General features: G+C 67.0%; 53 protein-coding genes and 1 tRNA gene (1 of these 54 running past the window's edge). 25 read left to right on the top strand and 29 right to left on the bottom strand.

Features of this window, described 5'->3' with window-relative positions; all coding sequences use genetic code 11:
• Positions 1–153: 153 nt before the first annotated feature.
• Positions 154–1,020 (top strand): type IV toxin-antitoxin system AbiEi family antitoxin, encoded by an 867-nt coding sequence (locus tag A5790_RS01325; protein ID WP_066840831.1) that lies wholly within the window; start codon positions 154–156, stop codon positions 1,018–1,020.
• A 50-nt stretch (positions 1,021–1,070) separates the two neighbouring features.
• On the opposite strand, the gene A5790_RS01330 is transcribed toward A5790_RS01325, so the two are convergent.
• From A5790_RS01330 to A5790_RS01350, 5 genes are read right to left on the bottom strand one after another with little or no spacing between them, the layout of a single operon-like run.
• A complete protein-coding gene (locus tag A5790_RS01330; protein ID WP_066840833.1) occupies positions 1,071–2,150 on the bottom strand; it encodes an ABC transporter ATP-binding protein in 1,080 nt (359 codons plus the stop codon).
• Positions 2,151–2,185: 35 nt separating this feature from the next.
• Positions 2,186–3,055, bottom strand: coding sequence for a carbohydrate ABC transporter permease (locus A5790_RS01335; RefSeq protein WP_066840835.1), 870 nt, complete (start codon positions 3,053–3,055; stop codon positions 2,186–2,188).
• 1 nt (position 3,056) lies between these two features.
• On the bottom strand, positions 3,057–4,031 hold the full coding sequence (locus A5790_RS01340) for a carbohydrate ABC transporter permease (RefSeq protein ID WP_066840837.1): 975 nt from the start codon (positions 4,029–4,031) through the stop codon (positions 3,057–3,059).
• Positions 4,031–5,383, bottom strand: coding sequence for a sugar ABC transporter substrate-binding protein (locus tag A5790_RS01345; RefSeq protein WP_082961527.1), 1,353 nt, complete (start codon positions 5,381–5,383; stop codon positions 4,031–4,033). The genes A5790_RS01340 and A5790_RS01345 overlap by 1 nt, the downstream gene beginning before the upstream one ends.
• Before the next feature lie 25 nt (positions 5,384–5,408).
• Positions 5,409–6,413 (bottom strand): sugar-binding transcriptional regulator, encoded by a 1,005-nt coding sequence (locus tag A5790_RS01350; RefSeq protein ID WP_066840839.1) that lies wholly within the window; start codon positions 6,411–6,413, stop codon positions 5,409–5,411.
• A gap of 106 nt (positions 6,414–6,519) precedes the next feature.
• On the opposite strand from A5790_RS01350, the gene A5790_RS01355 reads away from it, so the two are divergent.
• From A5790_RS01355 to A5790_RS01420, 14 genes are all read left to right on the top strand, one after another.
• Positions 6,520–7,521 carry an NAD(P)-dependent alcohol dehydrogenase gene (locus tag A5790_RS01355; RefSeq protein ID WP_066840841.1) on the top strand — a complete coding sequence of 334 codons (1,002 nt, stop codon included), beginning with the start codon at positions 6,520–6,522 and terminating at the stop codon, positions 7,519–7,521.
• The gene (locus A5790_RS01360; protein WP_066840843.1) at positions 7,518–8,939 is read left to right on the top strand and encodes a mannitol dehydrogenase family protein; all 1,422 of its coding nucleotides are present in this window, start codon (positions 7,518–7,520) and stop codon (positions 8,937–8,939) included. Before A5790_RS01355 ends, A5790_RS01360 begins: the two co-directional genes overlap by 4 nt.
• Complete coding sequence (locus A5790_RS01365) at positions 8,936–9,877, top strand: carbohydrate kinase (RefSeq protein WP_066840845.1); 942 nt, start codon at positions 8,936–8,938, stop codon at positions 9,875–9,877. Before A5790_RS01360 ends, A5790_RS01365 begins: the two co-directional genes overlap by 4 nt.
• Complete coding sequence (locus tag A5790_RS01370; RefSeq protein WP_066840847.1) at positions 9,877–10,836, top strand: Ku protein; 960 nt, start codon at positions 9,877–9,879, stop codon at positions 10,834–10,836. Before A5790_RS01365 ends, A5790_RS01370 begins: the two co-directional genes overlap by 1 nt.
• A 185-nt stretch (positions 10,837–11,021) precedes the next feature.
• A complete protein-coding gene (locus A5790_RS01375) occupies positions 11,022–11,813 on the top strand; it encodes an SDR family oxidoreductase (protein ID WP_066840848.1) in 792 nt (263 codons plus the stop codon).
• A gap of 10 nt (positions 11,814–11,823) precedes the next feature.
• A complete protein-coding gene (locus tag A5790_RS01380) occupies positions 11,824–12,900 on the top strand; it encodes a diacylglycerol kinase (RefSeq protein WP_066840850.1) in 1,077 nt (358 codons plus the stop codon).
• A 33-nt stretch (positions 12,901–12,933) separates the two neighbouring features.
• Complete coding sequence (locus A5790_RS01385; RefSeq protein ID WP_064426413.1) at positions 12,934–13,203, top strand: hypothetical protein; 270 nt, start codon at positions 12,934–12,936, stop codon at positions 13,201–13,203.
• 89 nt (positions 13,204–13,292) lie between these two features.
• The gene (locus A5790_RS01390; RefSeq protein WP_066840852.1) at positions 13,293–13,526 is read left to right on the top strand and encodes a hypothetical protein; all 234 of its coding nucleotides are present in this window, start codon (positions 13,293–13,295) and stop codon (positions 13,524–13,526) included.
• A gap of 77 nt (positions 13,527–13,603) precedes the next feature.
• Entirely contained in the window at positions 13,604–14,830 is a 1,227-nt protein-coding gene (locus A5790_RS01395; RefSeq protein WP_066840854.1) for an Nramp family divalent metal transporter, read from the top strand.
• A complete protein-coding gene (locus A5790_RS01400) occupies positions 14,830–15,891 on the top strand; it encodes a poly-gamma-glutamate hydrolase family protein (RefSeq protein ID WP_066840856.1) in 1,062 nt (353 codons plus the stop codon). The genes A5790_RS01395 and A5790_RS01400 overlap by 1 nt, the downstream gene beginning before the upstream one ends.
• Entirely contained in the window at positions 15,891–16,976 is a 1,086-nt protein-coding gene (locus tag A5790_RS01405; RefSeq protein ID WP_231987569.1) for a serine hydrolase, read from the top strand. The genes A5790_RS01400 and A5790_RS01405 overlap by 1 nt, the downstream gene beginning before the upstream one ends.
• Before the next feature lie 44 nt (positions 16,977–17,020).
• Positions 17,021–17,794 carry a DUF1365 domain-containing protein gene (locus A5790_RS01410; protein WP_066840858.1) on the top strand — a complete coding sequence of 258 codons (774 nt, stop codon included), beginning with the start codon at positions 17,021–17,023 and terminating at the stop codon, positions 17,792–17,794.
• On the top strand, positions 17,791–18,372 hold the full coding sequence (locus A5790_RS01415) for a sigma-70 family RNA polymerase sigma factor (protein ID WP_066840860.1): 582 nt from the start codon (positions 17,791–17,793) through the stop codon (positions 18,370–18,372). The genes A5790_RS01410 and A5790_RS01415 overlap by 4 nt, the downstream gene beginning before the upstream one ends.
• Positions 18,369–19,091 (top strand): anti-sigma factor, encoded by a 723-nt coding sequence (locus tag A5790_RS01420; RefSeq protein WP_066840861.1) that lies wholly within the window; start codon positions 18,369–18,371, stop codon positions 19,089–19,091. Before A5790_RS01415 ends, A5790_RS01420 begins: the two co-directional genes overlap by 4 nt.
• 88 nt (positions 19,092–19,179) lie before the next feature.
• Here the strand turns inward: A5790_RS01420 and A5790_RS01425 are convergent, their stop codons facing one another.
• On the bottom strand, positions 19,180–20,280 hold the full coding sequence (locus A5790_RS01425) for a glutamate--cysteine ligase (protein ID WP_066840862.1): 1,101 nt from the start codon (positions 20,278–20,280) through the stop codon (positions 19,180–19,182).
• A 183-nt stretch (positions 20,281–20,463) separates the two neighbouring features.
• On the opposite strand from A5790_RS01425, the gene A5790_RS01430 reads away from it, so the two are divergent.
• Positions 20,464–21,282 carry an LLM class F420-dependent oxidoreductase gene (locus A5790_RS01430; RefSeq protein ID WP_066840864.1) on the top strand — a complete coding sequence of 273 codons (819 nt, stop codon included), beginning with the start codon at positions 20,464–20,466 and terminating at the stop codon, positions 21,280–21,282.
• Here A5790_RS01430 and A5790_RS01435 read toward each other — a convergent pair.
• The gene (locus tag A5790_RS01435) at positions 21,279–23,246 is read right to left on the bottom strand and encodes an NAD(P)/FAD-dependent oxidoreductase (protein ID WP_066840935.1); all 1,968 of its coding nucleotides are present in this window, start codon (positions 23,244–23,246) and stop codon (positions 21,279–21,281) included. The genes A5790_RS01430 and A5790_RS01435 overlap by 4 nt on opposite strands.
• Positions 23,247–23,372: 126 nt before the next feature.
• Between A5790_RS01435 and A5790_RS01440 the strand changes: the two genes are divergently transcribed.
• Positions 23,373–23,448 (top strand) — tRNA-Arg (locus tag A5790_RS01440).
• A 32-nt stretch (positions 23,449–23,480) separates the two neighbouring features.
• Here the strand turns inward: A5790_RS01440 and A5790_RS01445 are convergent.
• From A5790_RS01445 to A5790_RS01465, 5 genes are all read right to left on the bottom strand, one after another.
• A complete protein-coding gene (locus A5790_RS01445; protein ID WP_082961529.1) occupies positions 23,481–25,157 on the bottom strand; it encodes a GAF domain-containing protein in 1,677 nt (558 codons plus the stop codon).
• A gap of 139 nt (positions 25,158–25,296) precedes the next feature.
• Positions 25,297–26,817 carry an AAA family ATPase gene (locus A5790_RS01450; RefSeq protein WP_066840866.1) on the bottom strand — a complete coding sequence of 507 codons (1,521 nt, stop codon included), beginning with the start codon at positions 26,815–26,817 and terminating at the stop codon, positions 25,297–25,299.
• A gap of 65 nt (positions 26,818–26,882) precedes the next feature.
• Positions 26,883–27,767 carry a universal stress protein gene (locus A5790_RS01455; protein ID WP_082961530.1) on the bottom strand — a complete coding sequence of 295 codons (885 nt, stop codon included), beginning with the start codon at positions 27,765–27,767 and terminating at the stop codon, positions 26,883–26,885.
• 90 nt (positions 27,768–27,857) lie between these two features.
• A complete protein-coding gene (locus tag A5790_RS01460) occupies positions 27,858–28,739 on the bottom strand; it encodes a universal stress protein (RefSeq protein WP_066840868.1) in 882 nt (293 codons plus the stop codon).
• A 120-nt stretch (positions 28,740–28,859) separates the two neighbouring features.
• Positions 28,860–29,552, bottom strand: coding sequence for a GAF and ANTAR domain-containing protein (locus A5790_RS01465; protein ID WP_066840869.1), 693 nt, complete (start codon positions 29,550–29,552; stop codon positions 28,860–28,862).
• Between the two features lie 200 nt (positions 29,553–29,752).
• Between A5790_RS01465 and A5790_RS01470 the strand changes: the two genes are divergently transcribed.
• From A5790_RS01470 to A5790_RS01490, 5 genes are all read left to right on the top strand, one after another.
• On the top strand, positions 29,753–30,967 hold the full coding sequence (locus A5790_RS01470) for an acetyl-CoA acetyltransferase (protein WP_066840870.1): 1,215 nt from the start codon (positions 29,753–29,755) through the stop codon (positions 30,965–30,967).
• 1 nt (position 30,968) lies between these two features.
• Complete coding sequence (locus A5790_RS01475) at positions 30,969–32,495, top strand: carotenoid oxygenase family protein (RefSeq protein WP_066840871.1); 1,527 nt, start codon at positions 30,969–30,971, stop codon at positions 32,493–32,495.
• A gap of 45 nt (positions 32,496–32,540) precedes the next feature.
• Positions 32,541–33,407 (top strand): helix-turn-helix domain-containing protein, encoded by an 867-nt coding sequence (locus A5790_RS01480; protein ID WP_066840939.1) that lies wholly within the window; start codon positions 32,541–32,543, stop codon positions 33,405–33,407.
• A gap of 109 nt (positions 33,408–33,516) precedes the next feature.
• Positions 33,517–33,966 carry an Hsp20/alpha crystallin family protein gene (locus A5790_RS01485; RefSeq protein ID WP_066840873.1) on the top strand — a complete coding sequence of 150 codons (450 nt, stop codon included), beginning with the start codon at positions 33,517–33,519 and terminating at the stop codon, positions 33,964–33,966.
• A 134-nt stretch (positions 33,967–34,100) separates the two neighbouring features.
• On the top strand, positions 34,101–37,385 hold the full coding sequence (locus tag A5790_RS01490; RefSeq protein ID WP_066840875.1) for a LuxR family transcriptional regulator: 3,285 nt from the start codon (positions 34,101–34,103) through the stop codon (positions 37,383–37,385).
• Here A5790_RS01490 and A5790_RS01495 read toward each other — a convergent pair.
• Complete coding sequence (locus A5790_RS01495) at positions 37,376–37,996, bottom strand: GNAT family N-acetyltransferase (RefSeq protein ID WP_156656275.1); 621 nt, start codon at positions 37,994–37,996, stop codon at positions 37,376–37,378. The genes A5790_RS01490 and A5790_RS01495 overlap by 10 nt on opposite strands.
• Positions 37,978–38,394, bottom strand: a complete 417-nt coding sequence (locus tag A5790_RS01500; RefSeq protein WP_066840879.1) for a hypothetical protein — start codon at positions 38,392–38,394, stop codon at positions 37,978–37,980. Before A5790_RS01500 ends, A5790_RS01495 begins: the two co-directional genes overlap by 19 nt.
• 78 nt (positions 38,395–38,472) lie before the next feature.
• On the opposite strand from A5790_RS01500, the gene A5790_RS01505 reads away from it, so the two are divergent.
• Positions 38,473–38,919 carry a cupin domain-containing protein gene (locus A5790_RS01505; RefSeq protein WP_066840881.1) on the top strand — a complete coding sequence of 149 codons (447 nt, stop codon included), beginning with the start codon at positions 38,473–38,475 and terminating at the stop codon, positions 38,917–38,919.
• Positions 38,920–38,931: 12 nt separating this feature from the next.
• Here the strand turns inward: A5790_RS01505 and A5790_RS01510 are convergent, their stop codons facing one another.
• A complete protein-coding gene (locus A5790_RS01510; RefSeq protein ID WP_066840887.1) occupies positions 38,932–39,297 on the bottom strand; it encodes an RNA-binding S4 domain-containing protein in 366 nt (121 codons plus the stop codon).
• Positions 39,298–39,416: 119 nt separating this feature from the next.
• Between A5790_RS01510 and A5790_RS01515 the strand changes: the two genes are divergently transcribed.
• On the top strand, positions 39,417–39,995 hold the full coding sequence (locus tag A5790_RS01515) for an SDR family oxidoreductase (protein ID WP_066840889.1): 579 nt from the start codon (positions 39,417–39,419) through the stop codon (positions 39,993–39,995).
• 7 nt (positions 39,996–40,002) lie between these two features.
• Here the strand turns inward: A5790_RS01515 and A5790_RS01520 are convergent, their stop codons facing one another.
• The 14 genes from A5790_RS01520 to A5790_RS01585 all read right to left on the bottom strand — a co-directional run bounded on the left by A5790_RS01520 (position 40,003) and on the right by A5790_RS01585 (position 56,593).
• Positions 40,003–40,776, bottom strand: a complete 774-nt coding sequence (locus A5790_RS01520; protein WP_066840891.1) for a VOC family protein — start codon at positions 40,774–40,776, stop codon at positions 40,003–40,005.
• Positions 40,777–40,847: 71 nt separating this feature from the next.
• A complete protein-coding gene (locus A5790_RS01525; protein WP_066840893.1) occupies positions 40,848–41,750 on the bottom strand; it encodes an amidohydrolase family protein in 903 nt (300 codons plus the stop codon).
• Between the two features lie 167 nt (positions 41,751–41,917).
• A complete protein-coding gene (locus A5790_RS01530) occupies positions 41,918–43,354 on the bottom strand; it encodes an aldehyde dehydrogenase family protein (protein WP_066840895.1) in 1,437 nt (478 codons plus the stop codon).
• A 51-nt stretch (positions 43,355–43,405) separates the two neighbouring features.
• Positions 43,406–45,121 (bottom strand): thiamine pyrophosphate-binding protein, encoded by a 1,716-nt coding sequence (locus tag A5790_RS01535; RefSeq protein ID WP_066840897.1) that lies wholly within the window; start codon positions 45,119–45,121, stop codon positions 43,406–43,408.
• 19 nt (positions 45,122–45,140) lie between these two features.
• Positions 45,141–46,094 (bottom strand): acyl-CoA dehydrogenase family protein, encoded by a 954-nt coding sequence (locus A5790_RS01540; protein ID WP_066840899.1) that lies wholly within the window; start codon positions 46,092–46,094, stop codon positions 45,141–45,143.
• Entirely contained in the window at positions 46,094–47,299 is a 1,206-nt protein-coding gene (locus A5790_RS01545; protein WP_197696690.1) for an acyl-CoA dehydrogenase family protein, read from the bottom strand. The genes A5790_RS01540 and A5790_RS01545 overlap by 1 nt, the downstream gene beginning before the upstream one ends.
• A complete protein-coding gene (locus A5790_RS01550; protein WP_066840903.1) occupies positions 47,296–48,222 on the bottom strand; it encodes a Gfo/Idh/MocA family protein in 927 nt (308 codons plus the stop codon). Before A5790_RS01550 ends, A5790_RS01545 begins: the two co-directional genes overlap by 4 nt.
• Positions 48,219–49,136, bottom strand: a complete 918-nt coding sequence (locus tag A5790_RS01555) for an acyl-CoA dehydrogenase family protein (RefSeq protein ID WP_066840906.1) — start codon at positions 49,134–49,136, stop codon at positions 48,219–48,221. Before A5790_RS01555 ends, A5790_RS01550 begins: the two co-directional genes overlap by 4 nt.
• Positions 49,133–50,272, bottom strand: a complete 1,140-nt coding sequence (locus tag A5790_RS01560; RefSeq protein ID WP_197696691.1) for an acyl-CoA dehydrogenase family protein — start codon at positions 50,270–50,272, stop codon at positions 49,133–49,135. Before A5790_RS01560 ends, A5790_RS01555 begins: the two co-directional genes overlap by 4 nt.
• A 14-nt stretch (positions 50,273–50,286) precedes the next feature.
• Positions 50,287–51,504 (bottom strand): CaiB/BaiF CoA-transferase family protein, encoded by a 1,218-nt coding sequence (locus tag A5790_RS01565; RefSeq protein ID WP_066840910.1) that lies wholly within the window; start codon positions 51,502–51,504, stop codon positions 50,287–50,289.
• Positions 51,497–52,444 carry an SDR family NAD(P)-dependent oxidoreductase gene (locus A5790_RS01570; protein ID WP_066840941.1) on the bottom strand — a complete coding sequence of 316 codons (948 nt, stop codon included), beginning with the start codon at positions 52,442–52,444 and terminating at the stop codon, positions 51,497–51,499. Before A5790_RS01570 ends, A5790_RS01565 begins: the two co-directional genes overlap by 8 nt.
• A gap of 62 nt (positions 52,445–52,506) precedes the next feature.
• A complete protein-coding gene (locus tag A5790_RS01575; RefSeq protein ID WP_066840911.1) occupies positions 52,507–54,363 on the bottom strand; it encodes an NAD(P)/FAD-dependent oxidoreductase in 1,857 nt (618 codons plus the stop codon).
• Between the two features lie 3 nt (positions 54,364–54,366).
• Positions 54,367–55,737: an SRPBCC family protein gene (locus A5790_RS01580; RefSeq protein WP_066840913.1), complete on the bottom strand. Its 1,371-nt coding sequence runs from the start codon at positions 55,735–55,737 to the stop codon at positions 54,367–54,369.
• Between the two features lie 10 nt (positions 55,738–55,747).
• A complete protein-coding gene (locus tag A5790_RS01585) occupies positions 55,748–56,593 on the bottom strand; it encodes an SDR family NAD(P)-dependent oxidoreductase (RefSeq protein ID WP_066840915.1) in 846 nt (281 codons plus the stop codon).
• A 138-nt stretch (positions 56,594–56,731) separates the two neighbouring features.
• On the opposite strand from A5790_RS01585, the gene A5790_RS01590 reads away from it, so the two are divergent.
• Positions 56,732–57,671, top strand: the 5' portion of a protein-coding gene (locus tag A5790_RS01590) for an SMP-30/gluconolactonase/LRE family protein (protein WP_066840917.1). It continues 668 nt past the right edge of the window; only the first 940 of its 1,608 coding nucleotides appear in the window; it begins with the start codon at positions 56,732–56,734; its stop codon lies off the right edge, out of view.

Below are 57,671 nucleotides of genomic sequence, written 5' to 3' on the forward strand. Positions count from 1 at the left end.
CTTCGACTGAAATAACGCTCGAGACATCACAACACTCCTCAATCAGAAGGGTGTTGCATCCATCCCTTGAAACCGCCGCGTTATCCACAGCCCTGCCGCAGAAATGGACGACGGGGTACGCGTTCTGTCGGCCGTCCCGTCCACGATCCGGTCATGTGGCAACCGTTTCTGGGCAGCGAGGCGATCAGCGATGGCCGACTCACGCGAGGGCAACTGCGCTGGAACCACTCCGCCGTCCTGCCGCGGGTCTACCGCCCAAACGACGCTGAACGCAATATCCACTCCAATGCCGTTGCGGCATGGTTGGGGACCGGTCGCAGAGGCGTGATCGCGGGGCGGGCCGCGGCAGCGTTCCACGGCGCAAAGTGGGTGGATGCGTCGACCCCGATCGAGGTGATCACCGCTCACACCCGCCCGCGCGAAGGCGTCATCGTCCGCGAAGAACGCTTGGCACCCGACGAGATCACCTACTTCGGGGAGATTCCCGTGACGACCCCCGCTCGGACAGCGTGGGATCTGGCTCGCCACCTTCCGCGCGACAAGGCCGTCGCGCATCTGGACGCCCTGGCCGCCGCCACGGGGGTGTCCGCCGATGATGCCTTGGCGCTGAGCGATCGATATCGGGGCGCACGCGGAGTTCGTCGTGCCCGGACGGCGCTCTGCTTGATGGACGCAGGCGCGCAATCGCCCGAGGAGACCCGCCTTCGTCTGTTGCTCATCGACGCCGGATTGCCCACCCCGCGGACGCAGATCAGGCTCAGCGACGGGTACCAGGAGGCGTTTCTCGACATGGGGTACGACGAGCCGATGGTCGGTCTGGACTACGACGGAGTTCACCACAGCGAGAACCGACGGCAATACGTGTACGACGTGGGTCGTGCCGTGTTCGTCGATCGCCAAGGCTGGATCGACATCCATGTGCTCAAGGAACACAGCCGGCGATACATCTTGCATCGCGTCTTCGACGCGTTCACCCGCCGCGGTTGGACCCCGCCGAAATCTGCAAGAGGGTCGCGGTGAGGCGAAAATCGCAACCCTGGTGCAGAATTCGGCGGCGCTGAAAGGCGAAATCAGTCGATGCGTTCGCCGGTCTCCGGGTGGAACAGGTGCACGGACCCTTCCGGATGTCTGCGCAGCCGCACCGTCTCGGCGAGTTTGGGCGCCGTGCGCGGATTGCAGCGTGCGACCAGCTCGACTCCCGAACCCGCGTGCGTGTAGAGGTAGGCCTCGCTGCCGAGGTCCTCGACCAGGTCGACGACGACCTCCACCCCGCCGGTGTCGGTGAGCTCCAGTTGTTCGGGCCGGATGCCGAGCGTGACCTCCGAGAGGCCCGCGTCGCTCAACTTCGAAAGTCGCTCGCGTTCGAGCGGAAGCGTCGTGTCGCCGATGCGGACACCGTCGGCCGCGATCGGCAGCGTCACCAGATTCATGGCGGGTGAGCCGATGAAACCGGCGACGAACGCGTTGGCCGGCCTGTCGTAGAGTTCGTTCGGGGCGGCGAACTGCTGCAGTTTGCCGAACCGCAGGACCGCGACCCTGTCCCCCATCGTCATCGCCTCGATCTGGTCGTGGGTGACGTAGACCGTCGTGGTGCCGAGCCGTCGCTGCAGCGCGGCGATCTGGGTGCGGGTCTGCACGCGCAGCTTCGCGTCGAGGTTCGACAGCGGCTCGTCCATGCAGAACACCTGCGGCTCGCGCACGATGGCGCGGCCCATCGCCACGCGCTGCCGCTGCCCACCGGACAGCTTGGCGGGCTTGCGGTCGAGGAACTCCGTGAGGTCCAGGATCTTGGCCGCCTCTTCGACCTTCTTGCGCCGCTCGTCGCGCGAGACCCCCCGCAGTTTCAGCGCGAAACCCATGTTCTCGGCGACGGTCTTGTTCGGGTACAGCGCGTAGTTCTGGAACACCATCGCGATGTCGCGGTCCTTGGACGGCACCCCGGTCATGTCCCTGCCGCCGATCTCGATCGTGCCCTCGTCGATGTCCTCCAGGCCGGCCAGCATGCGCAGGGCGGTGCTCTTGCCCGACCCGGACGGCCCGACCAGCACGACGAATTCGCCGTCGGAGATGTCGAGGTCGAGTGAATCGACCGCCAGCTTGTCCGAGCCTTCGTAGACGCAGGAGGCGTTGCGGTAAGTGATTGTTGCCATTGGTATCTCCGTCTCTCGTGATCGGGTCTGAGGGCTTACTTGATCGCGCCGAACGACAGTCCGCGCACCAGCTTGTTCTGGGCGATCCACCCGCACAGGATCACCGGCAGCGCGGCCATGGTCGCGGCCGCCGACAACACGGCCCAGTACTGGCCCTCACCGGCGATGAAGCCGACGAGGTACACGGGCATGGTCTGGGCGTTCACCGCCGTCAGGTTCACCGCGAAGAAGAACTCGTTCCAGGCGAAGATCACGCAGATCAACGCCGTCGCAGCGATACCCGGCGACACCAGGGGCAGGATCACCTCGCGCACGGACCGCCATAGGCTGGCGCCGTCCAGGCTGGCTGCCTCCAACAGTTCGCCGGGTACCTCGAGGAAGAACGACCGCATCATCCACACCGCGATCGGCAGGTTCATCGCCGTGTAGAGCACGATCAACGCCCAGATGTTGTCCAGCAGCCCGATATTGGACACGATCACGTACAGCGGCAGGATCACCGCGACGACGGGCAGCATCTTGGTGCTCATGAAGAAGAACAGCGCATCCTGGGTCTTGCGGACCGGCCGCAGCGACAACGCGAATGCGGCCGGGACCCCAAGCACGAGCACGAGCAGCGTTGAAATCCCCGTTGCGAACAGCGAATTCAGCATCGCGGGCCCGATGCCCTGGTCGAAGACGGCGGAATACTGGTCCAACGTCGGGGAGAACAACAGCTTCGGCGGGCTGGTGGCGGCGTCGGCCTCCTGCTTGAACGACGTCAACACCATCCAGAAGACCGGAAAGAAGAATCCGATCCCGACCAGCCACGCCACCAACCCCCACGGGCTGAACGTGCGGGACTTCTCCTTTTTCTTCGCCACGGGTTGCGGTGTGGCTGCGGTTTTCTCGACCGTGGTAGTCATGTCAGGCCGCCTCTTCCTTCCCGGTGAACGACTTGAAGATCAAGCGCAGCGCGAAGCTGGCGATGATGATCGTGAAGACGACCACCACCACTCCCATGGCCGCTGCCTGGCCGATGTCGAAGCCGAGGAACGCGCGCTGATAGATGTAGAACGGCAGGTTCGCGCTCGCGATGCCCGGTCCGCCCTGCGTCATCATGTAGATCGCATCGAACGTGTTGACCAGGAATATCGCCCCGAGCACGACTCCCAACTCGATGAATCGCCGAAGGTGCGGGAGCGTCAACTCCCGGAAGAGTTGGAAGGCGTTCGCACCGTCGACTCGGCCGGCCTCCAGGATGTCGCGCGGCATCGACTGTAGACCGGCGAGAATCAGCAGCATCATGAACGGCGTCCACTGCCAGATGAGCATCACCATCACCATCGCCAGCGGAAACTGCCCGATCCAGTCCATCCGGTCGATCCCGACCAGCGACAGCAGCCAGTTCAGGATGCCGTTGTTCGGGTCGAGGATCGTCGTCTTCCAAATCAGCGCGGCCGCAACGGGTGTGACGAGGAACGGCGTGATCAGCAACGTCCGCACGATCCCGCGGCCCAGGAACGCCCGGTCGAGCAGCAAGGCCAAGAGCAGACCGAAGAACGCGGAGATCAGCACCACCCCGACGATCAGCACCACGGTGTTGAGCGCGACGGTCCAGAACTGACTGTCCTTGGCCACCGTGACGTAGTTCTGCAACCCGATGAACTCACGGGATCCGGGACGGACCAGGTTCCACGACAGTGTCGAGTAGTAGAGGGTGAACAGGAACGGAACCTGCGTGACGACGATCATGAAGATCAGCGCCGGCAACAGCGGCCCCCGCCTGCGCCAGGCTTCGGCGCGGCTCACCCCGGTTTCCTTCGCCTCCCGGATTCTGCGAACCCGTTCTGCCACCGAGGTTTCGCTGGCGTCGGCCGTGGTATCGGCAGTTACGGTCATCACTTCTCCTGATATGTCTTGCCGACGACCTCGGCGTACTGCTGCGCTTGGTCGAGCGCCTCGTTGACCGTCTTCTGGCCGGCGATCGCGGCGCTGATCTGTTGGCTGACCCTGGTGCCCAGATCCTGGAACTCAGGTATCGCGACGAACTGGATTCCGGTGTACGGAACCGGTTGCACGGTGGGCTTGTTCGGGTTGGCGTTCTGGATCGAACGCAGCGTCAACGGTCCGTAGGACCGCGAGATCTCCTCGTACTCCGGCAGTTCGGTGTAGGTGGATGTCCGGCTGCCCGGTGGGACCCTCGCCCAGCCGAGCTTCTCCCCCACCAGCTTCATGTAGTCCTTGCTCGTCATCCACGCGATGAACTTCCACGCGCCGTCGGGATTCTTGGCCGATTTCGGGATGCCCAACGCCCAGGTGTAGAGCCAGCCCGAGTCGGGTTTCTCGGCGATCGGGGCGGGCAGGTATCCGATCTTGCCGACGAGCTCCGGGTACTCCTGCGGATCTTCGAGGACCGACACCGCCGACGTGGCGTCGTACCACATGGCGGTCTGGCCCTGGCCGAACAGGTTTGCGCACTCCTGGAAACCGGTGGAGGCGGCGCCCAGTTCTCCGGATCGCTTGACCAGGTCGACGTAGAAGTTGACCGCCTTGCGCACCTCGGGGCTGTTCAACTGTGCGTTCCACTGCTCGTCGAACCAGCGCCCGCCGAACGTGTTGATCACGGTGTTCAGCGGCGCGAGCACCTCACCCCATCCCGGCTTTCCACGAAGGCAGATTCCCGCGCGGTCACCGGACTTCAGGGTGTCGGCCCACTGCGCGACCTGCTGCCAGGTCGGCTGGTAGTCCGGTGACTGGTCGACCTGGATGCCGGCCTGTTCGAACAGGTCCTTGCGGTACATCAGGAACGACGACTCGCCGTAGAACGGGACGGCGTACATCTCGCCGTCGTAGGACAGCGACTCGCGCAGCGACGAGATGAAGTCGTCCTCGTCGTACCCCGGTGTCTGCGAGGCGTATTCGGAGAGGTTCTGCAGCCACCCGTCCTTCGCCCACTGCGGGGTCTCGAAGTTGCTGATCATCACGACGTCGAACTCGCTTCCCCCCATCGCGGTTGACATGGTGATCTTGGCGCGGGCCTGGTTCTCCGAGAGCGTGACGAACTTCAGCTTCGTGCCGGGATTGGCCGCCTCGAACTCCGACGACAGATCCCTGGCATCGGTCATCTGCGAGTTCGACACCATGGCGATGGTGACCTGGTTGTCCGAGGCGCCCAGGCTGCCCGCTCCCGAACACCCGGAGGCCAGCACGACCCCGGACGCCGCGGCCACCGCCGCGAACCGCTTCATCATTGTCGGTCTCACCTGCGTCGTCTCCTCACTGCGCCAACAACCAACGCGCACAATCGATGTCACACACCAACAGCCGGGCCAACCTGCCCCGCAGGACCGCCAGAGTGGCGTCGTACTTCGCGGCGCCGCTGGAGATCAGCAGCGTCTTCTCGCAGTTGCGGATGTCCTCGAGCGGCACCGACACCGCGCGCTGCTGGAGTTCGGTGTCGACGGGGACGCCGGCCGCGTCGAAGAACCGGCCGCCGATCTCGCCCACCGCGCCGAGCGACTCCAACTCGTCGAGCATGCGGGTATCGAGGAAGCTGCCCTCGAACAGCGTGGTCGACGTCGATACGGCGCCGACACCGAAGAGCATCATGTCCGCGTGCCTTCCCGCCTCCAACGTGCGGGAGATCACCGAATCGCTGCGCATCGACGCCACCGTCGACGGGTCGGCATACAGGGGTGCGGGCAGTCGTAACGTGCTCGCGCGCAACGTTTCCCCGCAGCGGCTCAGGATGAACTCGGTACCGGTCTGATACGCCGCGGTCGACATGGCGCCGTCGAGCTGCACCACCGCGCGGCAGCTCGCCACCCCGGGAACCAGCGCGTTGGCCACCGCGACCTGCTCAGGTCCCCAGGTGAACCCGAGGACATCGTCGGGTGTGAGCCGCCGCATCAACAGCGCTGCCGCGGCGCGGCCCACGCTGGCGAATGCGACGGGCCGTCCGGGTGCGCCGATGTCGACCCCGTGGCCGGCGACCACCACCTCCGTCAGCCCGTAGCGCCGCTCGAGTTCGCGCTCCTCCTCGGCGTGCAGGTCCTCACTCAGCCCGGCGGGCACGGCGATCTCGATGCGGACCAGACCCCGGGCCTTTGCGCGGGCGATCAATCGACCCGCCGTCGGGCGCGAGACGCCCAAGCGGGTGGCGATCTCGGCCTGGGTCAAACCGTCGAGGTAGTACATCGTCGCCGCCCGCAGGGCCAGGCGGACGTCCTGCGTGGGCACCGCAGCCCCGGCGAGGTCACCGGTCGACGTTGATGCGGTCACCGCCCTGCCCTCCTCGGACTTTGAGCATTTGCTCAGGGGTGCGATTAGATGCTCATCACGTTAACATGGGGATGTGACGCACACAACACTCTCCCCGGACAGCCGGATGCGGGCGGCTGTGCTCGTCGAACCCGGGCGGATCGAAATGCAGGAACGGCCGGTGCCCCGCCCCGAGCCCGGTGACGTGCTTATACGGGTCTCATCGGTGGGCGTCTGCGGATCGGACACGCATTACTACCGGCACGGGCGAGTGGGCGGGTTCGTCGTCGAGGCGCCGTTGATCCTCGGCCACGAGGCCGCGGGCACGATCGTCGACGTCGGCGACAACGTCGACCCGTCGCGCATCGGCGAACGGGTGTCGATCGAACCGCAGCGCCCCGACCCCCACAGCGACGAAACCCGCCGCGGGCGCTACAACCTGTGCCCGCACATGCAATTCTTCGCGACCCCGCCCGTCGACGGGGCGCTGTGTGAGTACGTGACGATCGGCGCGGAGTTCGCCCACCGCGTGCCGGACTCGATCTCCGATGAGGCTGCCGCGTTGTGCGAGCCGCTCTCCGTCGGCATCGCCGCCGTCCGCAAGGCCGGTGTCGACGGACGGTCGCGGGTGTTGGTCACCGGGGCAGGCCCGATCGGCATCGTGGTGACCCAACTCGCGCGGGCCTATGGTGCAACGGACATCATCGTCAGCGATCTCGACGAGGCCCGTCGGCAACGGGCGATCTCGTTCGGGGCCACGGAGGTTCTGGACCCGACGACCCAGCCGATAGGCGATTTCGGGGTGGACGGATACATCGACGCCTCGGGCGCGCCGACGGCCGTGGCCGACGGCATTCGCGCGGTGCGACCCGCCGGCCGGGTGGTGTTGGTCGGCTCGGGTGCGGAGTCGATGGAGCTGCCGACGCAGGTTATCCAGAACCGTGAGCTGGTGTTGACGGGCGTCTTCCGCTACGCCAACACCTGGCCGACGGCGATTGCGCTCGTCGAGTCCGGCCAGGTCGATCTCGACGCGATGGTGACCGCCCGCTTCCCCTTGGAGCGCACCGCCGAAGCCCTCGACTCCGACCGCACACCGGGTAGCGTGAAGTCGGTGGTGTCGGTGTCATGAAACTCGACAACTCCACGCTCGCAGAGCTTTCCACCGACAAGCCGACCTACGATCGATCCCAGATATCGGTCGGCATAGTGCATTTCGGAGTCGGCGGCTTTCACCGGGCGCATCAAGCGATGTACGTCGACCGACTCCTGGAGAAGGGGCTGGCCAAGGAGTGGGGCATCGCCGGCGTCGGCGTGATGCCTGCCGACCGCAGGATGGCCGACGTGATGGCCGCCCAGGACGGCCTGTACACCCTGCTGCTGGAGAAGCCCGACGGTACCCGCGAGGCGCGGGTGATCGGTTCGATCGTCGACTATCGCTACGCGCCCGACGACCCGGAGTCGGTGATCGAACTGTTGGCCGCGCCGAGCACGCGGATCGTCTCGCTGACCATCACCGAGGGTGGTTACAACATCGACAACCTCGGTGAGGGCGTGAACGTCTTCGGTCTGGTGGCCGAGGCGCTGGCGCGCAGGCGCGACCGCGGCATCACCTCCCCGACGATCGTGTCGTGCGACAACATCGAGGGCAACGGCGACGTCGCCCGCCATGCGTTCACCACCTACGCCGAGCGGGTGCATCCCGGCCTCGGCGAGTGGATCGGCGCGCAAACCACGTTCCCCAACTCGATGGTGGACCGCATCACACCGGTCACCACACCCGACGTGATCGACGTCGTGGCAACCGAATTCGGTATCGATGACCAATGGCCAGTGGTGGCCGAACCCTTCACGGCGTGGGTGCTCGAGGACGACTTCGCGAACGGGCGACCACCGTTGGAAGACGTGGACGTGCTGATGGTCGACGACGTCACCCCGTACGAGCTGATGAAGCTGCGTCTGCTCAATGCCGGCCACCAAAGCCTCTGCTACTTCGGGTATCTCGCCGGTTACCGGTTGGTGCACGACGCCGCAGGCGACCCGCTGTTCGCCGACTTTTTGTTGGCGTACATGGACGACGAGGCCACACCGACGCTCAAACCCGTGCCCGGCATCGATCTGCCCGACTACAAGCGCACGCTGATCGAGCGGTTCGCCAACCCGGGCGTCAAGGACACCATCGCCCGGCTGTGTTACGGCTCATCGGACCGTATTCCGAAGTGGCTGCTGCCCGTCGTCCGCGAGAACCTCCGAACGGGCGCGCCGATCCGGTTGTCGGCCGCGACGGTCGCCAGCTGGGCGCGCTACGCCGAAGGGGTCGACGAGCAGGGGCAACCGATCGACGTGCAGGACCAACTCGCCGACGTCCTGGTGCCGCTGGCCAGGACTCAGCGCGACAACCCGACCGCATTCATCGAAAGCACCGACCTCTTCGGCGATCTCGCCTCCGACCAGCGATTTGTCGACGCATACGTCTGGGCGCTGAACTCGCTGCACCGCGACGGCGCGCGGGCAACGCTGGAAGCGTTGATGCACGGGAACGAACCATGAGCGCGGACCGTGCGCTGGTGATCGGCGAGGCGTTGATCGACATCGTCGAGCGTGGCGGCGAGGTCACCGGTGAACACGTCGGCGGCAGTCCACTCAACGTGGCGGTCGGGCTGGGTCGGCTGGGCCGCGGCGTCGACTTCCTGACACACATCGGCGACGACGAACGCGGACGGCGCATCGTCGACCATGCCGAAGCATCCGGGGTGCAACTCGTCTCGGGAAGTACGGCCGCGGCGAGGACGCCGACCGCGTTGGCCACGCTCGACGAGCAGGGTTCGGCGCAGTACGAGTTCGACATCGAATGGCAACTGACCGGAACGCCCGAGGTGGGTCCCCCACTGGTGGTGCACACCGGTTCGATCGCGGCGGTGCTCGAGCCCGGCTGCCGTGCCACCGCCGCACTGGTCGACACGTATCACCCGTCGGCCACCGTGACGTTCGATCCGAATGTGCGGCCCGCGCTGATCGAGGACGCCGATGCCGCGCACACCCGCATCGACCGGCTCATCGAGCGCTGCGACGTGGTGAAGGCGAGCGACGAGGACTTGCGGTGGCTCGACCCGGGCCGCGCCCCCGAGCAGATCGCGGAGACGTGGTTGTCGCTGGGCGCGTCGATCGTCGCGGTGACGATGGGCGGGCAGGGGTCGTTCGCGCTGTGCGCGCAGGGCCTGGTGCGAGTGCCGGCGTTCGAGGTCGACGTCGTCGACACCGTGGGCGCCGGCGATGCGTACATGAGCGGTCTGATCGACGCGCTGTGGACGTTGGGGCTGCTGGGCGCTCAGCGGCGGCGTGACCTGGCGCGAATCAGTGCGGCCGACCTGACGCGTGTCCTGCGCACGGCCGCGATGTCGTCGGCGCTGACGGTCGCCCGCGCTGGCGCCGACCTGCCCGATCGCGGTAGCCGCGATGCGGCGCTGGAATCAGCCATACTGGGTTGATGCGTTCCATATGGAAGGGTTCGATCGCGTTCGGCCTAGTGAACGTGCCGGTCAAGGTCTACAGCGCGCAGCAGGACCACGACGTGAAGTTCCACCAGGTGCACGCGAAGGACAACGGGCGCATCCGATACAAACGTGTCTGCGAGATCGACGGTGAAGAAGTCGAGTATCGCGACATCGCCCGGGCGTACGAATCCGACGACGGCCAGACGGTGATCATCACCGACGAGGACATCGCCACGCTGCCCGAGGAACGCAGCCGCGAGATCGAGGTGCTGGAATTCGTTCCCGCCTCCGACATCGATCCGATGATGTATGACCGCAGCTACTTCCTCGAGCCCGAGGGCAAGTCGTCGAAGTCGTATGTGCTGTTGACCAAGACGCTCAAGGAGACCGACCGGGTCGCGATCGTGCACTTCGCGTTGCGCAACAAGACGCGGCTCGCGGCGCTTCGGGTTCAGGACTTCAGTAAGCGCGACGTCATGGTGATCCAGACGCTGTTGTGGCCCGACGAGATCCGCGATCCCGACTTCCCGGTGCTGGACAAGGAAGTCGACATCAAACCGGCCGAGCTGAAGATGGCCACCCAGGTCGTCGACTCGATGACCGACGACTTCAACCCCGACCGCTACCACGACGAGTACCAGGAACACCTGCGTGAGCTGATCCAGGCCAAACTCGAAGGCGGCGAAGCATTCACCACCGAGGAGCAGCCGCAGGAACTCGACGAGACCGAGGATGTCTCCGATCTGCTGGCCAAACTCGAAGCCAGCGTGAAGGCGCGACGCGAAGGCCGCAGCGGGTCAAAGGGTTCCGACGACGACAAGCCGGCCAAGAAGGCGCCCGCGAAGAAGAGTGCCGCCAAGAAGACCGCGGCGAAGAAGACGCCCGCCAAGAAGGCCGCGAAGAAGTCGACGGCCAAGAAGTCGACGGCGAAGAAGTCCGCCGCGAAGAAGTAGCCGCCCGCCAGGACTCGGGGCGTCGTAGAACTACTGGTTCGCGAGACGTACACCAGGGCCGTGCTATCCGGTCCAAGCACGACCCTGGTGTACGTCTCGCGGCAATTAGAACGTGTTTCAGAAAGCCCTCACGCGCATCGTCGTGTCCTGTTACGGTTCGCCCGGCGAGGGAAGGATTCGGAAACGTGATTCTTGACAGATTCCGGCTCGACGATCAGGTCGCGGTGGTCACGGGCGCCGGTCGCGGCCTGGGCGCCGCGATGGCGCTGGCATTCGCCGAAGCCGGTGCAGACGTGGTGATCGCGTCACGCACACAGTCGCAACTCGAGGAAGTCGCCGAGCAGATCAAGGGCGTGGGCCGCAGGGCGCACGTCGTGGTCGCCGACCTGGCCCACCCCGCCGACACCGCCACGTTGGCCGGTGCCGCGATCGAGGCGTTCGGAAAACTAGACGTCGTCGTCAACAACGTCGGTGGCACCATGCCCAACGCGCTACTGAACACCTCGACCAAGGACCTGCGCGACGCGTTCACCTTCAACGTGACCACCGCGCACGCGCTCACCACCGCGGCGGTTCCGCTGATGCTCGAGCACTCCGGCGGCGGCAGCATCATCAACATCACCTCCACGATGGGCCGGCTTGCCGGCCGGGGTTTTGCGGCCTACGGAACGGCCAAGGCCGCACTCGCTCACTACACCCGCCTGGCCGCGCTCGACCTGTGCCCGCGGATCCGGGTCAACGCGATCGCGCCGGGGTCGATCCTCACGTCGGCGCTCGACATCGTGGCCTCCAACGACGACCTCCGTAAGCCCATGGAGCAAGCAACTCCGATGCGCCGACTCGGCGATCCGCAGGACATCGCCGCCGCCGCGGTGTACCTGGCCTCGCCGGCTGGCAGCTACCTGACCGGTAAGACGCTGGAGGTCGACGGCGGTTTGACGGTGCCCAATCTCGACATGCCCATTCCGGACCTGTGAGAGGACCTCCATGACGATCAAAGTGGCCGCGGTCGGCACCGGCAACGTCGGCAGGCACGCGCTGACCCAGCTCATCAACGATCCGCAGTACGAGCTCACCGCTGTCTGGGTGTCGTCGGAAACCAAGGCCGGCAAGGACGCCGGTGAGCTTGCCGGACTGCAGGTTTCGACCGGCATCACAGCCACGAGGGACCTCGATGCGGTGCTGGCGACCCGACCCGACTGCGTGGTGTACACCGCGATGGCCGACAACCGGCTGCCCGAGGCGCTCGAGGACTACCGTCGCATTCTGGCCGCGGGCGTCAACGTCGTCGGCAGCAGCGCGGTCTTCCTGCAGTACCCGTGGGAGGTGCTGCCCGACGAACTCGTCAAGCCGATCGAGGAAGCCACCCAGACGGGCGGATCGAGTGTCTTCGTCAACGGCATCGACCCCGGCTTCGCCAACGACCTGCTACCGCTCGCGCTCGCCGGAACCTGTCAGAGCATCGAGCAGATTCGGTGCATGGAGATCATCAACTACGACACCTACGACAGCGCCACGGTGATGTTCGACGTGATGGGATTCGGCAAGCCGCTCGACGAGATCCCGATGCTGTTGCAGCCCGGCGTCCTGAGCTTGGCCTGGGGATCGGTGGTGAGACAGCTGGCCGCGGGGCTCGGCATCGAACTCGACAAGGTGTCCGAAACCTATGTGCGCGAACCGGCTCCCGAGGATTTCGACATCGCAGCGGGCCACATCGCCAAGGGCACCGCGGCGGCGCTGCGCTTCGAGGTCCAGGGCATCAAGGACGGCAAGGTCGCCGTCGTGCTCGAACACGTCACCCGGTTGCGCGATGACCTGCACCCGGACTGGCCGCAGCCCGCTCAGGAGGGTGGCTCGTACCGCATCGAGATCACCGGCGAACCGTCGTACACCATCGACCTCTGCCTGAGCAGCCCGAACGGTGACCACAACCACGCCGGACTCGTCGCGACAGCCGCCCGGGTCGTCAACGCGATCCCCGCGGTCGTGGCCGCGCCGCCGGGCATCCGCACCACACTCGACTTGCCGCTGATCACCGGAAAAGGGTTGTACGCTGTGCGTTGAAGCCGGGGGTCGATCAGAATCGAGGACGTGCCTATGCGGACCACCCTTCGTTATCTCGCACCGCTGATCGCTGCCGGCGGCATCGCCGCGGCACTCGCGGCGGCCTCGCCTGCCGCCGCCGAACCGGCCCCAAACCCCACCCTGCCGCAGTGCGTCGACACCGGCGGTGCCCAGGCCATCGGCGGGTCCACCACCGAATGCGCGTCGCCGGGCAACGTTTCGATCGACGCCACGCCCGCTCAGCAGGAGTACGTCGGCCCATGGGGAAGCATGTGGGAGGGCGACGGCTTCTTCTTCCCGTGACCGTTCGGGATTGACGCTCAACGTTATTCGCAGCGCTCGCCGTATGTGCGGCCGCTGACCAGAAGTGCCCCTGGCCGAGGAGGCCAACCATGAAGTCCCGATTTCGTTATCTCACAGCGACTCTCGCGGTCGGCGTCATCGGCGCGTTAGCACCCGTCGCCGGCGCCGCGCCCCAGTGCACCAACATCGCCCCCAACACCACGCAGTGCCAGACCAACGGAAGTTCACAGATCGTCACGTCACCGTCGGTGCAGACCAGCCCCTATTGGGGTTGGCCGTGGGGCGGCGGCCTCATCATCGGGCTCGGCGGCGGGCACAAATAACCCCACCCACCACCGACGGCCGTGGTTTCGGCTACCCTAACTTTTCTATTCGCAACCCCGGATAGAAAGAGGGTGGGGTGGCCCAGAGCATCGAGGTGAAGGCGCGCCCGAGCTGGCTGCTGCTCGGACCGGCGTTCGTGGCGGCCATCGCCTACGTCGACCCCGGCAACGTCGCCGCCAACGTCAGCGCCGGCGCCCAGTTCGGTTTCCTGCTGATCTGGGTGATCGTGGCGGCAAACGCGATGGCCTGCATCGTGCAGTACCTCTCGGCCAAGCTCGGCTTGGTGACCGGCATGTCGCTGCCGGAGGCGGTCGGTAACCGCATGCGCCGCCGCACCCGGCTGACCTACTGGATGCAGGCCGAATTGGTCGCGATGGCAACCGATCTCGCCGAGGTCGTCGGTGGCGCGATCGCGCTGTACCTGCTGTTCGACCTACCGCTGCTGACCGGCGGCATCATCACCGGCGTCGTCTCGATGGTGTTACTGATGGTCAAGGACCGCCACGGCCAGAACTCGTTCGAACGCGTCATCACCGGACTGCTGGCCGTCATCGCGGTCGGCTTCCTTGCCAGCCTGTTCGTCGCTCCCCCACCGCTCGACGAGGCGGCGACGGGGTTGGTGCCGAAGTTCGCCGGCACCGAGAGCGTGCTGATCGCCGCGGCGATGCTGGGCGCGACCGTGATGCCGCACGCGGTGTACCTGCATTCGGGCCTGGCCCGGGACCGCCACGGCCATCCCGACCCCGGGCCGATGCGGCGGATGCTGCTGCGGGTCACGCGCTGGGACGTCGGCATCGCGATGGTGATCGCCGGCGCGGTCAACCTGTCGATGGTGTTGGTCGCCGCGACGAACCTGCGGGGTCAGGAAAACACCGACTCGATCGAGGGTGCGCACGCCGCGGTCGGCGAGACCCTGGGGCCGACGATCGCGCTGTTGTTCGCGATCGGCCTGCTCGCCTCGGGGTTGGCGTCGTCGTCGGTCGGCGCGTACGCCGGCGCGATGATCATGCAGGGCCTGCTGCACCGCTCCATTCCGCTGGTGCTGCGCCGCCTCATCACGCTGCTGCCCGCACTCGCGGTGTTGGCGATCGGCCTCGATCCCAGCCGTGCGCTGGTGTTGTCGCAGGTGGTGCTGTCGTTCGGGATACCGTTCGCGCTGATTCCGCTCGTGCGGCTGACCAGCGACCGCGCCCTGATGGGCGCCGACGTCAACCATCGGGTGACGACGGCTATCGGGTGGGTCATCGCGGGCCTGATTACTCTTTTGAACGTGGTGTTGATTTATCTGACGCTGACGGGTTGATGCACACCTACTTCGCCTACGGCTCGAATCTCAACGTCCACCAGATGGCGTTGCGGTGCCCCGACGCGGCGCACCCCCGGCCGGCGATGCTGTCCGACCACGACTGGCTGATCAACGAGCGCGGCGTCGCCACGGTCGAACCGTTCCACGGCTCCGAAGTGCACGGTGTGCTGTGGCAGCTCAACGACCGCGATCTGGCGGTGCTCGACAGCGCCGAAGGCGTTCCGGTGCGTTACCGCCGCGACCGGCTCACCGTGCACACCAACGAGGGGCCCGCCGAGGCGTGGGTGTACATCGACCACCGCGTCGAACCTGGTCCGCCACGACCGGGCTACCTCGAGCGCATCATCGACGGCGCCCTGCACCACGGCCTGCCATCCCGCTGGGTCGACTTCCTCAAGCGGTGGGATCCGGCGCATTGGTCCGGTCGCTCCGACCGATCCGATATCCCTGCCCCAGAGTCGCTTTCGGAACTCCTGGCGCAGCCGGGCATCGTCGAGGAGCGGATCTTGCGGTCCCGCTTCGGTTTTCTGGCCATCCACGGCGGCGGCCTCGAGCAGATGACCGACGTGATCGCCGAACGCGCCGCCGACGCCGCGGGCGCCTCGCTGTACACGGTGCGCCACCCCGACCACTATCCGCACCATCTGCCCTCGGCGCTGTACCGGGCGCAGGAGTCCGAACGTCTCGCGGAGTTCCTCGAGCACGTCGAGGTCGCGGTGTCACTGCACGGGTACGGCCGCGTCGGTCGCAGCACTCAGTTGCTCGCGGGCGGGCGCAACCGCGCACTAGCCGAGCACCTCGCCGAACACGTCGAAGTGCCTGGCTACCAAGTCATCACCGACCTCGACGCGATCCCGCGCGAACTGCGCGGGCTGCACCACGGCAACCCCGTCAACCGCGTCCGCGCAGGCGGCGCGCAACTCGAGCTCACACCGCGGGTGCGCGGCATCAGCCCGCGCAGCCAACTACCCGGCGACGACGGGCTCACACCGGCGACCTCCGCGTTGATCCAAGGGCTCGTCGCCACCGCGCATTCCTGGGAACTACGCTCGGCCTAGTGCGTATCGCAACCATCGCGGCCCTGCTTCTCCTTGTGCTGACCGCCGCACCGGTTCATGCCCAGCCCGCCGCCGTTGACGCGACTCTCGAGCGTGCCGTCGCGGAGGAAGGACTCGCCGGCGGGATCGTCGTGATCCGCGATGGGCCACACCTCACCCGGTACTCCGCCGGGTACTCCGACCTCGACACCGAAGCCGGATTCGCACCGAACACCCACGTGCGTGTCGGTAGCATCACGAAAACCTTTGTGGCCGCGACGGTTCTGCAGCTGGTGGCCGAGGGCAGGGTCGGGCTCGACACACCGGTCGAGACGTACCTGCCCGGCCGCATCCGGGGCGAGAACATCGACGCCACGGCCATCACCGTGCGCCAGCTGTTGCGCCACCAGAGCGGCGTGCCGGAATACTTCGACGACCTGACCGAGATCCCGGATGAGCCTGTGAGCGGCGATCAACTGCTCGACAGGGCGCTGGCTCGGCCCGCGCAGTTCGCCCCCGGCGCGACGATGAAGTACACCAACACCAACTACATCGTCGCCGGCCTGCTGATCGAGGGGTTGACGGGCAGACCGGCGGCCGACGAGATCACCGCGCGAATCATCGCGCCACTGGGGCTGTTCGACACGTACTTCCCCGCGCCGGGCGAGAACGGGCTGCGGGTGCCGTTCGCCCACGGCTACGAAGTGGTCGACGGCAGCCGCACCGACGTCACCGACTTCAACGCCTCCGCGGCGTGGACCGCGGGCGGCCTGGTATCGACCGACGAGGACACGACGGCGTTCATCACCGCGCTGCTCGACGGGCGGGTGGTGCCCCGCCCTCAGCTCGACGAGATGATGCGGACCGTTCCCATGCCGGACGCCGACGGGCTCCTCGAGTACGGATTGGGCCTCGGGCGCGTGTCATTGCCGTGCGGAGTGACCGCGTGGGGCCACGGCGGCGACATCGCCGGGTATCACAGTTTCGCGGTCAAGACCTTCGATGGGCCTGCCATCTCGGTGACGCTGACGCAGTCGCCGGAGTCGACGGCGCCCGCCGAGGATCCGCGCGGAGATGTCCTGACGGCGCTCTATTGTCCCGCCTGACCTGAGCACCCATCCGTCGCGCGTGCGGCTCCGAATACCTCCATGTGGATGGTTCCTACCTGTACCGCACCCGGACGGCGCACCTGCGTCGTGCGCCGGTGTACCACCATTTCGAGCATCACGGTTACAGCTGGCTGGTCGACGTCGACCGGCTTCCGCGGGTCCCATGGTGGCTGCGGCCCTTCGCGCGCTTCGACGCCCGCGACCACCTCCACGGCGCCCCGGGCGACTCGCTGCGCCAGCGCATCGACGCATTCCTGTGGGACCGCGGTGTCGACCCGGGCGGCGGGCGGGTCACCGCGCTGCTGCAGGCGCGGGTGGCCGGCTACGCGTTCAACCCGGTGACGCTGTACTGGTGCCATGACACGGCGGGCGTCGTGCGCCACATCGTCATGGAGATGCACAACAACCGCGGTGAACGGCATGCGTATCTGCTGCCGCCGAGCCCGGACGGGACGTCGATGGCGCCGAAGAGGCTGCGGGTGTCGCCGTTCAACGGCATTGACGGTCACTACCTGGTGCGCGCGCCGCACCCTGGCGACGAGGTGAACGTGACCGTATCGCTGCACCGCGGCAACGGCCCGGCGTTCATCGCCACGGTGCGTGGCGCACGCAGGCGCGCGGGTGTCGCCGAGGTGCTGCTGATGCAGGCGAAGGCCCCGCTGGCGCCGTTGATGACGGCGCTGGAGTACCGGCTCCAGCACCTCACGCTGTGGCTGCGGCGTGTCCCTCTCGTGCGCGGCGCCGAAGCGGTCGGCGAAACTGTCGCTCCGACAGCGGCTTTCGTCGGCAACACGGCCAGATCGCGATATTCATGACGGTGCACACGCGGGTAGCTAGGCTACCGCTGGTGACCACGGACCTCGACGAGCTGCTTCGCCAGGTTGCCGAGGAGGACGTCGAGGCCTTCGCCACCTTCTACGACCGCACCCGTGCGCGGGTGTTCGGCCTGGTGACCCGGGTACTGCGCGACCCGGGGTACAGCGAGGAGACCACGCAGGACATCTACCTGCAGGTGTGGCGCACCGCGCGAACCTACGACCCTTCGGCGGGTTCCCCGCTCGCGTGGCTGATGACCCTCGCGCACCGCCGGGCGGTCGACCGGGTGCGGTCCGAACAGGCCGCGACACAGCGGGAGGACCGCTACGGCGCGGCCACCGTCGAACTGCCCTCCGATCACGTCGCCGACTCGGTGATCATGCGCGACGAGCGCCGCCAGGTGGCCAACTGCCTGGGATCGCTGACGGATGTACAGCGGGAGTGCATCCAGCTGGCCTACTACGACGGGCTGACCTACGCCCAGGTCTCCGAACGGTTGTCGGCGAACCTCGCCACCATCAAATCGCGGATGCGCGACGGCCTCCGCGGTCTCCGCAAGTGCTTGGGGATGGCATGACCGAGCCCATGGATAGCGAACTCGGCGCACTCGCGGCGCCCTACGCCCTGAACGCGATCTCGGATTCCGAACGCGAGGAAGTCGACCGCCGCGTCGCGGCCGCACCCCCCGCCGTCGCGCAGGCCTTCGCCGACGAAGTGCGCAATGTCCGGGAGGCCATGGCGGTCGTGTCGGCCGCCACCGCCGCCGAACCGCCTCCGCATCTGCGCGAGCGCCTGCTGGCCGAGATCGGCGGCGAGCGAGCGGAACCGGTACGCCAGTTGCGGCCGCGGCCGACGCGTTGGCAGAAGACCGCGCTGGCCGCTGCCGCTGTGGTCGTGGTCGGCGCGGGCGCCCTGGGCGTCGGTTTGGCGCTGCGACCGGCCGACAAACCCTCGACCGCCGAGCAGGTGTTCGCCGCGCCCGACGTGCGCACCGTCTCGGGGGAGATTCCGGGCGGCGGCACCGCGACGGTGGTGTTCTCGCGCGAGAAGGATGCCGGGGTGCTGGTGATGAACAACGTCACCCCGCCACAACCCGGCACCGTCTACCAGATGTGGCTGGTCGACGCTGAGGGTCCGCATCCCGCGGGCACCATGGACCCGCAGTCCGTGGCGCCGTCGACGACGGCCGTGCTGCCCGACATCGGCGACTCGAGCACCCTCGCCTTCACCATCGAACCGCCCGGCGGTTCGGCGGAGCCGACCAGCGCACCGTTCGCCGAGCTCCCGCTCGTATAGATACCTGCACCGATTTCTGCGAGACGGTCGCGATTTCCGCGGAATCACAGCCCTGGTGCAGATTTCGGCGTACCCCAGGCCCGTCGGCCTACGCTCCCGCCAGCGTCGCATCGGCCGCCTCCGCGACGACGTCGCCCACGTCCCGGCGGCGCTGCCACGCCCGCCGCTGCCGGATGGCGCCGTTGCCCTGTTCGGTGACGCGGCGCAACTCGTCGAACACCAGGTCGTAGTCGCCCACGGCTTCGAGCGCGGGCCGTACGTGCTCGACGAGCCGGTCCAGCAGCTCTCGCGCGGGCACCCGCTGATGGCTTTCCAGCAGGTCGACCGCATCGCCGTCGAGGCCGTCGCGCGCGGACTTCCAGTACGCGGCCTTGAGCGCATGCGCGGCGAGCGGCGGTGTCGGCTCGCCGCGCCGCTCGTCCTCCAACGCCGTCATCACCGCGGCCCGGGTCAACGCGGCCAGCAGGACGGTCTCGGCCGCCGTCGCGGGCACGTCGGCGACGCGCACTTCGATCGTCGGGAAGTTCTTCGACGGCCGCACATCCCAATAGACCATGCCGTCGTCGCGCATCGCGCCCGCCTGTTGCATCATCTGCACGACGGCGTCGTACTCGTCGACGGAGTCGAAGTGCGGCGGCGGGCCCGCGCTGGGCCACCGCGCCCACAGCACACTGCGCCAGCTGGCGTAGCCGGTGTCGGAGTTGCGGTAGATCGCGGAGTTCGCGCTCAGCGCCAGCAGGCTGGGCAACCAGGGCCGCAGCCGGTTGCTGACCCGGATCGCGGCTTCGCGGCTGGGCACCGCCACGTGCACGTGGCAGCCGCAGATGCCCTGCTCGTGCGCGATCATCCCGAACTTCTCGCCGATCTCCCGGTACCGCGGAGTGTCGGTGATCGGGAACTCCTGCGGAAGCGTGGGCGGCAGCCCGACCGCCAGCAGTTGCGCCCCAGCCGCGTCCGCGGCCTCGGCGGAGAGTCGGCGCAGCCGCAGCAGCTGGTCGCGTAGTTCGCGGGAGGAGGCGACCACCTCGCTGGTGGTTTCGACCTGGCAGGTGGTCAGTTCGAGTTGCAGCTTCACACCGCGCGTTACCGCCTCGCGGGCGACGGCCTCGTTGAGCGCGACAGGTTGCCCGCTCGCGGGGTCAACGAGCAGGAACTCTTCTTCGACGCCGATCGTGGGATGCGTGGCCATGGGTCAACTGGTTGCCGAAATATTGATCCGGCCCGTCGGATGATTCACGACGGGCCGGATCGGGGCAATAAATCCTTCAGGTCCGGGGACTCCGGTGATTCGAAGTCGGCGGCAGATGTATTGCCCGAAGCTTCTGCGCGCCAAACATCCTTTGTCGACCTGCGACCCTCCTACGATCGATCCGTGACCAAACCCTTCCGGTTCGGCGTCGGTCTGCAGGCCGCGCGCCGTCAGAAGTCGGTGCAGGACTGGGCGCGCCGCGCCGAGGACATGGGCTACGACATCGTCCACGTCGCCGACCACCTCTACACGACCGCGCCGTTCCCGATGATGACGGCGATGGCGATGGCGACCGAACGGCTCCGCGTGGGCACGTTCGTGCTCAATGCCGGCTTCTACCGGCCCGCGTTGCTCGCGCGGGAGGTGACCACGCTGCGTGATCTCTGCGGCGGGCGGTTCGACCTCGGGCTCGGCGCCGGCTATGTCAAGGAGGAGTTCGAACAGGCCGAGCTGCCGTATCCCTCGGCCGGTCAGAGAGTGGACTGGCTGCGCCACGTGACCGAGCACGTGAACGGGCACGCGCCCGATGTGCCGATCCTCATCGCGGGAAACGGCGACAAGCTGTTGACGCTGGCCGCTCAGCGCGCCGACATCATCGGGCTGACCGGCGGCGCCCCGATCACCGCGACGTCCGATCCGCTCGCCGACCGCATCGCGTTCCTGCGCCAAGCGGCCGGTGACCGGTTCGATGACCTCGAGCTCAACATCGCCGTCACCGCCATGCCGACCGACGATTCCGGCAGGCCCGACCTGTCGATCACGAGCCGGTTCCTCCCCCACTTGTCAGAAGAGGAACTGCTGGCTACCCCCGCGGTGTTGTCGGGGTCGACGAGCGAGATCGCCGACACGCTGCGCGGCTACCGCGAGACGTACGGCATCAGCTACATCACCGTCCAGCAGCTGCACGCCGAGCCGTTCGCGAAGGTGATCGCCGAGCTTTAAGAGTTTCGCGCTTGTGCGACAACGGATTCAACCGACCGCAGCACGAGGTCCGACCACTCCGGTTCACGCACCGCGTCGTGGTATTCGTAGAGCTTCCACGGGCTGACGGTGTGGATCTCACCGCGGGCGTTCTTGAAGTAGGAATGCTCGATCGACGGGTGCGACCAGACCGTCATCTTGATCGCCTCCTGTGACCGGCGACGCCAGTCGTCGGTGGCGTCGGCCTTCGGCTCGATCGAGTGCAGCCCGTCGGCCAGGGCGCGCAGACACTGGCCGATGTAGCGCATCTGCAATTCGGAGTTGAAGATGAGGCTGCCGCCGTGTGCCAGATGCGTGCCGGGGCCGTAGGTGAGGAAGAAGTTCGGGAAGCCCGGAACCATGATCCCTCGGTACGCGTACGGCCGGTCGCCCCAGACGTCGCGCAGGTCGATCGGATTGCCGTCGCCGTCGCGGCCGGTGATCCGCAGCGGCCACAGCACCTCGGTCGCGCGAAAACCGGTGGCGTACACGATGATATCGGCGTGCCGTTCCTGGCCGTCGGCGGTCACCACACCCGTCGGCGTGATCCGCTCGATCGGCGTGCGGATCAAATCGACGTTGTGCCGGCGAAGGGTTCGCAACCAGGTGCCGTCATCCTGCAGCGTGCGCTTACCCGTCGCCGGGTAGTCGGGCAGAACCTTGGCGAGCAGCTCTTCGTCCCCCTCGACCTGGGTGGTGATCCAGTCGGTGAACATCATCCGCGCGGCGGCGTTCATGTCGCTGACCGCGTAATCGCCTTGCTCGTAGGCGGGATCCACACGTGCGGCGTCCAAGCCCTTGTCGGCGCCCGGCCACAGCAGCAGGAACCGGTACCAGCGGCTGTAGAACGGCAGGTGTTCCATCGCCCAGCGGGTGCCGTCGCCAACCTCGTTGTGGTACATCGGGTTCGGGAACATCCACTGGGCGGTGCGCTGGTAGACGTCGAGATTCTCGACCCGGTCGGCGATCGCGGGCGCGATCTGGAAACCGCTCGCGCCCGCGCCGATCAGCGCGACACGGCGGCCGGTGACGTCGACGCCGTGGTTCCACGCCGCGGAGTGAAAGGCCGGTCCGGCGAACGTGTCAGCCCCTTCGATGTCGGGGATCTGAGGCCGGTTGAGTTGGCCGACCGCGCTGATGATCGCGCGCACGGAGATTCTGGACACCCGGCCGTTCTTCGCGCGCACCGCGACCGACCAGGTCCCCGAGTCGTCATCCCATTCGGCCGAGACCATCTCGGTCTCCCACCGCACGTGCTCGCCGATGCCGTGTTTGTCCATCACGTCGACGAAGTACTGACGCAGCTCGGGCTGCTCGGCGAAGTAGTGGCTCCACTTGTTGCTGGGCTCGAAGCTGTAGCAGTAGAAGTGGTTGGCCACGTCGACGCGGGCGCCCGGATAGCTGTTCTCCCACCAGGTTCCGCCGGGGCCTGCGTTCTTCTCCACCACCGTGAACGGCAGACCGGCCTGCTTGAGCCGGATGGCGGCGAGCAGTCCGGACTCGCCACAGCCGATGACGAGCACGGGAAGCGTTGCCGCCGCGTCTGGATCGATGGATTCGGGCTTGCGGGGGTCAACGCCGTCGAGGTCGAGTTCCTCGGTCAACAGCGGCAAATACTCCTCGCCGACGGGTTCGCATGCGGCCCAATCCATCATCTGCTTGACGATGGACGCGTCCAGCGGTGCGGGTTCGGGGCAGCCGCGGTCACGGTAGGCCGTGATCACCTCCAGCGCCTCGGCCCTGGCCCGAGCCTTGTCCTCTTCAGACATGAAGCCCTGCACCTCGTTGAGGAACAACCCGACCTGGGCGTAGTCGCGGATGAAGCGGGTGTCGCCGGTGATGTGCACGAGGCTGAGTAGCAGCGTCGGGACGCTGACGTCCTCGAGCGCCCGCTGGATTTCGTCGGTGGGCGTTGTGAACGGCGTGCCGGCGTAGCGACTGCGCACGACATCTCCTCCTGACCGCGACGGCCGCATCCAATTACGGAACTTAAAGTAGCGTAATCGACGGGGGCTTCCGGCAGTGACGTTTGATTCGCAGCGGCCGGCCAGCCGGTAAGCTCCCAGCGGTCCGCCCTCGTAGCTCAGGGGATAGAGCACGGCTCTCCTAAAGCCGGTGTCGCAGGTTCGAATCCTGCCGGGGGCACCACGTGTTTTCGCAGCTCAGACGGCGTTTAGACCTCAGGTCAGCGGGGCGCACCACGTCAGGATGGTTCCGCCGTGCGAGGCGCCCTCGACGGAGAACTGGCCACCGACCTCCTCGGCGCGGGCGCGGAGGTTGGCCAACCCGCTCGGTGTCACGTCGGCGGCGATGCCACACCCGTTGTCGACGACCTCGATACACAGGTCGTCCCCGACCGTCACGCCGACTTGCAACGTACTGGCGTTCGCGTGCCGCACGGCGTTGCTGACCGCCTCACGCACCACCGCTTCCGCGTGCTCGGCGAGTTTGTCGCTCACGACCGACAGCGGACCCGAGAAATTCGTTGTGGTCCGCATATCCGGGTCGGCGAACTGATCGATCGCCTCGTCGAGCCGCTGCCGCAGCGTGACACCCGGCTGCGCATGGTGCAGGTCGAAGATCGCGGTGCGGATCTCCTGGATGACCTCTTGGAGGTCGTCGACGCAGCCGGTGAGCCGCTCCTGCACCTCCGGAGTGCGCGCTCGTGGGATCGTCCCCTGCAAGGCCAGGCCCACGGCGAACAGCCGCTGGATGACGTGGTCGTGCAGGTCGCGGGCGATGCGGTCGCGATCGGTCAGCACGTCGAGCTCTCTCATCCGGCGCTGGGTGCTGGCCAACTGCCACGCCAACGCCGCCTGGTCGGCGAAGGCCGCCATCATGTCCATGTTCTCGTCGGTGAACGGCGACGCGCCGACCGGCCGAAGCGCAACCAGGACACCGGCAACGGCGTCGCCCGCGCGCAGCGGTAGCAACAGCGCGGGACCCGTCTGGGCCCCATCCACACCGAGCCCGAGGCCGTCGAACCTCATCGGCGTGCGTTGGGTGAACGCCTGCCCGATCGGGCTATCCGCGACGGGAACCGTGTCCACGCCCAGTGCGGGAACGTCGCCCGCGGTGGCGGCGACGACGAGTTCGGTCGCCTCCGAAGGCAGCACGTCGCGGTCGGTCGGAACGAACACCGCGGTCAGACCGGCCCCGCTGAGCTGACGTGACTTGTCGGCGACCTGCCGGAACACCTTCACCGGTTCGGTTCCCGACAGGAGTTCGGTCCCGATGTCGCGGGTGGCCTCGATCCACGACTGCCGGTGCTTGGCCTGTTGGTAGAGCCGGGCGTTCTCGATCGCGATGCCCGCGGCCGCCGCGAGCGCCCGGACGAGGACCTCGTCGTCCTCGCTGAACGGCTGACCACCGGCCTTCTCGGTCAGATAGAGGTTGCCGAACACCTCGTCGCGGATTCGGACCGGTACGCCGAGGAAGGTGACCATCGGCGGATGGTTCGGCGGAAACCCAACGGACGCAGCGTGATGCGCGATGTTGTCGACCCTGATCGGCTTCGGGTCGTCGAGGAGGAGGCCGAGAACACCCCGCCCCTCCGGCAAATGGCCGATCGCTCGGGCTGCTGCGTCGTCGATCCCGTCGTAGACGAACTCGACGAGTTCGTGGCCTCGACCCCGCACGCCCAACGCCCCGTACTGCGCATCGACCAGATCGATGGCCGTTCGCACGATGGTGCGAAGGGTTTCGTCGAGTTCGAGGCCTGAGGTGACGACGAGCATCGCCTCGAGCAGTCCGTCGAACCGGTCCCGTCCCTCGACGATCTCTTCGATGCGGTCCTGGACCTCGGACAGAAGCTCACGAAGGCGCAACTGCGACAACGTGTCCCGGAGCGATCGCATACTCGCGTCGTCCCCGGGTCCCGCTCTGTTCGTCACCGCTTCGCCGTTCCGATCCTCATCGACTCACCACCAGCCGTCGGGGCCGATGTTACGCGTCGGCGATCCCCCGTAAGCGGACTCGCCCGGCAGGGTTCTCGCGTCAAGGGCCGTGGACAAGACCGTCATCGACAACCTGGCGGAATACCCGGTGCGCCTCGTCCACCGAGTCCGCAAGCGGACGGGCGGTGTCAAGTCGGTGGGATCGATCGGGGCCCGCGTCGCCACCAAGCGCAACGGCGATCTGTGGTGTCGCATCCGAACTCGACGGCCCTCTGGCCACGACCCGTTCGGCGGCTTCCTCCGGCGACAGCGAACACACGAAATAGACTACGGACGAGGATGTTTCGGTAGCAAGCCGATACGCCCTCTCCTCCTGCTGCGTATCGCGCCAGGTGCCGTCGAGCACGACGGTCTCACCCGCGGACAGCAGAGCGCGCGCTCGACGCAGTACCTCGTCGTAGACCGCGCGCACATTCTCGGGTGCATACAGTCCCACACCCAGTTCGCCCGCCTTGCCCGCTATGACGCCCGACCGTTGTAGCTCGCGCCGCACCTCGTCGGTGGAGACGACCCGGGCGTTCACCCGTTCGGCCAATCCGTGCGCGACGGTGGTCTTGCCGGTGCCCGGCCCGCCGCCGACGATGACCAACCGGACGGTGCACGATCTCAGGTGTGCCAGCGCGATGTTCAGGTGCCGCACGGCGTCGGAAGCCGCTTCTGCGTGCCCTTGACCGACGCGGATGCAGTCCACTTTCGCTCGCACCACAGCGCGGTACGCAACGCAGAAGTCCCTCAGCGATCGCGGTGCGGGGTCGTCGGCCCGCCGAAGGTACTCTTCGAAGAAGTGATCTGCGAGGTCCTTTCGTCCGAGAAACTCCAAGTCCATCGCGAGGAAGGCGGCGTCGTCGACACCGTCGACGTAGCGCAGTCGATCGTCGAACTCCAGGCAGTCCAGCATCACCGGACCGTCTGGCATGCAGAAGATGTCCTGTGTCAGCAGGTCCCCGTGGCCGTCGACGACGCGACCCGACGCGATCCGCTGCATGAACAACTGGTCACGGCCGGCCAGGTACCGGTCCGCCAGGCACGTGACCTCGCGAAGCGTCGCCTCCGGGATGACCCTGTCGGTGTATCGCTTCAACTCGTCGAGGTTCTCGTGCCAGCGCTGGAAGGCGGCGGCGACCGTCGCCTGTTCTGCAATCTGTGGGCTGCGGAGCGCGTTTCGATGGAACCGCGCCAACCGGTCTGCGATGGCGGTGAGGCATCCGTCGACGGGATCGCCGTTGCGTACCAGCGCGGCAAGCCGCGCGGATTCCGGGTAGCGGCGCATCACGATGACCGGCTCGGGGGGTTCACCCGGTGAAGCGAAGTGACCTACGCCGAGATAGCCGTCCGGCGCCAGCCTACGATTCAGGGTCACTTCGCGTTGACACGCCTGCTCGCGACGTTCGGGGGTGCTGAAGTCCAGGAAATCCGTGACGATCGCTTTCTTCGTCTTGTATGCCCGGTCCCCGATGAGAGCGACCAGCCCCGTGTGTGTCTCATGTATCTCCGCATGAAGATTCCCGTTGCCACTGAACGGGTCTCGGCGGGTGCTCGCGGTAACCGACGGGGTCGTCATACGTACACCCTCTCTCAGCCACGCTCTCGGCAACAGGGTCGGAAGGCCCCTTACCGCAGCCGGCATCATCGACGCGGCCGGCAGACCATGACCGGAACGGTGGCGTGTTGCAACAGATTCAACGCGGTCGAGCCCAGGATGGCGCTGGTCAGCACAGTCTTCCCGTAGCTTCCAACCACCAGCAACTGCGCGCCGTCGGCCTTACACCGATCCATCAGCGCGACAGCAGGTTTCGCGTTCTCGACGAAGCACGGCGCGGAAACCTGTGGGTAGCGCTGGTTGAATCGGTCGACATCGTTCGTCAGCTGCGCCCACTCCGCCGTCGCCAGCGCATCCCAGTCGATCAGCAGAGGCAGTCGCGCAGCCACCGCGCGCAGCGGCGACGACCACGACCGTACGGCCGCCAACTTCGCGTTGAACCGTTCGGCGAATTCGAACCCGCTCTCCAGAGCCGCCAGAGACGACGGCGTCCCGTCCACCCCGACAACTACCGGATCGCCCGTCGGAACGACATTCGGCCCTCGCCAAGCGACAACGGGGCAGTCCGCGCGCGTCGCCACCGCCAGCGTCGTCGAACCCAGCAAAAGCGCACCCGCAGCGGTGACTTCATCGTTTCCCACCACGATCATCCGTGCGGTCCTGCCGAGTTCCACCAGCACCTCGGCGACCGGAACATCGGTGGCCAGAGTCGTCACCTCGAGTTCGTTGTGTTGCGAGCGCACGATCTCCTCCGCGCGGCGCAAAATTGCGTCGGCACTCTCGCGCTGGTGCTCGAGGACGGCCGCTCGCATTGCGGCGACAGTGTCCGTCAGGTTGTGCCCGACTGCTGGCAACGCATGCACGATGTGCAACGACGTTTCGTACGCCGAAGCCACTGCGGCCGCCCATCGCGCCGCGTTGACCGCACCATCGCTGCCGTCCACGCCGACCACAACTGCACCTGTCCGCATCGTGACTCCTGTCATCACCTTCGAGGTTCGTTTCGCTCCTGAAGTGATGATGACCGGTGTCGCATGCCCGGCGTAGAGGCGAAAGTCCCTTCAGCGCCGAGCGATGATGACCGGCATGCGTGCGGCCTGGGCGACGGCCGAGCTCACCGATCCGAGCAACATCCCGGCGAACCCGCCGAAGCCCCGGCTGCCCACCACGAGAAGCTGGGCGCGTTCGGATTCCTCGAGCAGCCGGCGAGCCGGATTGCCCGGGCCGACGATGCGTTTTACGACGACATCGGGATAGCGCTCGTTCCAGCCGGAAAGGCGCTGCGCGAGCTCTTCATCCGCCCGCGCACCGCCTTCTCGCACGCCGAAGTCTCCGGTGCCCGTCCATGTGTGAACGGCGAGTAGCCCCACCCCGCGACGATCGGCCTCGTCGAAGGCGATCTCCGTCGCGAACTCCGAGGCTGGCGAGCCGTCGATGCCGACCGCCACCGGGGCCGCTGCCGGATGGTCCATCAGGGGGTCCTCGTCGTGGATCACGGCCACCGGGCAGTGCGCGTGGTGCACAAGACCGGAGCTGACCGAGCCGAGAAGCAGGCCTTTGACACCTCCCAGGCCGCGGCAGCCGACGACGGTCAGCTCGGCGCCCTCGGACAAGTCGACGAGCGACGAAACGGTGGCGCCGGCGAGAATGCGATGGTCGACCTCGATGCCGGGTGTGGCGCCGATGGCATCACGAACGAGCCCGAGAGCGTCCTCGATCACGGCCTTCCCGCGACGCTCCCGCTCGGCGGCGAACTGACCCGACATCGGGAGGTCCGCCCACGCGCCACTGGTGGTCGACGGCAGCACGTGGACGACGGTCAGGCGCACACCGCGTAACGCTGCGTCGCGCGCCGCCCAGTCGGTCGCCGCTCGGGAGGCCGGAGACCCGTCCACCCCGACCACGACACCGCGCGCGACCGGCGTCGCTGCGGTTGCGCTCATCTGCCCCTCCTGATCGGCGTCGATTACGCCCCGCCCACAATGCTCGGCGGTGCAGCGCGCGAACCGAAGAGTCGAAAGTCACCAGCCGCCGACGGGGGATCCTGTAGGCCGCTCGCGGGTTCAGATACCGCTGCGCGTGTCGATGACGCGCTGCGCGACGTCCGCGAGCTTGACGTTGCTGTCCTGTGAGAGCTGTTTGAGCATCTCGAACGCCCGCACCTCGTCCACGCCGTATCGCTCCATGATGATGCCCTTGGCCTGGCCGATGCGATCCCTGGTGGCCATCGCGGACTTCAGCTGTTCGCCTTCCCGGCTGGCCAGCAGTGCCGCGGCGGCGTGCGCTGCCAGAACTGTGCCGATCATCTCGTCGTCCGCGTCGAAAGCGCGCGCTTTGAAGCTGAACATGTTCAGCGCTCCCGCGGTCCGATCGGCCGTGTACAGCTTGATCGACAGTCCGCTGAGAACGCCGTGCTCGACCGCGGCGGCCGAATACAGTGGCCAGCGGTCCTCCGCGCGGAAGTCGTCGGTCCGCAGAATCGATTCGTCCAGCGCGGCCTCCACGCAGGGGCCTTCGCCGAACTGCATCTGGATTTCGTCGAGCGTGTGCGGCAACTCCGACGTGCCCGCGAGCGATTCGAACTTTCCTCCCCGACCGATCAAGAGCACACCTACGGTGTCCGCCCCCGGAATCAGCTCACGCGCGGTGTCGGTGACATCGTCGAGCACCTCGTTGACCGTGCTCGGCGGGGCCGAAGCGCGCGCCAACTCGGCCATTCGCTCGGCCAGGTCATGGGTGCGGGAGGACGGGGTCATGCCAGGAAGTCTTCCCTATCGGTCGCCTGACTACACGATTGTTTGCAGTTCGGGTCAGTGGGCATGTCGTGTGCAAGCTCGGGTGACGGTCGACCGTTTCTCGCGCTGAGGTCTCGTCGGTTAAGACAGCAGCCGACGGGGCCGACCTCTATAGCCGTTCGCCGCACAGTCGCTCTCTTAGTTGTAGTAGCCTCGCGGCTGTGGGCGCATCCGATGTCTGGATCCTCGGCGGCTATCAGAGCGACTTCGCCAGGAATCTCACGCGCGAGGGACGGGACTTCGCCGAACTGACCAGCGAAGTTGTCGAGTCGACGCTGGCGGCGGCCAAGCTCGACGCCCGCGATGTCGAGGTGGTGCACGTCGGCAACGCGTTCGGCGAACTCTTCGCGTTCCAGGGGCACCTGGGGGCGATGCCGGCCTCGGTGCACGCCGGGTTGTGGGGCAAGCCGGCGACACGGCACGAAGCCGCGTGTGCGTCGGGCAGCGTCGCAGCGCTGTCTGCCATTGCGGATCTGCGGTCGGGGGCCTACCGGTCGGCGCTGGTGCTCGGTGTCGAGCTGGAGAAGACCGTCGCAGGGGATACCGGCGCCCGGCACCTCGGCGCCGCCGCGTGGACCGGTCACGAGGGCGTCGACGCGACGTTCATGTGGCCTCACATGTTCGACCGGGTGGCCGCCGAGTACGACCGGCGCTACGGCATCGACGAATCGCACCTGCGCGCCATCGCGGCACTGAACTTCACCAACGCGCGCGCGAACCCGAATGCGCAGACTCGCGGATGGAACGTGCCGGATCCGCTGACCGACGACGACTCCACCAACCCGGTCGTGGAAGGACGGTTGCGTCGATTCGACTGCAGCCAGCTGACCGACGGCGGCGCCGGCGTCGTCCTGGTCACCGACGAATTCCTTGGCGACCATCCGGGCTTGCGTCCGCTCGGCCGCATCGCCGGCTGGGGCCACCGGACGGTGGGGCTGGGCCTGCAGCAGAAACTCGACCGTGCCGCCGACGATCCGTACGTGCTGCCGCATGTGCGTGGTGCGGTGCTCGACGCCTTCGGTCGCGCAGGCGTCACGCTCGACGACGTCGACGGGTTCGAGGTCCACGACTGCTTCACCCCCAGCGAGTACCTTGCAATCGATCACCTCGGTCTCACCGGGCCTGGCGAATCGTGGAAGGCCATCGAGAACGGCGAGATCGAGATCGGCGGACGGCTGCCGATCAACCCCAGCGGCGGCCTGATCGGTGGTGGCCATCCGGTCGGCGCCTCCGGGGTGCGGATGCTGCTCGATGCGGCCAAGCAGGTCAGCGGCGGCGCCGGCGACTACCAGGTCGAGGGCGCAACGACGTTCGGCACCTTGAACTTCGGCGGTAGTACCGCCACCACCGTCAGCTTCATCGTCGGAAGGGCCTGACATGGGCAGCGCGAATGTGGAGATCGTCGGCAAGTACCTGTCGACGCTTCCCGACGACGACGACCACCCGTACCGCACCGGACCGTGGCGTTCCCAGAACACCGAATGGGACGCCGACGATCTCGCGGTGGTCGAGGGCGAGATCCCGCCCGACCTGGACGGTGTCTACCTGCGCAACACCGAGAATCCGCTGCACCCGGCGCTGAAGTTCTACCACCCCTTCGACGGTGACGGAATGGTGCACGTCGTCGGGTTCCGCGACGGAAAGGCGTTCTACCGCAACCGCTTTGTCCGCACCGACGGCCTGCTCGCCGAAAACGATGCAGGCGGCCCGCTGTGGCCAGGGCTGGCCGAGCCGATCGAGCTGGCCAAGCGTGATCACGGCTGGGGCGCACGGACTTTGATGAAGGACGCGTCGAGCACCGACGTCATCGTCCATCGCGGTGTCGCGCTCACCAGCCACTATCAGTGCGGCGATCTGTACCGGATCGACCCCTTCTCCGGCGACACCCTCGGCAAGGAGGATTGGCACGGGAGGTTCCCCGCGGACTGGGGCGTTTCGGCACACCCGAAGGTCGACGATCGCACCGGCGAGCTGTTGTTCTTCTCGTACAGCAAGCAGGCCCCGTACCTGCGCTACGGCGTGGTCGACGACGGAGGCAACCTCGTCCACCTCACCGACATCCCCCTACCCGGCCCGCGACTGCCGCACGACATGGCGTTCACCGAGAACTACGCGATCCTCAACGACTTTCCGATGTTCTGGGATCCCACGCTGCTCGAAGCCGGCATCCACTTCCCAGGCTTTCACCCCGACATGCCGTCGCGGTTCGCCGTGGTCCCCCGCCGCGGCGGACCCGCCGACATCCGGTGGTTCGAAGCCGACCCGACGTTCGTGCTGCACTTCACCAACGCCTACGAGGACGGTGACGAGATCGTCCTCGACGGCTTCTTCGAAGGCGACCCGTCGCCGGTCGACACGAGGGCAGGCGACCGGTGGCAGCGGGCATTTCGGTTCCTGGCGTTGGACCGGCTGCAGACCCGGCTGCACCGCTGGCGGTTCAACCTCGTCACCGGACAGACCACCGAGGAGCCGCTGACCGACTCCATCACCGAATTCGGCACGGTCAACAGCGGTTACGCCGGGCTCCCCTACCGCTACACGTACGCGGCCACCGGTAAGCCGGGCTGGTTCCTGTTCGACGGGTTGGTCAAACACGATCTGCGCACCGGCGCCGAACAGCGGTTCAGCCTCCCCGACGGGGTGTACGGCAGCGAGACCGCAATGGCACCCAGGTCGAATGCCGCCGCCGAAGACGACGGCTACCTGGTCACCCTCACCACCGACATGAACGCCGACGCCTCCTACTGTCTGGTGTTCGACGCGGCCCGGGTCGACGACGGGCCAGCGTGCAAACTGGCGCTGCCGGAACGCATCTCCAGCGGGACCCACTCGACGTGGGCTTCGGGATCCGAGCTGCGGCGGTGGCGGGAATCCGATTCGGCAGCCGAGGCCGTCGGCCTGTAGGTGGCTCCGCCCGAGCCCGTGCCCGAGCCGAACGCCGTCGCCCGCATGCTCGGCTTGCTCGGCGACGAGTGGACGCTGCTCGTCATGCAGCAGTCGCTCCTGGGGGCGACCCGGTTCGGTGACTTCAAGTCCCGCCTGCCGATCTCCAACAATGTGCTGACAGCCCGACTCCGGACGCTGACCGCCGCGGGACTGCTCGAGCGTCGCCAATACCACGAGGGGCCAGCGCGTTTCGAGTACATCGGCACACCGCGCGGCCGATCGCTGTGGCCCGTTTTGCTGTCGATCTGGGAGTGGGAGCGCCACTGGGTCCCCGACCACGCCGATCCCCTGCCCGCCATGCGCCATACCGCATGCGGCGCCGATTTCACACCGATGGTGACGTGCCGTTCGTGCGGCGAGACTGCCGGGGACAAAGACGTTGTCCCGCAATGGGGTCCGACCGGGTCGTGGGAGCGGTCGGTGCCCTCGGCCACCGCGACGCGCCGGCGCTCGGAGGCCGATCAGCACGCGGCCGCGGGTCTGTTCCCGCAGACGATGAGCGTCGTGGGGAACCGCTGGGGGTTCGCGCTGCTGGTGGCGGCATTCGTCGGTGTTCGGCGGTTCACCGACTTCCAGGCTCAACTCGGAGCGCCACCCGGATCGATCGCCGACCGGCTGGCCACGTTCACCGCCAACGGGGTGCTTGCTGACCTCGGCAACCGGTACGAGCTGACCGACAAGGGCCGTGCCCTGTTCCCGATCCTGATCTCCGCCCTGCAGTGGGCCCAGAGGTGGTTCACCGACCCCGACGGCCCCGCGGTGCTGCTGACCCACACCGCCTGCGGGCAGGACTTCACCGCCGTCTTCGCATGCGACCGATGCCGTCGACCGCTGGCCGGCGCGCAGGTCTCAGCCGTCGAAATCACGTGAAAATTTTTCTAGCACTCTCTTGTGGCGAGTGCTAAAGTAGCAGGTGCGCACAGTGATTTGGCTGCCCGCCAGGGTGGCGGGCTCTGAGTGATATAGGAGGTGAATTACTGTGCTTCGCTTTGATCCGTTCACCGAACTTGATGCTCTGACCCGGGGCCTGCTGACGAACCAGACCGGATCAAATCGTTCCCCCCGGTTCATGCCGATGGACCTGTGCAAGGTCGACGACCACTACCTGCTGACCGCCGATCTGCCCGGCGTGGATCCCGGCTCAGTGGACGTCAACGTCGACAACGGCACGCTGACCATCTCGGCACACCGCACCGCACGGTCGGACGACGGCGTGCAGTGGCTGGCCAACGAGCGGTTCTTCGGCACGTATCGCAGGCAGCTGTCCCTTGGCGATGGTATTGACACGTCGGCCATCTCGGCGACCTACGAGAACGGCGTGCTGTCCGTGACCATCCCGATGGCCGAACGCGCCAAGCCGCGCAAGATCGATGTCGCCCACGGCGGCGGCCAGAGGTCGATCGAGACCACGACCGTCGAAGCCGGGTAACCGCACCTAGTCGAGACTGCGGTCAGATCACCTGCGATCTGACCGCAGTTTCGCCGTGCCTACGCGCCCCTCTACGGGAGATCTACGCATCCGCGCCGATGTTTTCCCATGCTCACGGCCGCACGCTGGCTAGCATGACTGGAATCGACGCGGCGGCGTTGAACTGGAGCGACTTGGGCGTGAGCGAGCTGGTACCGACCGGGACGGTGACTCTGCTGCTGGCGGACGTCGAGGGGTCGACCCGGCTCTGGGAGACCCAGCCCGATGAGATGACGGCGGCCTTCGCGACCCTCGATCGAACTCTCACCGAGGTCATCGGCGCACACAGCGGCGTCCGGCCCATCGAACAAGGCGAGGGTGACAGCTTCGTCATCGCGTTCGGGCGTGCCAGCGACGCGGTGGCATGCGCCCTTGACCTACAGCGGGCTGTGCTGGCGCCGATCCGGCTGCGGATCGGTCTGCATACCGGCGAGGTGCAGCTGCGTGACGAGGCCAATTACATCGGGCCCACCATCAATCGCACCGCGCGCATACGCGATCTTGCTCACGGCGGGCAAACCGTCTTATCGGGTACGACAACGGATTTGGTGTCTGACCGGTTGCCGGTCGATGCATGGCTGGCGGATCTCGGGACGCATACTGTCCGCGACCTGCCTCGGCCCGAACGCGTGGTGCAGCTCTGTCATCCCGACATTCGCAATGAGTTTCCGCCGCTGCGTACCGCCAAACGCTCACGCTCGCATAACCTTCCGGCGCAACTGACCAGTTTCGTCGGACGAACTCAACAGCTGGAGGAGGTATGTCGGCTACTAGCCGACAATCGCCTTGTCACCCTGACGGGAGCGGGCGGTGCCGGTAAGACCCGCCTCGCGATTGAGGCCGCGAATGCATTGGCCGAGGAATTCGATGATGGCCTGTGGTGGGTCGACTTGGCAGCCATCGCTGATCCGGCCGTCGTCTCGATCACGGTAGCCCGCACGCTCGGCCTGCCCGACCAACCAGGACGGTCCCCCCTGGAGACGGTGCAGCGCTTCATCGGCAGTCGGGAGATCCTTCTCCTACTGGACAACTGCGAACACCTCTTGGACGCCTGCGGCGACGTGATCACGCGTTTGCTGAACAGCTGCCCGCACTTGACGATTCTCGCCACCAGCCGTGAAACGGTCGCCGTGTCGGGTGAGGTCACCTGGCGAGTGCCCTCCCTGACGTTGGAGGATGAAGCCGTAGCGCTGTTCACCGACCGGGCTAAGCGAGCGCGGCCTACCTTCCACGCGACAGGCGACGACCTAGCGCTGGTGGTGGACATCTGCCGGCGACTCGACGGTATGCCGCTCGCGATCGAGTTGGCGGCGGCGCGAGTCCGCGCTCTGTCGCTGCACCAGATCGCCGACAGCCTCAACGACAGGTTCCGACTCCTCACCGGCGGCGCCCGAAACACCATGCGCCGCCAGCAGACCCTGCGGGCCTCCGTGGACTGGTCGCACGCACTGCTGACCGACGCCGAGCAGGTCCTGTTCCGCCGACTGGGCGTGTTCATGGACGGGTTCGACTTCGATGCCGCGCAAGCCGTCGCCGCCACCAACGAGGCTGAGCAGTTCCAGATTCTCGATCAGCTCACCCTGCTTGTCGACAAGTCACTGGTGACCGCTGACGAGGAATCGGGCGCCATGCGGTATCGCCTCCTCGAGACGGTCCGTCAGTACGCACTCGAGAAGCTCGCCGAATCCGGCGAAGCCACCCTGATGCGCGGTCGCCATCGTGACCACTACGTCGCGACAACGGCCCGTCTTGAGGGCGATGAGCGGCTCATCGATTGGGCCGAACAGGAGACCGGAAACCTGCGCGCTGCCCACGCCTGGAGCATCGACTGCGGGGAGTTCGAGCCCGCGCTTGCGCAGATCTCGGCTCTGCAGAGGCTTTGGGAGATACGCGGCAGGATGCGCGAAGGCATCGCCGCATTCGATCTCGCGTTCAACGACAAGCGTTATCGGGACGACGACGTCGCTCCCGCAGTCTGGGTACGCGCCGTCGCCGACAGAAGCATCCTGACGGCCTGGACCGCGGACTCGGCGAGCTTGGAGCGCGGCGAGGAGGCGCTGGCCGCTGCTCGGAAATTGGGTGACCCCGGGCTGATTGTGTCTTGCCTGGCGGCCTGCGGCGGGCTCGCCTACTACAGCCCCGAGGTGTCGCGAGCGTATTGGGCTGACGCGATCGATCTCGCACGGAAAGCGGATGACCGGTCGAAGCTGTGCTACTACCTCAGCTGCCTGGCCGTGGCAACGAATGTGGCGGGGCAACCGCTCGCCTCGCAACTTGCGGCGGAAGAGGGGCGTGTCGTCGCCGACGCGATCGGCGACGGCTTCGTGTCGCGACACTGCAGGATATGGCTGGCCACCGCGATGGGCTGGCGAGGCGGTGTGCGGGGAGCCGACGACGTGCTCCGGGGGGTCGGCGAAGCGGCACACGCTGCCGGCGAACCGATGCTCGAGTTGTTCGCCTTGACGGCCGAGAGCAGCTGGTTCGCATTCGAGGGGAAGGCGTCGGCGGCTCGGACGAAATCCGAAGAAGCGCGCGAGACCTCGATCGCGATGGGCGGTTTCCACGAGGACAAGATTCACATCACCGCGGCGCTTGCAGCCCTGGCTGCCGGACAGGGCGCGGAAGCAAAGGCCGAGAGTGAGTCGGCGATAGGGCAAACCGTCCCCGAGCAGATGCCCTATATACGAGCTCTCACTCCGATGACTCTTGCGCTGCTTGCGTGCGGCGAACTCGCCGCCGCCAGGCGGTGGGCCGACGACACCGTAACCATGACGAACGGGAACTACCAGATGAACGCGCTCGTCGCGCGAGCTCACGTAGCGCTTGCCCAGGGCGAACGCGACCAAGCCGAGCGGGACGCCCACGACGCCCTGGCGCTTGCACTCGCCACCAGTGCGCTCCTGCACGTTCCCGAAGCGCTCGAAGCTCTCGGACGTTGTGCGGCCGACTATGGCAATCATCGGCACGCGGCCCGACTCTTCGGCGCGGCCACTAACGGCCGTTCCGTGATGGGCGTGGCTCGATGGCCTGTGTTCGGCATTGGTTACGACGACGCGGTAACGCAGTGCCGAGAAGCCATGGGGGAAGATGACTTCAACGCCGCCTGGACCGAGGGTTCGGCCATGTCGACCGAGGAAGCCATCGCTTATGCCCAGCGCGGACGAGGGGAACGCAAGCGGCCGGCGAGCGGCTGGGAGTCGCTCACGCCCACCGAGCGGGATGTCGTCCGCCACGCCGTCGACGGGCTGGGCAACAAGGACATCGCCGAGCGCATGTTCATCTCGCCGCGCACCGTGCAGACGCACCTGACCCACGTCTACGCCAAGCTCGGATTTACCTCCCGGATTCAGCTCATTCAAGAAGCCGCGCGTCACGCGTGACGGCTCAGCCGATACCGCAGGTTGTTGCGCACGGCTGGCCATTCGATGTCGAGGATCGAGTAGACCACGGTGTCGCGGCGCGACCCGTCGGTCAGCACCTGGTGGCTGCGCAGGATCCCGTCCAGTTTCGCGCCGAGGCGCTCGATCGCTTCGCGGCTCGCCGCGTTGAAGAAGTGAGTGCGGAACTCGACTGCGACACAACCCAACTCGTCGAACGCGTGGCCGAGCATCAACAGCTTGGTCTCGGAGTTGACGCCGCTGCGCCGCGCGGCCGCCTCGTACCAGGTGTTGCCGATCTCGAGTCGCCGGTTGACGCCGTCGACGTTCATATAACTCGACGACCCGACCAGTGTTCCGTCGTGGCGGCGCACCACGAAGGTCAGCCCGGTGTTGGGCGCTTGCACCGCCAGCCTGGCGTCCACCCACCGCTCGACGGCGTCGGGTGCGGGCGCCGCGGTAAACCACAAGCGCCCGAGTTCACCGTCGGACGCGACGGCCGCGATCTCTGAAATGTGTTCACGGCGCAGCGGTTCCAACGTCACCCAACGGTCGCCGGTCAGGATGACGGGTTCGACGAACCCGTACGCGCCGCCTACGAGACCGTCGCCCACGAGGCCACCATCGCCCACACCGACAAAACCACCGCAACAACCGCGACGGCGGCGCCGAGGTAGAGCCCGTAGCCGGCGGACACCGGTGAGTACACGTAAAGCCGGTAGTACCAGAGGGACAGGACCACCAGAAGCACCGAAATCGCCAACGCCGCAGTCGATGCGATGCGAGCCGAGAACCCCCTGGCCGACATCGCGCCAGCGACGATCAGCAACGACGCCAGCAGCACGATCAACTGGCCCACCCCGAATCCGGGCTTCGGCGCGGGCAGGTCGCCGAAGATGCCGCCGATCGCACTGACCCGGCCGCCGTTGGCGGTCAGCCACGGCAGCCATGCGCTCACCGAGACGATCGCCCCGCACAAGGCGACCAGCCATCCGGGGCGCACTCGCGACATGCCACGAGCCTATCGGCTGGATCGCAGGGCACCGGTCTCTAGTCTGGAGTGTCCGACACCGAAAAGGCAGGTACTGGAATGACCGATCTTCCGGAATGGGCACACCGCCTCGACCTGTCCCCGCATCCGGAGGGCGGCTGGTACAGGGAGACGTGGCGCAGTGACCTGATGGTGCCGCAGTCCGCGCTGCCGCCGGATTACACCGGCCCGCGCAGCGCGGGTACGGCGATCCTCTTCCTGTTGATGCCCGGTCAGCAGTCGGCCTGGCACACCGTGCGAAGCGCCGAGCTGTGGCTGTTCCACGCGGGCAGCCCGCTATTGCTCGAGGCCGGGCCCGAACAAAGCAGTGCCACAACGCATCTTCTGGGTGTCGACATTCTCGCCGGCGAGCAGCCCCAGTTCGTCGTGCCGCCGGGCCACTGGCAGCGCGCCCGTCCCCGCGACGACGAGCCGAGCCTGGTCAGCTGTGTGGTGGTGCCGGGATTCGACTTCGCCGACTTCGAACTCGCCGCTCCGACCGCCTGAACCACGTCGGGTTCACAGCCGGCCCGCCCGCAGCCTGTCGAGCATCCGGCGGTCCCGCTTGGTCGGCCGGCCCGCGCCGCGGTCACGGGCCCCGAACTGCACTGTTTCGGTGACCGCAGGTTTGGGTGTCCGGTCGAGATAACACGTCGACGCGTCGGCCGCGCCCACCCGCTTCTGGATCACCCGTAGCACCTCGACGACCCTAGTGGTCGGGCCGATGCGGGCCCGCACCTCGTCGCCGGGCGATACCGGGGTGGCCGGCTTGGCGGGCCGCCCGTTGATCCGGACGTGCCCGCCCCGGCATGCCTCGGCGGCGTCGGGCCTGGTCTTGGCCAACCGGACCGACCACAACCACCTGTCTATGCGGGTCGACTCCACGCCACCATCATGACCCCTCCGACGGCTACCTTATTGTGACCTTAGATAGACCTTATTTTTCTTAGAAACAGGTGTACGGTTGGGGCCACGCGGGCGCGCAGCGACGGAAGGAGCCCGACATGGATCACCAACCCGAACGAATCGTCCTGGTCACCGGAGGCTCGAGGGGCCTCGGCGCGCGGGTCGCACGCCAGCTCGGCAGCGTGGACACTCACGTCGTCGTGACGCGCGACATCTCCGACGAGGTCGAATCCGCGGAGGTGATCGACGGCATCGCATCGCGCTTCGGTCGGTTGGACACCTTGATCCTCAACTCGTCGGATGCGCTGGACACCGGCGCGGACCCCGAGTGCGCGATGCGCCTCAACCGCGACGCCCAACGTCGGCTCGCCCTGGCGGCCTTGCCGCTGATGCCCGTCGGCGGACGGATCGTCTTCGTCACCAGCCACCAGGCCCACTTCTTCCCCGACAAGGCGGTGCCGAAGGGCTACACGGCCGTCGCGGCGAGCATGCGGGCCGGCGAAACAGCCCTGCTGACAAGGCGTTCGGAGTTCCGCCAGGCCGGCGTGCAGCTGACGGTGGTGTCCGGCGACATGAGCCACATGACCTTCGCCGACGCCGTCGTCGACGCGGCCACCACGCCGAACCCGGCGAGCATCGTCTTCGTCGGCAGGACCGACTACCTGATGACGGCCTGACACTCGCCTACTGCAGCGACGACAGGTTGAAGGCCGCCCCTGTGCAGTCGGCCACCGCGGCCAACCGCCCGTAGGGCGTGTCCTCCGCACCGCGGATCACGCTGCCGCCGTTGTCGAGGACCAACTGCACGGTCTTGTCGACGTCGTCGGCGCCCAGGAAGAAGTTCCAGTTCGACGGCTCCCCTTCCGGCAGGATGGCGCTGCCGTCCATCAGACCGAGCAACGCCTCACTGTCGAAGTTCGCCGTGCTGTAGCGGAATTCGTCGGTGTCGGACACGGTCTCGATCTGCCAGCCGAACAGGTCGCGGTAGAACTGCTGCGACGTGGCGTAATCGCGGCCTGTCCACTGGAAGTACACCGGTGCACCGTGTTCGTTGACGACCTCGAATCCGCGGTGTCCGTCCGGCTGCCACAGCCCGACGAACGCGCCGCTGGGGTCCGACAGCATGCCCATCCAACCCTTGTCCTTGATCTCCATCACGGGTGCGCCGCATGAGTTGGCGCCCGCGGCGATCGCCGCGTCGAGGGTGACTTTGGCGTCGGTGGTGTGGAAGTAGGTGGTCCAGCCGTCCGGGCTGTTCCACTGCGGGTCGTTGAACATCAGGCCCGCGACCGGCCTGCCGTCGCGGGAGGCGGTCACGTAGCCGCCGTATTCGGGGCCCGACGACTCGAAGGTCCAGCCGAACACCTCGCCGTAGAAGGACTGCGAGCGTTCGACGTCCGAGGACGCCAGGTCGATCCAGGTCGGGGCGCCAACGGGGGCGGATTTGCGAACGGGCACGACGGTCTCCTTCTGGGTGGGTGGTCAGTCACCGATGCAGACCGCCGTGGCCGCGGAAACTCATCGCGCCGTCAGCGCACGACCCCGAGGACGCGCAGCGCGTTCTCTTTGTAGATCAGCGACTGCACCGCCGGGTCGATGTCGAGGGTGTCGAAGTCGGCTCGCCACCGGTCGATCTGGATGTAGGGGAAGTCGGTGCCGAACAGGACCTTGGTGCGCAGCTGCCTGCTCATGGCGCGGACCAGCTGCGGCGGGAAGTACTTCGGGCTCCACCCGGACAGGTCGACGTACACGTTGGCCTTGTGTGTGGCGATCGCGATCTGCGAGTCGACCCAAGGGACCGCGGGGTGGGCCATCACGATCGTCAGATCGGGGAAGTCGGCGGCGACGTCGTCGAGAATCATCGGATCGGAGTAGCGCAGCTTGATGCGGTGTCCGCCCGGGAGTCCCGCCCCCATCCCCGTTTGCCCGGTGTGGAACAACGCGGGCAGCCCGGCCTCGGTGATCGCCTCGTAGATCGGGTAGAAGCGACGGTCGTTGGGTTCGAAGGCCTGCATGCTCGGATGGAACTTGAAGCCCTTGACCCCGTAGTCGCGGACGAGTTCGTGCACGCGATGCACCGCCCGGCGCTCGTGCCACGGGTCGACGCTGCCGAACGGGATCAGCACATCGTTGTTGCGCGCCGCACCGGCGACGAGGTCCTCGATCGAGTTCGGCACGTGGCGCATCGCCGTCCGCGCGTCGATGGTGAACACGACGGCGGCGGTGTTGTGTTGCCGGTACAGGTCGGCGACCGCGTCGACGCCTGCCGTCGCGCCCGGTGGCATCTTGAAGTACTTCTCGGTCGCCTCCACGAGCTCGTCGACGTAGGCCTTGTGGCCGTGGCAGTCGATCTCGACGTGGGTGTGGATGTCGATCGCCGCGATGCGGTCGAAATCGACGCCGTATTCGTACTTCTCGCCGCGTACCGTCACCCACGTGACGATATATGCGCTGAACCTCTTCGAGACGTTCGCCCGCGGAGGTCACCAGGCACGGCGGTCGCTGCTCAAGCCATGATCTGCGCCGATTGTGCGGTTGACGACGGAAATCGGACGAAATCCGTCGCGAACCGCACAATCGGCGAAGGTGGACCGGACGGTTATCCGGCTGCCGCCTCCGGCGCGTAGCCCAGCGCGGCCTTGATCTCCAGGAACTCGTCGAACGCGAAGTGTCCCCACTCGCGTCCGTTGCCGCTGCGCTTGTAACCACCGAACGGAGCGGCCATGTCGAAGCCGTGGTTGATCGCGACCGAGCCGGCCCGGATCCGCCGCGCCACCGCGCGGGCCTTGTCCAGGTCGGCACCCGAAACATAGCCCGCCAGACCGTATTCCGTGTCGTTGGCGATCTCGAGCGCCTGGTCGAGGTCGTCGTAGCCGAGGATGCACAGCACCGGGCCGAAGATCTCCTCGCGGGCGATCGTCATGTCGTTGGTGACGTTGGCGAACACCGTCGGCTTGACGTAGTAGCCCTTGCTCAGACCCTCTGGTCGACCGGTGCCGCCGATGGCGACGGTCGCGCCCTCGTCGATGCCCGTCTGGATCAGGCCCTGGATCTTGTCGAACTGCGCCTTGGACGCGACGGGCCCGATCGCGGTCTTCTCGTCGGGATCGCCGACCTTGACCCCGCCGGCGACCTTGCGGGCGATCTCGATCGCCTCGTCCATGCGGGAGTTGGGCACCAACATGCGCGACGGCGCGTTGCAACTCTGACCGCTGTTCATCATCATCACCGAGACACCCGCGGTCACGCTCTTGGCGAAGTCGTCGTCGTCGAGCACGATGTTCGGGCTCTTGCCGCCGAGTTCCTGGGTGACGCGTTTGACGGTCAGCGCGGCGTTCTTGGCGACGTCGACGCCGGCCCGCGTCGACCCGGTGAACGACACCATGTCGATGTCGGGATGGGCCGACAACGCCGCCCCGACGCCCGGCCCGTCGCCGAACACCATGTTGTACACCCCGGCGGGAACGCCTGCCGAGTCGAGGATCTCGGTGAAGATCTGGCCCGAATACGGTGCGACCTCCGACGGTTTAAGCACCATCGTGCAGCCCGTCGCCAGCGCGGGGAACACCTTGCAGGCGATCTGGTTGATCGGCCAGTTCCACGGGGTGATCAACCCGCACACCCCGATCGGCTCCTTGACCACCAGCGTGGCCCCGTGCTGCTCCTCGAACTCGAAGTTCTTCAGCACGTCGATCGCCGTGGCGAGGTGACCGAGTCCGAGATTGACCTGGGGGCCTGCCGCCAGCGACGCCGGGGCGCCCATCTCCTCGTTGACCGCGTCGGCGAGGTCACCGGCGCGCTTCTGGTACTCGCCCATGATCGCCTGCAGCAACTCGAGGCGCTCGTCGCGGCTGGTCTGCGACCAGGTGGCGAAGGCTCGGCGGGCGGCCTGCACGGCCACGTCGACGTCGGCAGCGGAACCGATCGCGATCTTGCCGGAGGCCTCCTCGGTGGTCGGGTTGTCGACCTCGAGGGTGTTGGGCCGGATCGGGTCGACCCACTGGCCGTCGATGTAGAACTTGAGATACTCGCGCATGTCTCCACTCTTCCCTAGAACTTGACCCTATTCGCGGTTCGACCGCGGGCGCTACTGGGTGCCTTCTGCATACCAGGTGCGGAATCGGTCGTACTTCGGCATCTCCTCGGAGTTGGCTTTCGGGTCGATGCAGACGTGGACGACGGCGGTCTTGCCGCTGGCGAACGCCCGCTTGATCGCCGGGCCGATCTCGTCGTCCTTTTCGACGTACTCGCCGTGGCACCCGAAACCCTCGGCGACCTTGTCGAGCCGGACGTCCTTGCTCCAGTGCACACCCGGCTGCGGGGACGGCTGCTCGAACGTGCGCTTGTAGACGCCCACCTCCAGGCCCCATTGGTGGTCCACGCCGACGACACAGACCAGCGGCACGTTTTCCCGGACCGCGGTCTCGAGCTCGGCGATGTGGAACAGGAACGCCGAGTCGCTGGTGAGCAGCATGACCGGACGCTTGCGCCCCTCGGCGACCGACGCGCCGACCGCATACGGCAGACCGGTGCCCAGATGACCGAAGTTCTGATTCCAGATCACGTCTCGCGGCTTGGTCTGCGAGTACGTCCACTGGAAGATCACCGTGGCGCCACCGTCGCGGACCAGGATGCCGTCCTCGGTGCATTCGTCGAAGGCCTTCGTGGCCTCGACGACGTAGCGGGCCGGGTGGATCGGCGCGCGACCACTCGGCGCTTCGGCGGCCACTCGGGCGATCTCGGCGGCGTCGGCCTTGATCAGGGCCTCGAAGTCGGCCGACGGGGTACGCGGGGTATCGCGCAACGCCGCGACCAGTTGCGGCACCACGCCGCGAAGATCGCCCACCAGCGGCACGTCGATCGGCCGGTTCACCCCGATTGCGGTCGGATCCTGTTCCACGAGCACCCATTTGCGGTTGGCATCGTTGCCCGCCCAGTGCTGGGTCCTGCCGTAATGCATGGGTTCGCCGAGCTCGGTTCCCAGCGCCACGCACAGATCGGACTTCTCGACGGCCTCGTTCGCCGCAGGAGAGAACAGGTACGGGAAGGTGCGGTCCTGCAGGCCGGGGATGAACGAGGTCCCGCCCGACGTCTGGATCACCGGGCAGGCCATCAGCTCGGCCAACTCCCTGACCTGCTCCTGGGTGCGCGAGGTGTGAACTCCGTGACCCACCAACAGGACTGGGCTCTTCGCCTCGCGGATCAGTCTGACCGCCTCGGTGACCTCACGTTCACCCGCACCCTGGTTGACGAGCCGATACCGGCGCGGCGGCAACGGATCCGGCACGTCGAGCTCTTCGAGGATGACGTGGGACGGATACTCGATGTAGCAGGGGCCGGGGGTGCCCGACATGGACTGGCGGATGGCTTCGCGGATGATCTCGTCGGTCTGGTCGGCGTACTCGATCGAGCTGCTGAACTTGACCGAGTTCTTGAACAGGTCCTCCTGCTGGACGAACTGGATGCGCCCGCGCCGCACCCGCCGTTCGGTGATGCGGGCCCGCTGGCCGCCGAGGAAGATGACCGGTGAGTTCTCGACAAGCGCGCACTGGATCGCACCCGCGATGTTGGCCATGCCCGGTCCGAGGGTTCCGATGCACAGCCCCGGCGTGCCCGTCATCCGCGACGCCGCCTCGGCCATGAACCCCGCGCTCAGCTCGTGGTGCGGCGCGACCACCGACCAGCCGCGCGCGTCGGCCTCGGTGAACATGTGCACGAAATTGGGATCGGGAATGCCGAACAGCGTGTTGACGCCCTCGGCCTCGAAGAGATCGAGTATGCGCTTGTATACGGGTACACCCACGGGAAACTCCTTGATTTCTCTACAGATAGCGTTGCGCTAGTCGTTTTCGGTGTGCTGACGGAGAGCCGAACAGTGATCGGTTGAGGGTGGCGCGCTTGAGGTAGACGTGGATACCGCTCTCCCACGTGTATCCGATGCCGCCGTGCAATTGCATGGCCTTGCCGGCGATGTCGACGGCCGCCGCGCAGGTGTACGACTTGGCCATCGAGACGGCGACCCCGGCATCCGGCGCGTCCTCGGCCACGGCGCGGACCGCGGCGTCGACGAGTTGGCGCGACACGGAGATGCTGACGAGCATGTCGGCGCAGGCGTGTTTGACGGCCTGGAACGAGCCGATGGCCCTGCCGAATTGGTGACGCACCTTCACATATCCGACGGTCGCGGCGAGCATGGCCTCGCTCAGGCCGAGGCTGTCGCAGGCGAGGGCCGCCGCGGCCCGGTCGTGTAACCGCTGCACCGCGACCGCGGGATCGTCGGTGAACGGCAGGGTTTCGGTGATTGCAGTGTCCGGGTCGATCGCGGCGAGGTTGCGCGTCTCGTCGACGACGGGCCGCGGCGTAGCCCGCTGCTCGGACACGGCGATGCCGCGGTCGGTGACGATCAGGATGCGGTCCGCGCCTTCGGCGTCGGGCACGAAGTCGTACGGTTCCAGCGCGACGACGACCCGCGTCGCACCGCTGGCCAGTTCGGTGAGCAACGTGTCGCGGGTATCGCTGGGCTGCACCGCGTTCAGCGCTCCGACGGCCAGCACGGCGCTGCCGAGGAAGTCGGTGGCGCTGGCGGTGCGGCCGATCTCTTCGCAGATGACCGCGACTTCGGCGAACGACGCACCCGCCCCGCCGAGCTGCTCGGGCACCTCGAGTCCGACCCAACCGGCTTCGACCAACGTGGACCATTCGAGGCTGCGGTCCTTCGCGAGCAGATCGCCTGCCACGGAGCGTAGTTCGTCGTGGAATTCGGTGAAGTCGGTCATCAGACGGCACTCGGTTCTCGCGGCAGGCCCAGACCGCGCTCGCCGATGATCGTGCGCTGAATCTCGCTCGCGCCGCCGGGGATCGTCCATTCCCACGATCCGATGAAGTCGAGCACCCACGCACCGGATTCCCAGCCGCTGGAGGCCGGCTTGGCGAGTCCGGTGTGGGCGGCCAACCCGCCGATCTCGGCACCGAAGTCGGTCATGCGCTGCAGAAGTTCGCTGTAGAAGAGCTTGACGATCGAGGCGTCGGCCGGGCCGGCGGTACCGTTCTCGCTATCCTCGACCACCTTTCGGCACAGCCCGCGCAGCCCCGCGATCTCGGTTTCGAACTGCGCCAGCCGGTCGGCGACGATCGGATCGTCGGTCGGCGCGCTGCGCACCAGCCATCGGAAGCCGGCGTTGCCGAGGCGCTCGGCGAGTTCCAGCATCGTCATGCCGCGCTCGGCGCCGAGGGTCGCCTGCGCGACCCGCCAGCCGTCGTTCTCCGCACCGATCAGGTTGGCCGCGGGGATCGACACGTCATTGAGGAAGATCTCGCAGAAATGGGAGTCGCCGATCGCATTGCGGATGGGCCGGACCTCGATGCCGGGTGTCGTCATGTCGAGCAGGAAGTACGAGATGCCCTTGCGTTTCGGCGCATCCGGGTCAGTGCGGGCCAGCAGCAGGCACCAGTCGGCGTGTTTACCTCCGCTGGCCCACAGCTTCTGTCCGTTGGCGATGTAGGAGTCGCCGTCTTTGCGCGCGGTGGTGCGCAGGCTGGCCAGGTCGGATCCGGCCTCGGGTTCGGAGAAGCCCTGCACCCAGATCTCGCCGTCGAGGATCGCTGGCAGGTGCCGTCGCCTCTGCTCTTCGGTGCCGGCGACCAGCAGCGTCGACGCGGCATGGTGGATGCCGACGAACGCGAGAACCAGCCGCGGCGCGTCGTGGGCAGCCAGTTCCTGGTACAGCACCACCTGCTCGGCCACCGACATGCCACCGCCCCACTCGGCGGGCCAGTGCGGGACGGCGTAGCCGGCGCTGTGCAATTCGGTGAACCACTGCTTCTGGAAGGCCACGAACTGCTCATCGCTTGCGCCGGTCTGGGTTTCGCGCCAATCCGTGGGGATGTGCTCGACACACCATTGCCGCACCTGTCGCCGAAACTGAACTAATGCTCGACTTTCGGACGCTTCTTGAGGCATATCTTCAGAGTCGGCGCTCATAGCCGCACCGCCCTGGCCCGCAGGTGGTCCATGGCGCGCGCGACGGCCAGACCGTCGTCGAAGGACGGGGTGATCTGCGTACCGGTGCGCAGCGCATCGGCGACGTGTCCGAAGAACGTCGACAGCGCGGGCGGGGGTGAGCGCCGCGGCGGCGGTGCGAACTCCGTGGTCTCGGGATCGGCGCCTTGTCGACGAACGACAAGCGTGGTGTCGGCCGTCAGTTCGATGGTGGCCTCGCTGCCCAGCAGCGTGACCGACGGCGGTGAAGGGACAGCGGCCGCGAAGCCGGTGTCGTGAGTAGCGGTGCAGCCGTTGGCCATTGCGAACCACGCCGCGTACGCGTCCTCGGCGGTGGCCTGCTCGGGCGATCCGTCGATCCGGGTGACGCCGCCGCAGTCGGTGATCTCGCTGCCGAAGAGCCACTGGGTGAAGTCGATGAGGTGCGAGCCGTAGGCACCGATCCAGCCGCCGCCGAGGTCGCGGTCGTTGATCCAGCCGAACTTGCGGCCGCGCAGCCCGCTTCCGAAGAACGTCCAGTGCAGGTGCCGCGGCGCGCCGATCGCCCCGCTGTCGGCCAGTTCCTTGAGCCGCGCCCACGACTCGTTGAACCGGAACTCGAAGTTCAGGAAGTGCAGCACACCGGCATCGTGGGCCAGGTCGCGCATCTGGGCCGCCTCGTCGGCGTTGCGGCCGAACGGTTTGTCGCACACCACCGCATGCCCGTGCTCGAGCGCGCCGGTGACGTGCTCGAGGTGCAGGAACGGCGGGGAGTGCACGGAGATCAGGTCGACATCCGAAGCCAGCGCGGCCTTGACCGCGGCGTCGTCGCGGGGGCTTACGACCTCGACGTCGAAGCCGGCTTCGGCGTACGCGGGAGCCGCCGCGTGCTTGCCGAAACCGGTGCCGATCACCGCGACCCTCATGCGTACAGCCCCGTCAGTCCCCCGCGGCCTGCTGTGCGGGTCAAGGCATCCCGGGTTGCGGACAGCCCGAGCGGAAGCCGCCGCAGCGGTTGGCTGTAGCGCGACAGCCACGACAGGGTGGTCTCGTCGCAGAAGCCGACCGCGCCGTGCAGCTGGTGGCAGACGCGGAACACCACCTCGGCCGCCTCGAGCGCCGACAACCGCAACGCGAGTGCGTCGGTGAGCGCCTCAGGACGGTCGGTGGCGATGCTCCACAGCGCGTACTTGGCGAGAATGTCCAGTCCGCTGCGCTCGACTTCTGCGTCGGTCAGCTGGAACTGCACGCCCTGGAACGACGACAGCGTCTGCCCGAACTGCTTGCGCAGGGTGACGTGCGCGACGGTCAGTTCGATCGCCCGGTCGAGCATGCCGAGCAGTGTCCAGCAGGGCAGCACCAGCCCGAGCGCGACATCGGCGGCGCCTTGGTCGTCTAAGACAGTCGTCTGCAGTTCGGAGACGAAGCCCGGCCCGACGGGCCCCATCCCGGTCACGATGCTGCGGGTGCCATCCAAGGTGACTGTGGTCCAACGACTCTCGAGTCCACCCATGGCTGCGGCGGGCCGGTTGCCGGCCACCACGATCAAGCCGTCGGTGTCGAGGTCGGTCGGGGCGGCCAGTCGTTCCGCGACCGGATACGGCAGCGCCCAGTATCCCGCGCTGCGGCACAGCGCCGCGGCCGCCTCCAGGCCGTCGGCGTCGGTGCGGGCGTCGAGGTCCCATGCGCCGATCCCCGCGAGGCTCGGCCCGACCAACGACTCCCGCGCCTCGGGTTTGGCCTCGACCTGCTGGACCAGTTCATCGCCCCCGGCGGCCTCGAATGCGCGCAGCGCTTGGCGGCCGTACTCCTGGGCATCCTCGGACAGGTCGAGATTCACCGCGCCACCGCCAGCATTGCGCGCGACAGCAGAATCCGTTGCATCTCAATACTTCCCGACGAGACGGTCGAAGCCTGCGAGTACTTCCAGTGGTCCTCGACCTCACCGAGGAACCAGGCGGCCCGCGGGTCGTCGTGGGATACCTCGGCCGCGATGTCCATCAGCACCTCGGCGCTGTCCTGGTCGAGCTTGGTGACCGCGATCCGGTAGGCCGCGGCGTCACCCGGTTGAATGCGTCCGCTGCTCTGCAGGGACACCACGCGGTAGGCCATCAGCCGGGCCCGCCGGCAGTGGGTCAGCATGCGGATCCAGCGGCCGCGCAACTCTCCCGGAAGGTCGTCCCACCGGTCGCCGAGCACCGTGGGCGCGGCGGCGAGCAGTCGTTCGCAGCGTGCGTAGCGGGCAATGCCGACCCGCTCGAACGCCATCACGTCCTGCACCACCGACCAGCCCGCATCGACCGTCCCGAGCACGTCGGCCTCGGTGACACGCAAGTCGTCGAAGAACACCTCGTTGAGGTGGTGCGGGCCCATCATGCAGCGGATCGGCCGGACTTGGATCGCCGGATCGTCCATCGAGACAAGGAAAATCGTGAGGCCTTGCTGCTTTTTCTCACCGCGTGACGTACGAGCCAGCAGGAAGCACCACTGCGCCATCGTCGCGTACGACGTCCAGATCTTCTGCCCGCTGACCAGCCAGCCATCACCGTTGGGACGGGCCGTCGTGCGCAGCGACGCGAGATCGGAGCCGGCGTCCGGTTCGGAGAAGCCCTGGCACCAGATCACCTCACCGCGCGCGATCCGCGGTAGGTGTTTGCGCTGCTGCTCCTCGGTGCCGTGGCGCATGATGATCGGGCCGACCCAGTTGACCCCCATGTACTGGGCGCCGCGCGGTTCGTGATGCGCCCACATCTCCTCGCGGACAACTGTCTGTTCCCAGACCGACGCCCCACCACCGCCGAACTCCTTCGGCCAGGACAGGCAGAGCAGTTCGCGTTCGGCCAGCATGCGGCAGAACCGTTGAGCGATCTCGAGATCGGCGGGGTCGTCGGTGAACGCACCCAGATAGTCGTCGGGCACATGCTCTTTGACCAGCGCCCGCAGCTCGCCGCGCAACTCCGCGGCCTTGTCGCCCATCGCGAAATCCACGCCTACCCCCGCTCCGCTGCGCCGACACTGGGGTTGTTGACGAGATCCGCCCCGTTTCCGTCTGAAGCCACGGAGCCGAGCGCGGTGAGCCCCAACTCGTCGAGCACCGCATCGGTGTCGGCGCCCAGCGTCGGGGCGGGGCCTGCGACCTTGCCGGGTGTGCGCGAGAACCACGTCGGCACACCAGGAAAGCGCACCGGTCCGTCCGGGGTCTCGACGGTCTCGAAGAGCCCGACCGCGTTCAGGTGTTCGTTGTCGAACAGCGCGTCCGGGGTGTTCAGCGGCGCGGCGGGAATCTCGAGTTTCCGGAACAGGTCCAGCCATTCGGCCGTGGTGCGCTCCTTCATGGTCTCGGCGAGCAGCCCGTAGACGACATCGATGTTGTGCGCACGCTTCTCGAGGGTGGCGTAAGACTCGTCGTTCCACGCCGGACTCACCGCGCTGATGAACGCGTTCCAGTGTTTGTCGTTGTAGATCAGCGCGGCGATGTAGCCGTCGCTGGTGCGGTACGGCCTGCGGTTGGGCGCGACCGTGCGCGGGTAGACCGCGGGCCCCAGTGGGGGGTCGAACATGGCGCCGTTGGCATGTTCGACCAGCATGAACGACGCCATCGTCTCGAACATGGCGACCTCGACCTCTTGCCCTTCCCCGGTCCGCTCGCGATGAAACAGGGCCATCATCGTCGCGTAGAGGGCCGTCAGCCCGCCGACCTTGTCGGCCATGATCGTGCCGACGAAATCGGCCTCACCGGTCAATTGCTGTTGTACCGCGGGCAATCCGGCCTCGGCCTGAATGGTGTCGTCGTAGGCGGGGCGGTCGCGGTCGGGCCCACGGCGGCCGTAGCCGTAGCAGTTGGTGTAGATGATCGCGGGGTTGACGGCGGCGACGTCGTCGTAGCCGAAGCCGAGCTTGGCGACCGCCTTGGCGCGCATGGAATGGATGAACACGTCGGAGCGCTCGATGAGCGCCCGCATCGCCGCCTTTCCGGCTTCGGTCTGCAGGTCCAGCACCACGCTGCGCTTACCGCGGTTGACGTTGACGAACACCCCACTCATCCCGGGCGAAGGGCCAACGGAGATGAAGCGGGTGTTATCACCCTGCGGCGGTTCGACTTTGATGACGTCAGCACCCATGTCCGCCATGATCTGGGTGCAGTACGGCCCCATCACCATCGCGGTGAGGTCGACGACACGCACCCCGGCCAGCGGCCCGCTAAGCATGGACACCGCCCTTCTGCGCCATGGCGAAGCTGTACTTGATGTGGTCGTTGTGCCCGTCGGGCACGACAGGGAACACCACGGGTTCGGACAGGTCGCGGATCGCGGCGATCTGCGCGCCGACCTCCTCGATCGACCACGACGGCCGGTAGACGCCTGGGGTCTCCGCGACCACGGCCCGCGCGATCCGGCCTGCCAGCGCGATCAGCGCTTCACCGGTGATCGAACATGATTCGTGTGCCAGCCATCCCACCGCCGGTGCGACCAGCTCCGCGCCCATCGGCGGATACGCCGACGTGTCGATGCCCTCGGCCATCCGTGTCACCGCGGCGGGCACGATCACGTTGCTCTTGACGCCGTGCGCGGCGCCCTCCATGGCCGCGACGTTGGACAGGCCGATCACGCCTGCCTTGGCCACTGCGTAGTTGGCGACGCCGTGATTGCCGTAGAGACCACCGATCGAGGACGTCAGCACGATGCGGCCGTATCCGGCGTCGCACATCGACGGAAATGCCGGGCGCACCACGTGAAAAGCACCACGGAGGTGGACGTCGAGCACCGCCTCGAAGTCGTCGTACGTCATCTCTGCGAGTGGGGCCCGGCGCACGATGCCAGCGTTGTGGATCAGGACGTCGAGGCGCCCGTAGCGCTCGAGAGCCGATTGCACGATCGCCTTGCCGCCGGCCGGGGTGGCCACCGAATCGGTGTTCGCGATGGCTTCGCCTCCGGCAGCGGTGATCTCGCGCACTACTTCTTCGGCGGGGCCGGGCGCCTCAGACGGCGGGTGGACGGGATCGTAGTCGTCACCGGACAGGCTGCCGCCCGGATCGTTGACGACGACCTTGGCGCCGCGCTGGGCGAGCAGCATGGCGTATGAGCGGCCCAGCCCCCTGCCGCCGCCGGTCACGACGGCCACCTGACCGTCGAAGCGCAGCTCACTCATCGCCATACCTGCGATTTGTGTGCGATAAGGAGCGCTCACCGCTCCCAAACGCACACAAATCGCTACTTCTCGAGTACCAGGCCATCGAGGTCGCCCTTGTCGCGCCACGCTTTGAGCAGATCGCCGAACGCATAGAAGCCCGGACCGTAAGGCTCACCGAGGTGTGAGCGGATGCCCTCACCGCCGCCGCCGCCCTCGTTGTTGTAGTAGCCCGGAGTGCAGGATGCGTCGAAAGCCGAGTTGTCGACCGCGGATTCGCGGATGGTCTGGCACCACTGCTCCTGCGCATCGTCGGTCGGCTCGACGACCGTCGCGCCCCGCTTCAACGCCTCGGCGATGATGTAGGCGATGTGCTCGCCCTGCAGTTCGTAGTTGGCCGCGATGTTGGCCGAGATGCCGACCTGGGTGAAGCCGGTGAAGAACTGGTTCGGGAAGCCGCGGCTGGTCATACCGTGCAGCGTCTTGTAGCCGTCGTGCCAGTAGTCGTAGAGCGACAGCCCGTCGCGGCCCTCGATCGCGTCGATCGAGTAGCGCCTGCTGATCTCGGTGGTGATCTCGAAGCCGCTGGCGTAGATGATGCAGTCGACCTCGTACTCCTGGCCGTTGGCGACGAAGCCCTTCTCGGTGATCCGCTCGACCCCCTTGGTGTCGGACACATCGATCAGCGTCACGTTGGGCCGGTTGAAGGTGGGCAGGTAGTCGTCGTTGGACAGCGGACGCTTGCACAGGAAGCGGTAGTACGGCTTGAGCGCCTCGGCCGTGTCAGGATCCTCGACGGTCTCGGCGATCCGGCGGCGCAGCCGCTCCATGATCTTGTAGTCCTCTTCCTCGCGGATCGCCATGAACTGCTCGGGCGTCAGCGTCGACGGGTCCTCGAGTGAGAGCACCCGCGCAGCGGTGTTGCGGCCGAGTTCGGTCCAGAAGTCGCACACCAGATCCGGCTGCCCGGGCGCCATCCCCTCGAACGTCCACGAGTGGAAGTTGCGCTGGCGTTCCTTCTGCCAGCCGGGCTGCAGCGTCTTCACCCAGTCGGGGTTGGTCGGGGTGTTGTTGCGCGCGTCGACCGTCGACGGGGTGCGCTGAACGACATATGTGTGCTTGGCATCTCGGGCCAGGAACGGCACCACCTGAATGCTGGTGGCGCCGGTGCCGATGATCGCGACACGCTTGTCGGCGAGCTTGTCCATGCCGCCGGTGTAGTCGCCGCCGGTGTAGTCGTAATCCCAACGCGACGAGTGGAAGCTGTGTCCCTTGAAATCCTTCATGCCCGGGATGCCCGGCAGCTTCGGCCGGTGGAACGGCCCGGACGCCAGCACCACGAACCGCGCGCGGATGTCATCGCCGCGGTTGGTGGCGATGCGCCACCTGTTGATCTCCTCGTCCCAGCGCATATCGCGCACCTGGGTGGAGAAGATCGCCGAGTCGTAGAGGCCGAAGTGCTTACCGATGCGCCTGCAGTGCTCGTAGATCTCGGGTCCGTCGGCGAACTTCTTGCTCGGGATGTAGTCGAGCTCTTCCAGAAGCGGGATGTAGCAATAAGACTCGTTGTCGCACTGGATGCCCGGATACCGGTTCCAGTACCAGACCCCACCGAAGTCGCCGCCCAGCTCGATGATCCGGACGTCCTCGACCCCGGCCTTCTTCAGATGCGCCGCCGACAGCAGCCCGCCGAAGCCGCCGCCCAGCACCGCGACGTCGATGTCCTCGACGATCGGGTCACGCGGCGCGACCGGGGTGTACGGGTCGGTCTCGTAGTAGCCGGCGAAGTCGTCGGTCAACTCGACGTACTGCTTGGAGCCCTCGGGCCGAAGTCTTTTCGCCCGCTCCTGGGCGTACTTCTCCCGCAGCGCATCGATGTCGATGTCGTCGGGGGTCTCCGTGGGTCCGCAGGTGTCGGGCCTCGAATCGGACAAAGTCATAGCTCAGAGCTCTTTCGGTTCGCCGGTGCCCATGTACTTGGACAACTGATAGTGCAGGTTCACGGTGCTGCGTTCGCGGTACGGGTTGGGCCTGGTGCCACCGAAGCCCAGCGACTTCATGCCCTGCTGCACCGCGGCCATGTTCGAGAAATCCTGGGGAAGCACCGACAGCCAGTTCGGGCTGTCCTTGGGCGTGTACTCCCAATGCGTCTGCGGCTCTTGACCCTTCGGGAACAGCTCCAACGTCGCCACCTCGAAGATGCATTTGTTCGGGTCGTAGCTCGGATGCGGCCGGGCGCCGTAGCACAGCGCGGTCGTCAGGCCCTGGCCGACCTGGAAGTTGGGGAAGATCTGCCACGCCGTGCCCGCCTGCCCGAGGATGTCTGGCGGAATGGTCGGCCACACGACGCCGCGGGCCTCGTCGTCACGCCTGGCGGATGCCAACCAGTGTTCGAGAACCTTGTCCGGAGGTGTGCCCTCGGGCAGTTCGTCGACCAACCTCTTGGCCGCGTTCACCAGCGTCTCGGTGGTGGTGGCGTTGGTCTGCTCCCACGTGTACATCTGCATCTCGGCGGTGGAGACGCGGGGATCGTCACCGGTGCCCAACCGGATCTTGGACCGGGTGGCCTCCATGTCTTTCGGCGCGTCGTATCCGATGTTGCTGTGCCTGCCCTGCGCCTTGGCCCAACCCTTGAACTCGCCGAACTTGTTGAACTCCGGATGGGTGGTGAACACGTGGTAGGTCTCGTTGAAGGCCTCGAGCGCGACCTTCCAATTGCAGTCGAAGTACAGCCATTTGCGCCACTTGTAGCGCATGTTCTCCAGCCCGAACGGATCGAGGATCTTGGCGGCCGGGAACAGGTAGTCGGCAAGCGGTTCGCAGTCGGGATCCATGTTGATGAACAGCCAGCCGCCCCACGTGTCGACCTGGACGGGGACGAGGTGGGTGTTCTGCGGGGTGAGCGCGCCGTTCCAGTCGTCCTGTTCGCGGATATGGGTGCAGGCACCGTCGAGTCCGTATGTCCAGCCGTGGAATCCGCAGACGAACGACTTGCGGGCACGGCCGACGGCGTTCTTGTCCCCGTCGGGGGTGTCGACGAGGCGGCGGCCGCGGTGCATGCACACGTTGTGGTGCGCCCGAAACTCGTCTGCCCCGGTGCGCACCACGATGATCGAGTCGTCGAGGATGTCGTAGGTCAGGTAGCTGCCGACCTCGGGAAGCTCCTCGACGCGGCCGACCTGCTGCCATACCTTGCGCCACAGCTTGTCCCGCTCGGCGCGCGCATACTCCTCCGAGACGTACGCCTCCACCGGGATCGTCATCGGTTCGCAGAGCTCTTCTGGCGCTTCAATCCTGGGCTGCGTATCGGTCATTTCAAACTCCTTAGAACCGACTGATTTCTGCGCGGAAGGTTTCGTCTTTGAGGAACAGCGAGGTGTTGTCGGCACCGAGGTGCGTCCACTTCAGGTTGAGCCCACCGTCGACGAGAAGCGTCTGCCCGGTGATATAGCTCGACAGGTCCGACAGCAGGAACAGGATCGCCCCCGCCTGCTCTTCGGGCCGACCCCGCCTGCCCATCGCGATCGCCCGCCGGTCCCGGTCGGGGTCGACGTCGACGTAGGTGCGCGACGCGGCGGTCTCGGTCACCCCGGGCGCCACCGCGTTGACGCGGATGTTGTCGTGCGCCAACTCGGCGGCCATGGTGCGCGTCATCGCGACCACCGCCGCCTTGGCCGTGCCGTAGGCGATGTGGAACGGCGCGGTGTTCATCCCGCTGATCGACGACACGGAGACGACCGAGCCCTTCAGGCCGCGGGCGCGGAGTTCTCCGCATACCGCCTGGCTCATGAAGAACGCCGTCTCGAGGTTCGCGGTGAACAACTCCCGCCAGTCCGCGCGCGTCACCCGGGTCGACGGCATCCACGTCGACGGCGCGGCGCCGCCCGCGATGTTCACCAATCCGTACAGATCGCCCTCGGTTCGCCGGACCCGCTCCATCACGGTGGCGATGCCCTCGTCGGTGGAGGCGTCGGCCGACACCGCTACGACGGGCAGCCCCTGATCGGCCAGTGGACCGATGTGTTCGTCGAGGTTTGCTTTCGACCGGCTCACGGCCACCACCGTGGCACCGGCCTCGGCCGCCATCCGGGTCACGGTGGTGCCGATCCCGCCGCCGCCCGCACCCGACACCACGACGATCCGGCCGTCCAGCCTCAAGAGGTCGTCCATGCTATTTGTCCGGACAACGAGTGTTGCTCTCCATGTTGCAGAACACTATTCCCCAGCGCTAATCGGCCCGTCAAGGGCGAAACAGTCCCTTTCGCTGCCTATTGTCTGGACTAAGCGGAGTTGCTAACGTGCCAGGTCATGACGCAATCGGCGACGGGATCCCTGCAGCAATCTCGCTATCCGGGCGGAAATCCGACCGCGACGGCCGGGTGGCGTCTCGAGCGGATCACCGCCCCGAGCCGGCTGTTCGGTGCGAACGGTCTGCGCACCGGCCCGGACGGCCGCGTCTACGTCGCCCAGGTGACGGGCAGCCAGATCAGCGCGCTGGACCTGGGCACGGGGAATCTCGAGACGGTCAGCGCCAAGGGCGGTGACATCATCGGCCCCGACGACGTCGCCTTCGACAGCGACGGCAACCTCTTCGCAACCGAGGTGATGGACGGACGGGTCAGCGTGCGCGACGCCGCGGGCCGCACGCGGGTGCTGCGCGACGACCTGCCGTCCGCCAACGGCATCACCGTGCACCAGGATCGCTTGTTCGTCAACGAGTGCCGCGACGGCGGACGGCTGATGGAACTCGACCGCACCACGGGCGCCGAGCGGATCCTGTTGGAGGGCCTGCCGTCACCAAACGCCATGGAGGTCGGCCCGGACGGCTTCCTGTACTACCCGCTGATGACGGCCAATGAGATCTGGCGCATCGACCCCAACGGCACTGAGCCGCAACGGGTGGCCACCGACCTCGGTGTGCCCGACGCGGTGAAGTTCGACCCGCAGGGCAATCTCGTCTCGACGCAGGTGGCCAGCGGCCAGGTGCTGCGTATCGATCCGCGAAGCGGCGAGAAAACCCTTCTGGCTCAGCTCAACCCCGGATTGGACAACCTGACCTTCGTCGGGGACCGCCTGTTCGTCTCGAACTTCACCGGTGAGATCACCGAGATCATCGGCGTTGGCGAAACCCGCGCGCTGCTCGGCGGCGGGTTGAACTGGCCGCTCGATCTGGCGGTGGGCGACGACGGTCGGCTCTACGTTGCTGACGGCACCTACTTCTACACCGTGGGCGATGACGGATCGCTGC

Source organism: Mycobacterium sp. 852002-51152_SCH6134967, from assembly GCF_001667105.1.
GTDB classification, from domain to species: domain Bacteria; phylum Actinomycetota; class Actinomycetes; order Mycobacteriales; family Mycobacteriaceae; genus Mycobacterium; species Mycobacterium neumannii_A.

What these genes read in the sequence shown, in the direction of transcription:
- A5790_RS01325 (WP_066840831.1), top strand. Translation starts at nt 154, where the DNA reads ATGTGGCAACCGTTTCTGGGCAGCGAGGCGATCAGCGATGGCCGACTC.
- A5790_RS01330 (WP_066840833.1), bottom strand. Translation starts at nt 2,150, where the DNA reads ATGGCAACAATCACTTACCGCAACGCCTCCTGCGTCTACGAAGGCTCG.
- A5790_RS01335 (WP_066840835.1), bottom strand. Translation starts at nt 3,055, where the DNA reads ATGACTACCACGGTCGAGAAAACCGCAGCCACACCGCAACCCGTGGCG.
- A5790_RS01340 (WP_066840837.1), bottom strand. Translation starts at nt 4,031, where the DNA reads ATGACCGTAACTGCCGATACCACGGCCGACGCCAGCGAAACCTCGGTG.
- A5790_RS01345 (WP_082961527.1), bottom strand. Translation starts at nt 5,383, where the DNA reads ATGATGAAGCGGTTCGCGGCGGTGGCCGCGGCGTCCGGGGTCGTGCTG.
- A5790_RS01355 (WP_066840841.1), top strand. Translation starts at nt 6,520, where the DNA reads ATGCGGGCGGCTGTGCTCGTCGAACCCGGGCGGATCGAAATGCAGGAA.
- A5790_RS01360 (WP_066840843.1), top strand. Translation starts at nt 7,518, where the DNA reads ATGAAACTCGACAACTCCACGCTCGCAGAGCTTTCCACCGACAAGCCG.
- A5790_RS01365 (WP_066840845.1), top strand. Translation starts at nt 8,936, where the DNA reads ATGAGCGCGGACCGTGCGCTGGTGATCGGCGAGGCGTTGATCGACATC.
- A5790_RS01370 (WP_066840847.1), top strand. Translation starts at nt 9,877, where the DNA reads ATGCGTTCCATATGGAAGGGTTCGATCGCGTTCGGCCTAGTGAACGTG.
- A5790_RS01380 (WP_066840850.1), top strand. Translation starts at nt 11,824, where the DNA reads ATGACGATCAAAGTGGCCGCGGTCGGCACCGGCAACGTCGGCAGGCAC.
- A5790_RS01385 (WP_064426413.1), top strand. Translation starts at nt 12,934, where the DNA reads ATGCGGACCACCCTTCGTTATCTCGCACCGCTGATCGCTGCCGGCGGC.
- A5790_RS01390 (WP_066840852.1), top strand. Translation starts at nt 13,293, where the DNA reads ATGAAGTCCCGATTTCGTTATCTCACAGCGACTCTCGCGGTCGGCGTC.
- A5790_RS01400 (WP_066840856.1), top strand. Translation starts at nt 14,830, where the DNA reads ATGCACACCTACTTCGCCTACGGCTCGAATCTCAACGTCCACCAGATG.
- A5790_RS01415 (WP_066840860.1), top strand. Translation starts at nt 17,791, where the DNA reads ATGACGGTGCACACGCGGGTAGCTAGGCTACCGCTGGTGACCACGGAC.
- A5790_RS01420 (WP_066840861.1), top strand. Translation starts at nt 18,369, where the DNA reads ATGACCGAGCCCATGGATAGCGAACTCGGCGCACTCGCGGCGCCCTAC.
- A5790_RS01425 (WP_066840862.1), bottom strand. Translation starts at nt 20,280, where the DNA reads ATGGCCACGCATCCCACGATCGGCGTCGAAGAAGAGTTCCTGCTCGTT.
- A5790_RS01445 (WP_082961529.1), bottom strand. Translation starts at nt 25,157, where the DNA reads ATGCGATCGCTCCGGGACACGTTGTCGCAGTTGCGCCTTCGTGAGCTT.
- A5790_RS01450 (WP_066840866.1), bottom strand. Translation starts at nt 26,817, where the DNA reads ATGACGACCCCGTCGGTTACCGCGAGCACCCGCCGAGACCCGTTCAGT.
- A5790_RS01455 (WP_082961530.1), bottom strand. Translation starts at nt 27,767, where the DNA reads ATGCGGACAGGTGCAGTTGTGGTCGGCGTGGACGGCAGCGATGGTGCG.
- A5790_RS01460 (WP_066840868.1), bottom strand. Translation starts at nt 28,739, where the DNA reads ATGAGCGCAACCGCAGCGACGCCGGTCGCGCGCGGTGTCGTGGTCGGG.
- A5790_RS01465 (WP_066840869.1), bottom strand. Translation starts at nt 29,552, where the DNA reads ATGACCCCGTCCTCCCGCACCCATGACCTGGCCGAGCGAATGGCCGAG.
- A5790_RS01475 (WP_066840871.1), top strand. Translation starts at nt 30,969, where the DNA reads ATGGGCAGCGCGAATGTGGAGATCGTCGGCAAGTACCTGTCGACGCTT.
- A5790_RS01480 (WP_066840939.1), top strand. Translation starts at nt 32,541, where the DNA reads ATGCTCGGCTTGCTCGGCGACGAGTGGACGCTGCTCGTCATGCAGCAG.
- A5790_RS01490 (WP_066840875.1), top strand. Translation starts at nt 34,101, where the DNA reads ATGACTGGAATCGACGCGGCGGCGTTGAACTGGAGCGACTTGGGCGTG.
- A5790_RS01500 (WP_066840879.1), bottom strand. Translation starts at nt 38,394, where the DNA reads ATGTCGCGAGTGCGCCCCGGATGGCTGGTCGCCTTGTGCGGGGCGATC.
- A5790_RS01505 (WP_066840881.1), top strand. Translation starts at nt 38,473, where the DNA reads ATGACCGATCTTCCGGAATGGGCACACCGCCTCGACCTGTCCCCGCAT.
- A5790_RS01515 (WP_066840889.1), top strand. Translation starts at nt 39,417, where the DNA reads ATGGATCACCAACCCGAACGAATCGTCCTGGTCACCGGAGGCTCGAGG.
- A5790_RS01530 (WP_066840895.1), bottom strand. Translation starts at nt 43,354, where the DNA reads ATGCGCGAGTATCTCAAGTTCTACATCGACGGCCAGTGGGTCGACCCG.
- A5790_RS01540 (WP_066840899.1), bottom strand. Translation starts at nt 46,094, where the DNA reads ATGACCGACTTCACCGAATTCCACGACGAACTACGCTCCGTGGCAGGC.
- A5790_RS01545 (WP_197696690.1), bottom strand. Translation starts at nt 47,299, where the DNA reads ATGAGCGCCGACTCTGAAGATATGCCTCAAGAAGCGTCCGAAAGTCGA.
- A5790_RS01550 (WP_066840903.1), bottom strand. Translation starts at nt 48,222, where the DNA reads ATGAGGGTCGCGGTGATCGGCACCGGTTTCGGCAAGCACGCGGCGGCT.
- A5790_RS01560 (WP_197696691.1), bottom strand. Translation starts at nt 50,272, where the DNA reads ATGGGCGACAAGGCCGCGGAGTTGCGCGGCGAGCTGCGGGCGCTGGTC.
- A5790_RS01565 (WP_066840910.1), bottom strand. Translation starts at nt 51,504, where the DNA reads ATGCTTAGCGGGCCGCTGGCCGGGGTGCGTGTCGTCGACCTCACCGCG.
- A5790_RS01570 (WP_066840941.1), bottom strand. Translation starts at nt 52,444, where the DNA reads ATGAGTGAGCTGCGCTTCGACGGTCAGGTGGCCGTCGTGACCGGCGGC.
- A5790_RS01575 (WP_066840911.1), bottom strand. Translation starts at nt 54,363, where the DNA reads ATGACTTTGTCCGATTCGAGGCCCGACACCTGCGGACCCACGGAGACC.
- A5790_RS01580 (WP_066840913.1), bottom strand. Translation starts at nt 55,737, where the DNA reads ATGACCGATACGCAGCCCAGGATTGAAGCGCCAGAAGAGCTCTGCGAA.
- A5790_RS01585 (WP_066840915.1), bottom strand. Translation starts at nt 56,593, where the DNA reads ATGGACGACCTCTTGAGGCTGGACGGCCGGATCGTCGTGGTGTCGGGT.